This window comes from Fictibacillus norfolkensis (genome assembly GCF_014836645.1).
GTDB lineage: Bacteria > Bacillota > Bacilli > Bacillales > Fictibacillaceae > Fictibacillus > Fictibacillus norfolkensis.
In genome coordinates this window covers 227094-284764 of sequence record NZ_JACSQM010000002.1, presented here as the reverse complement: position 1 = coordinate 284764, position 57671 = coordinate 227094, and the positions used below count along the sequence as shown (strand labels likewise).

63 protein-coding genes (2 of these 63 cut by a window edge) are annotated in these 57671 nt (G+C 38.4%); 51 read left to right on the top strand and 12 right to left on the bottom strand.

Annotated features, from left to right (window positions below):
* Window positions 1–308 carry the 3' portion of a DinB family protein gene (locus H9648_RS05835; RefSeq protein WP_191752953.1) on the top strand. The gene continues 193 nt to the left of window position 1, outside the view, so 308 of the gene's 501 nt are visible here — the last part of the coding sequence; the start codon falls outside the window, past its left edge; its stop codon occupies window positions 306–308.
* Between the two features lie 53 nt (window positions 309–361).
* Entirely contained in the window at window positions 362–1066 is a 705-nt protein-coding gene (locus tag H9648_RS05830) for a polysaccharide deacetylase family protein (RefSeq protein ID WP_191752952.1), read from the top strand.
* A gap of 49 nt (window positions 1067–1115) precedes the next feature.
* Here the strand turns inward: H9648_RS05830 and H9648_RS05825 are convergent, their stop codons facing one another.
* Window positions 1116–1568 (bottom strand): universal stress protein, encoded by a 453-nt coding sequence (locus H9648_RS05825; RefSeq protein WP_191752951.1) that lies wholly within the window; start codon window positions 1566–1568, stop codon window positions 1116–1118.
* 160 nt (window positions 1569–1728) lie between these two features.
* Here H9648_RS05825 and H9648_RS05820 point away from each other — a divergent pair, with 160 nt between their 5' ends.
* The 14 genes from H9648_RS05820 (at window position 1729) to H9648_RS05750 (ending at window position 12903) form a co-directional block, all read left to right on the top strand.
* Window positions 1729–3018, top strand: a complete 1290-nt coding sequence (locus H9648_RS05820) for a phytoene desaturase family protein (protein WP_191752950.1) — start codon at window positions 1729–1731, stop codon at window positions 3016–3018.
* A gap of 3 nt (window positions 3019–3021) precedes the next feature.
* On the top strand, window positions 3022–3888 hold the full coding sequence (locus tag H9648_RS05815; RefSeq protein ID WP_191752949.1) for an RNA polymerase sigma-70 factor: 867 nt from the start codon (window positions 3022–3024) through the stop codon (window positions 3886–3888).
* Between the two features lie 20 nt (window positions 3889–3908).
* Window positions 3909–4472, top strand: coding sequence for a GNAT family N-acetyltransferase (locus H9648_RS05810; protein WP_191752948.1), 564 nt, complete (start codon window positions 3909–3911; stop codon window positions 4470–4472).
* A gap of 14 nt (window positions 4473–4486) precedes the next feature.
* Complete coding sequence (locus tag H9648_RS05805; RefSeq protein ID WP_191752947.1) at window positions 4487–5176, top strand: HAD family hydrolase; 690 nt, start codon at window positions 4487–4489, stop codon at window positions 5174–5176.
* A 242-nt stretch (window positions 5177–5418) separates the two neighbouring features.
* Window positions 5419–7050 carry a M4 family metallopeptidase gene (locus H9648_RS05800; protein ID WP_191752946.1) on the top strand — a complete coding sequence of 544 codons (1632 nt, stop codon included), beginning with the start codon at window positions 5419–5421 and terminating at the stop codon, window positions 7048–7050.
* 333 nt (window positions 7051–7383) lie between these two features.
* A complete protein-coding gene (locus H9648_RS05795; protein ID WP_404825652.1) occupies window positions 7384–8280 on the top strand; it encodes an AraC family transcriptional regulator in 897 nt (298 codons plus the stop codon).
* Between the two features lie 281 nt (window positions 8281–8561).
* Window positions 8562–9443 (top strand): alpha/beta fold hydrolase, encoded by an 882-nt coding sequence (locus tag H9648_RS05785; protein ID WP_191752944.1) that lies wholly within the window; start codon window positions 8562–8564, stop codon window positions 9441–9443.
* Window positions 9444–9453: 10 nt separating this feature from the next.
* The gene (locus tag H9648_RS05780; RefSeq protein WP_191752943.1) at window positions 9454–9939 is read left to right on the top strand and encodes a GNAT family N-acetyltransferase; all 486 of its coding nucleotides are present in this window, start codon (window positions 9454–9456) and stop codon (window positions 9937–9939) included.
* Window positions 9936–10340: a GNAT family N-acetyltransferase gene (locus tag H9648_RS05775; protein WP_225218754.1), complete on the top strand. Its 405-nt coding sequence runs from the start codon at window positions 9936–9938 to the stop codon at window positions 10338–10340. The genes H9648_RS05780 and H9648_RS05775 overlap by 4 nt, the downstream gene beginning before the upstream one ends.
* Window positions 10341–10348: 8 nt before the next feature.
* Complete coding sequence (locus tag H9648_RS05770) at window positions 10349–10903, top strand: GNAT family N-acetyltransferase (RefSeq protein WP_191752942.1); 555 nt, start codon at window positions 10349–10351, stop codon at window positions 10901–10903.
* A gap of 231 nt (window positions 10904–11134) precedes the next feature.
* Window positions 11135–11317 carry an alpha/beta-type small acid-soluble spore protein gene (locus tag H9648_RS05765; RefSeq protein ID WP_191752941.1) on the top strand — a complete coding sequence of 61 codons (183 nt, stop codon included), beginning with the start codon at window positions 11135–11137 and terminating at the stop codon, window positions 11315–11317.
* 152 nt (window positions 11318–11469) lie between these two features.
* Window positions 11470–11907 (top strand): MarR family winged helix-turn-helix transcriptional regulator, encoded by a 438-nt coding sequence (locus H9648_RS05760; protein ID WP_191752940.1) that lies wholly within the window; start codon window positions 11470–11472, stop codon window positions 11905–11907.
* A 45-nt stretch (window positions 11908–11952) separates the two neighbouring features.
* Window positions 11953–12591 (top strand): nitroreductase family protein, encoded by a 639-nt coding sequence (locus tag H9648_RS05755; RefSeq protein WP_404825651.1) that lies wholly within the window; start codon window positions 11953–11955, stop codon window positions 12589–12591.
* Between the two features lie 18 nt (window positions 12592–12609).
* Window positions 12610–12903, top strand: a complete 294-nt coding sequence (locus H9648_RS05750; protein ID WP_191752938.1) for a putative quinol monooxygenase — start codon at window positions 12610–12612, stop codon at window positions 12901–12903.
* A 47-nt stretch (window positions 12904–12950) separates the two neighbouring features.
* Here the strand turns inward: H9648_RS05750 and H9648_RS05745 are convergent, their stop codons facing one another.
* The 4 genes from H9648_RS05745 to H9648_RS05730 all read right to left on the bottom strand — a co-directional run bounded on the left by H9648_RS05745 (window position 12951) and on the right by H9648_RS05730 (window position 16049).
* Window positions 12951–13205, bottom strand: coding sequence for a YiaA/YiaB family inner membrane protein (locus H9648_RS05745; protein ID WP_066392185.1), 255 nt, complete (start codon window positions 13203–13205; stop codon window positions 12951–12953).
* Between the two features lie 147 nt (window positions 13206–13352).
* Window positions 13353–14093 carry a hypothetical protein gene (locus tag H9648_RS05740; RefSeq protein WP_191752937.1) on the bottom strand — a complete coding sequence of 247 codons (741 nt, stop codon included), beginning with the start codon at window positions 14091–14093 and terminating at the stop codon, window positions 13353–13355.
* A 20-nt stretch (window positions 14094–14113) separates the two neighbouring features.
* Entirely contained in the window at window positions 14114–14467 is a 354-nt protein-coding gene (locus tag H9648_RS05735) for a cupin (protein ID WP_191752936.1), read from the bottom strand.
* Between the two features lie 16 nt (window positions 14468–14483).
* Complete coding sequence (locus H9648_RS05730; RefSeq protein ID WP_191752935.1) at window positions 14484–16049, bottom strand: hypothetical protein; 1566 nt, start codon at window positions 16047–16049, stop codon at window positions 14484–14486.
* Window positions 16050–16140: 91 nt separating this feature from the next.
* Between H9648_RS05730 and H9648_RS05725 the strand changes: the two genes are divergently transcribed.
* The 7 genes from H9648_RS05725 (at window position 16141) to H9648_RS05695 (ending at window position 25846) form a co-directional block, all read left to right on the top strand.
* A complete protein-coding gene (locus H9648_RS05725; protein ID WP_404825660.1) occupies window positions 16141–16707 on the top strand; it encodes a GNAT family N-acetyltransferase in 567 nt (188 codons plus the stop codon).
* Window positions 16708–16902: 195 nt separating this feature from the next.
* The gene (locus H9648_RS05720; protein ID WP_191752933.1) at window positions 16903–19296 is read left to right on the top strand and encodes a M14 family metallopeptidase; all 2394 of its coding nucleotides are present in this window, start codon (window positions 16903–16905) and stop codon (window positions 19294–19296) included.
* Between the two features lie 395 nt (window positions 19297–19691).
* The gene (abc-f, locus tag H9648_RS05715) at window positions 19692–21428 is read left to right on the top strand and encodes a ribosomal protection-like ABC-F family protein (protein ID WP_191752932.1); all 1737 of its coding nucleotides are present in this window, start codon (window positions 19692–19694) and stop codon (window positions 21426–21428) included.
* Window positions 21429–21671: 243 nt separating this feature from the next.
* Window positions 21672–22646, top strand: a complete 975-nt coding sequence (locus H9648_RS05710) for a bile acid:sodium symporter family protein (protein ID WP_191752931.1) — start codon at window positions 21672–21674, stop codon at window positions 22644–22646.
* Between the two features lie 163 nt (window positions 22647–22809).
* Window positions 22810–24084 carry an ammonium transporter gene (locus H9648_RS05705; protein ID WP_191752930.1) on the top strand — a complete coding sequence of 425 codons (1275 nt, stop codon included), beginning with the start codon at window positions 22810–22812 and terminating at the stop codon, window positions 24082–24084.
* A gap of 59 nt (window positions 24085–24143) precedes the next feature.
* Window positions 24144–25121, top strand: coding sequence for a DUF294 nucleotidyltransferase-like domain-containing protein (locus H9648_RS05700; RefSeq protein ID WP_191752929.1), 978 nt, complete (start codon window positions 24144–24146; stop codon window positions 25119–25121).
* Window positions 25118–25846 (top strand): exonuclease domain-containing protein, encoded by a 729-nt coding sequence (locus H9648_RS05695; protein ID WP_191752928.1) that lies wholly within the window; start codon window positions 25118–25120, stop codon window positions 25844–25846. Before H9648_RS05700 ends, H9648_RS05695 begins: the two co-directional genes overlap by 4 nt.
* Before the next feature lie 36 nt (window positions 25847–25882).
* Here H9648_RS05695 and H9648_RS05690 read toward each other — a convergent pair whose 3' ends face one another.
* Window positions 25883–26197, bottom strand: a complete 315-nt coding sequence (locus tag H9648_RS05690; RefSeq protein WP_191752927.1) for a MerR family transcriptional regulator — start codon at window positions 26195–26197, stop codon at window positions 25883–25885.
* 310 nt (window positions 26198–26507) lie between these two features.
* Between H9648_RS05690 and H9648_RS05685 the strand changes: the two genes are divergently transcribed.
* Together H9648_RS05685 and H9648_RS05680 are read left to right on the top strand one after the other, a co-directional pair.
* On the top strand, window positions 26508–27809 hold the full coding sequence (locus H9648_RS05685) for an Nramp family divalent metal transporter (protein WP_318243490.1): 1302 nt from the start codon (window positions 26508–26510) through the stop codon (window positions 27807–27809).
* Window positions 27810–27838: 29 nt separating this feature from the next.
* Window positions 27839–28192, top strand: a complete 354-nt coding sequence (locus H9648_RS05680) for a VOC family protein (RefSeq protein ID WP_191753233.1) — start codon at window positions 27839–27841, stop codon at window positions 28190–28192.
* A 115-nt stretch (window positions 28193–28307) separates the two neighbouring features.
* Here the strand turns inward: H9648_RS05680 and H9648_RS05675 are convergent, their stop codons facing one another.
* Complete coding sequence (locus tag H9648_RS05675; protein WP_191752926.1) at window positions 28308–29357, bottom strand: NAD(P)/FAD-dependent oxidoreductase; 1050 nt, start codon at window positions 29355–29357, stop codon at window positions 28308–28310.
* A gap of 185 nt (window positions 29358–29542) precedes the next feature.
* Here H9648_RS05675 and H9648_RS05670 point away from each other — a divergent pair, with 185 nt between their 5' ends.
* The 12 genes from H9648_RS05670 (at window position 29543) to H9648_RS20975 (ending at window position 41049) form a co-directional block, all read left to right on the top strand.
* Window positions 29543–29965 (top strand): DUF1801 domain-containing protein, encoded by a 423-nt coding sequence (locus tag H9648_RS05670; RefSeq protein ID WP_191752925.1) that lies wholly within the window; start codon window positions 29543–29545, stop codon window positions 29963–29965.
* A gap of 78 nt (window positions 29966–30043) precedes the next feature.
* Complete coding sequence (locus tag H9648_RS05665) at window positions 30044–30190, top strand: glycine zipper domain-containing protein (protein WP_191752924.1); 147 nt, start codon at window positions 30044–30046, stop codon at window positions 30188–30190.
* Window positions 30191–30532: 342 nt separating this feature from the next.
* Window positions 30533–31765, top strand: a complete 1233-nt coding sequence (pepT, locus tag H9648_RS05660) for a peptidase T (RefSeq protein ID WP_191752923.1) — start codon at window positions 30533–30535, stop codon at window positions 31763–31765.
* 58 nt (window positions 31766–31823) lie between these two features.
* On the top strand, window positions 31824–32186 hold the full coding sequence (locus tag H9648_RS05655) for an NUDIX domain-containing protein (RefSeq protein ID WP_191752922.1): 363 nt from the start codon (window positions 31824–31826) through the stop codon (window positions 32184–32186).
* Window positions 32187–32666 (top strand): NUDIX domain-containing protein, encoded by a 480-nt coding sequence (locus H9648_RS05650; protein WP_191752921.1) that lies wholly within the window; start codon window positions 32187–32189, stop codon window positions 32664–32666. It begins immediately after the preceding gene.
* Between the two features lie 117 nt (window positions 32667–32783).
* Window positions 32784–34052 carry an aminopeptidase P family protein gene (locus H9648_RS05645; RefSeq protein WP_191752920.1) on the top strand — a complete coding sequence of 423 codons (1269 nt, stop codon included), beginning with the start codon at window positions 32784–32786 and terminating at the stop codon, window positions 34050–34052.
* A gap of 456 nt (window positions 34053–34508) precedes the next feature.
* A complete protein-coding gene (locus tag H9648_RS05640; protein WP_191752919.1) occupies window positions 34509–35750 on the top strand; it encodes an ABC transporter substrate-binding protein in 1242 nt (413 codons plus the stop codon).
* Complete coding sequence (locus H9648_RS05635) at window positions 35728–37401, top strand: ABC transporter permease (protein ID WP_191752918.1); 1674 nt, start codon at window positions 35728–35730, stop codon at window positions 37399–37401. Before H9648_RS05640 ends, H9648_RS05635 begins: the two co-directional genes overlap by 23 nt.
* Window positions 37402–37404: 3 nt before the next feature.
* Window positions 37405–38334, top strand: coding sequence for an ABC transporter ATP-binding protein (locus H9648_RS05630; protein WP_191752917.1), 930 nt, complete (start codon window positions 37405–37407; stop codon window positions 38332–38334).
* A gap of 27 nt (window positions 38335–38361) precedes the next feature.
* Window positions 38362–39015 carry a TVP38/TMEM64 family protein gene (locus H9648_RS05625; RefSeq protein WP_191752916.1) on the top strand — a complete coding sequence of 218 codons (654 nt, stop codon included), beginning with the start codon at window positions 38362–38364 and terminating at the stop codon, window positions 39013–39015.
* Window positions 39016–39025: 10 nt separating this feature from the next.
* Window positions 39026–39625 (top strand): CDP-alcohol phosphatidyltransferase family protein, encoded by a 600-nt coding sequence (locus H9648_RS05620; RefSeq protein WP_191752915.1) that lies wholly within the window; start codon window positions 39026–39028, stop codon window positions 39623–39625.
* Entirely contained in the window at window positions 39622–41049 is a 1428-nt protein-coding gene (locus H9648_RS20975) for a dihydrolipoyl dehydrogenase family protein (RefSeq protein WP_191752914.1), read from the top strand. The genes H9648_RS05620 and H9648_RS20975 overlap by 4 nt, the downstream gene beginning before the upstream one ends.
* An 86-nt stretch (window positions 41050–41135) precedes the next feature.
* On the opposite strand, the gene H9648_RS05610 is transcribed toward H9648_RS20975, so the two are convergent.
* A complete protein-coding gene (locus H9648_RS05610; protein WP_191752913.1) occupies window positions 41136–42212 on the bottom strand; it encodes an FAD-dependent oxidoreductase in 1077 nt (358 codons plus the stop codon).
* A 173-nt stretch (window positions 42213–42385) separates the two neighbouring features.
* Between H9648_RS05610 and H9648_RS05605 the strand changes: the two genes are divergently transcribed.
* A complete protein-coding gene (locus H9648_RS05605; RefSeq protein WP_191752912.1) occupies window positions 42386–43465 on the top strand; it encodes a diguanylate cyclase in 1080 nt (359 codons plus the stop codon).
* A gap of 395 nt (window positions 43466–43860) precedes the next feature.
* Here the strand turns inward: H9648_RS05605 and H9648_RS05600 are convergent, their stop codons facing one another.
* Complete coding sequence (locus H9648_RS05600) at window positions 43861–44199, bottom strand: hypothetical protein (protein ID WP_191752911.1); 339 nt, start codon at window positions 44197–44199, stop codon at window positions 43861–43863.
* 497 nt (window positions 44200–44696) lie between these two features.
* Here H9648_RS05600 and H9648_RS05595 point away from each other — a divergent pair, with 497 nt between their 5' ends.
* The 5 genes from H9648_RS05595 to H9648_RS05575 all read left to right on the top strand — a co-directional run bounded on the left by H9648_RS05595 (window position 44697) and on the right by H9648_RS05575 (window position 48413).
* Entirely contained in the window at window positions 44697–45230 is a 534-nt protein-coding gene (locus tag H9648_RS05595; protein ID WP_225218751.1) for a GNAT family N-acetyltransferase, read from the top strand.
* 427 nt (window positions 45231–45657) lie between these two features.
* Window positions 45658–46236, top strand: coding sequence for a hypothetical protein (locus tag H9648_RS05590; RefSeq protein WP_191752910.1), 579 nt, complete (start codon window positions 45658–45660; stop codon window positions 46234–46236).
* A 128-nt stretch (window positions 46237–46364) separates the two neighbouring features.
* Window positions 46365–47378 carry a Gfo/Idh/MocA family protein gene (locus H9648_RS05585; RefSeq protein WP_225218750.1) on the top strand — a complete coding sequence of 338 codons (1014 nt, stop codon included), beginning with the start codon at window positions 46365–46367 and terminating at the stop codon, window positions 47376–47378.
* 75 nt (window positions 47379–47453) lie between these two features.
* Window positions 47454–47939, top strand: coding sequence for a DinB family protein (locus H9648_RS05580; RefSeq protein ID WP_191752909.1), 486 nt, complete (start codon window positions 47454–47456; stop codon window positions 47937–47939).
* 12 nt (window positions 47940–47951) lie between these two features.
* Window positions 47952–48413 (top strand): SRPBCC family protein, encoded by a 462-nt coding sequence (locus H9648_RS05575; RefSeq protein ID WP_191752908.1) that lies wholly within the window; start codon window positions 47952–47954, stop codon window positions 48411–48413.
* Window positions 48414–48767: 354 nt separating this feature from the next.
* On the opposite strand, the gene H9648_RS05570 is transcribed toward H9648_RS05575, so the two are convergent.
* Entirely contained in the window at window positions 48768–49133 is a 366-nt protein-coding gene (locus H9648_RS05570; RefSeq protein WP_191752907.1) for a helix-turn-helix domain-containing protein, read from the bottom strand.
* A 1259-nt stretch (window positions 49134–50392) separates the two neighbouring features.
* Between H9648_RS05570 and H9648_RS05565 the strand changes: the two genes are divergently transcribed.
* Both H9648_RS05565 and H9648_RS05560 read left to right on the top strand, forming a co-directional pair.
* Complete coding sequence (locus tag H9648_RS05565) at window positions 50393–50665, top strand: helix-turn-helix domain-containing protein (RefSeq protein WP_318243488.1); 273 nt, start codon at window positions 50393–50395, stop codon at window positions 50663–50665.
* Window positions 50666–50878: 213 nt separating this feature from the next.
* The gene (locus H9648_RS05560) at window positions 50879–51106 is read left to right on the top strand and encodes a hypothetical protein (RefSeq protein WP_191752906.1); all 228 of its coding nucleotides are present in this window, start codon (window positions 50879–50881) and stop codon (window positions 51104–51106) included.
* 41 nt (window positions 51107–51147) lie between these two features.
* Here the strand turns inward: H9648_RS05560 and H9648_RS05555 are convergent, their stop codons facing one another.
* On the bottom strand, window positions 51148–51411 hold the full coding sequence (locus H9648_RS05555; RefSeq protein ID WP_191752905.1) for a hypothetical protein: 264 nt from the start codon (window positions 51409–51411) through the stop codon (window positions 51148–51150).
* 106 nt (window positions 51412–51517) lie between these two features.
* On the opposite strand from H9648_RS05555, the gene H9648_RS05550 reads away from it, so the two are divergent.
* The 3 genes from H9648_RS05550 (at window position 51518) to H9648_RS05540 (ending at window position 54196) form a co-directional block, all read left to right on the top strand.
* A complete protein-coding gene (locus tag H9648_RS05550; RefSeq protein ID WP_191752904.1) occupies window positions 51518–52147 on the top strand; it encodes a LysE family transporter in 630 nt (209 codons plus the stop codon).
* Window positions 52148–52314: 167 nt separating this feature from the next.
* A complete protein-coding gene (locus H9648_RS05545; protein ID WP_191753230.1) occupies window positions 52315–53619 on the top strand; it encodes an amino acid permease in 1305 nt (434 codons plus the stop codon).
* Between the two features lie 160 nt (window positions 53620–53779).
* Window positions 53780–54196: a hypothetical protein gene (locus tag H9648_RS05540; protein ID WP_191752903.1), complete on the top strand. Its 417-nt coding sequence runs from the start codon at window positions 53780–53782 to the stop codon at window positions 54194–54196.
* Between the two features lie 78 nt (window positions 54197–54274).
* On the opposite strand, the gene H9648_RS20635 is transcribed toward H9648_RS05540, so the two are convergent.
* Entirely contained in the window at window positions 54275–54661 is a 387-nt protein-coding gene (locus H9648_RS20635; RefSeq protein ID WP_225218749.1) for a hypothetical protein, read from the bottom strand.
* A 139-nt stretch (window positions 54662–54800) separates the two neighbouring features.
* Between H9648_RS20635 and H9648_RS05530 the strand changes: the two genes are divergently transcribed.
* The 3 genes from H9648_RS05530 to H9648_RS05520 form a co-directional block, all read left to right on the top strand.
* Window positions 54801–55823, top strand: a complete 1023-nt coding sequence (locus H9648_RS05530; RefSeq protein ID WP_191752902.1) for an NADP-dependent oxidoreductase — start codon at window positions 54801–54803, stop codon at window positions 55821–55823.
* A gap of 68 nt (window positions 55824–55891) precedes the next feature.
* Window positions 55892–56908 carry a S66 family peptidase gene (locus H9648_RS05525; RefSeq protein WP_191752901.1) on the top strand — a complete coding sequence of 339 codons (1017 nt, stop codon included), beginning with the start codon at window positions 55892–55894 and terminating at the stop codon, window positions 56906–56908.
* A gap of 231 nt (window positions 56909–57139) precedes the next feature.
* Window positions 57140–57671, top strand: the 5' portion of a protein-coding gene (locus tag H9648_RS05520; protein WP_191752900.1) for a DUF4397 domain-containing protein. Its footprint extends 260 nt past the window's final position; only the first 532 of its 792 coding nucleotides appear in the window; it begins with the start codon at window positions 57140–57142; its stop codon lies beyond the right edge, outside the window.

Genomic DNA, 57671 nt, shown 5'->3' with positions numbered 1-57671 from the left:
TGTCAGAAGCACTCGAGATTGAAAAAGTAGAGTCCGATACAAAGAGTATTGAGGAGATCATTACGATGTATAAGGAATTAACCGATCAATATAGTGAGTTTCTTAACGATGGAGTCGATTTGGACAAAGTGCTAAAACTGGATACGCCATGGGCAGGAAAAAGAGAAACGAGTATCTCTGAGATGTTGCTGCATATCACTACTCATGGTGCCTATCATCGTGGAAATATTACAGCTATGCTGCGTCAAAATGATTATCGTTCGGTAACGACAGATTTAACTAGTTATTGGTATTCAGATCAAATATAATAAATCTTGCTTATTATGAGCTCCTATACATTCATATTCACAAGGAGAAGTAGATGAAGAAAATTGTGATCTACGGAAGTTTTACAATAATACTATTGTTTGCGTTAGCATACAGCGGTTTAAAGTTAAGCAGTTCTAGAGACTTTCAATTTTTCGGAGGTTTAGTAACAAGTGCAGATACAGCTGAAAAAGTAGTTGCCCTTACATTTGATGATGGCCCAACAGATAACACCGATGAAATTTTAACGATTTTAAAAGAAGAGGGAGTTAAAGCTACTTTCTTTGTAACTGGCAGGGAGATAGAAAAGAACATGGAAGATGCAAAAGAAATAGTTGCAGAAGGACATGAGCTCGGAAATCATTCCTATTCTCATGAACGAATGGTTTTGAAAACACCTTCTTATATAAAAAGTGAGATTGAAAGAACCGATGAGTTAATCCGCAAAGCAGGATATGAGGGAATTATTCAGTTTCGTCCGCCGTATGGTAAAAAGTTAATCGGACTGCCGTATTACTTCGATAAACACGATCGAAAGACTATCCTTTGGAACATAGAGCCAGAAACATATCCAGAAGTCGCATCGAATTCTACCAAAATAGTAAAGCATGTTAGTGAGAATATTCAGCCTGGTTCGATCATCCTGCTGCACGTGATGTATGAAAGCCGTAAAGAATCGATGAAATCTGTAAAAGGACTCATTAAGGATTTGAAGGAAAAGGGATATACGTTTAAAACGGTGTCTGAAATGGTCGAATAAAAAACAGAGGAGCTCACCTGTTTCAGTGGCTCCCATAACTAAACGATTGTTATTTAGAAACAAGTACAGCCTGATGTGCGTTAGAAACTACTTTTTGACTAACGCTTCCTAAGAAAAACTTTTTAAATCCGCTATGGCCTCGATTACCGATGACGATGAGATCGATGTTATGGCTATCCGCATAACCACAAATCGTGGTAGTTGGATCTCCGTGCAAAATGGCAGTTGTTGTCTTTATTTGATGATCAACACGTCCTAACGCTCTGTTTAGGATTTCTTCACCATGACTTTGCTCCAAAATTTCTGCTTCTCTTACTTCTACAGTTGAACTCGCTACTCCGCCTGGATGTACACCACCATACAATGGCAGAACCATTTCATTGGTCACATAAAGTAACGTTAACTCAGCCCCTGTATGCCGTGCAATCTCATTACCATTGTGTAGAGCGGTGTAACTTCCTTCAGAGCCATCAAAAGCAACCAGAATCTTGGTATATAACATCACGTTGATCTCCTTTCTTGCAGATTTGGCAACTTGAATGAAAATGTTGCCTTATAAAAACATTACCCCTTGATATTTTATGTAAACAAAATACAGTTTTCTGTCACAAAGCAAAAGCCAGTATCGTCATGTTTGTAAAATCAGAAAGTGGTGATTATACATGAATACATTTGATGTGGCGATTGTTGGTGGCGGAATAGCCGGTTTAACTTCTGCCGTATATTTAGCACAAGCAGGAAAGTCTGTCTTGGTACTAGAAAAAGCTAGCAAAGTTGGTGGACGTGCACAAACCAACTCGAAAAACGGAGCACTTTTCAACCTAGGTGGGCATGCATTATATAGAGGGGGAGCGGCTGAGAAGATTTTAAATGAGTTAGAGGTAAATATATCTGGAGCAGTTCCCGATACAACAGGATACGCGATCTGGAATGGAGAACTATTTAAATTGCCAGGATCATTAGGAGCAATGGTTAAATCAAAACTTTTAACATGGTCCAGCAAGACGGAACTTGTCAGAGTCATGTTGAAGCTGCAAACGATTGATGCCACATCAATTCCGCATATGAGTTTGCGGGAATGGGCTGAAAAGGAAATAAAGAATCCCATGGTACGTAACGTTGTTTACGCATTATGCAGAACATCAACGTATGGTATAGACTACGATCAACAATTAGCGAGTGCAGTCATTCAACAAGTTAAATTAGGGTTGAAAGGTGTTCTGTATGTTAACAACGGTTGGCAATCTATCGTAGAAAATCTGCGCTCTAAGGCCTTGGCTGCCGGTGTAATTATTCTTACAAACAAAATGGTCTCATCTATCGAATATGGAATCAGGCATCAACTTTTTTGTGCAGATGGAGAAACGATCGAAGTTCCAAATGTACTTCTAACAACAGGACCTGAGCAATCGATGAAACTAATAAAGAATTCAGAAGGAACATTGCTGCAAAAGTGGAGTCAACAAGCACGTCCCGTATATGCTGCTTGCCTAGACGTAGCTTTAAAAAAACTACCAAGATCGAGTCATCATTTTGCGATAGGAATCGATCAGCATATTCTGTTCTCTAACCACTCTAGAGCTTGTTCATTAAGTCAGGATGGTGAGATTGTTATTCAAATGATCAAATATTTAGGAACGAAGAAAGAAGAGAGTGCAAATGTTCATAAACAAGAGCTTGAGAGTATTTTAGATCTCATGCAGCCAGGATGGAGAAAAGAACTTGTATCTCAGCAGTTTCTGCCAAGAATGATTGTAGTACAAGACATGATTAGCGTTCAAGATAAACAGTATTTTGGTCCGAGTGTACCTGAAATACGTGGACTATACATTGCTGGGGACGGGGCAGGACATGGAGAAATGTTGGTGGACGCAGCATTTGCTAGTGCTAAAAGAGCAGCGAAAGCCATTATAGAGAATGAAGGATTAAATCGTTTGCGAAGGGAGGCTTAATGGATGAACGATGTCCATACGGAGCAGTTATTTATAACATATAAATCACTCTTGTTTTCATTAGCGTTTCGCATGCTGGGAAGTGTGCAGGATGCGGAAGATATCGTGCAAGATGCGTACATTACTTGGAGTGAACAACCAGTTGATCATGTTCAGAACCCAAAAGCTTACCTTTGTAAGATCGTGACTAATCGGTGTATTGACTTGCTTAAATCTGCGCGTAAACAAAGAGAAACATATGTAGGACCTTGGCTTCCAGAACCATTATTAACAGACAACAACGATGATCCAGCATTACATTATATGATGAAAGAATCTCTTTCTACAGCATATTTACTGTTATTAGAGCAGCTATCAGAAACAGAACGTGCTGTATTTTTGCTTCGGGAAGTCCTAGAGTATGATTATAATTTGATTGCAGAAGTGGTCGGAAAAAGTAGTTCGAACTGCAGACAGATCTTTCACCGCGCAAAAAAGGCGATTGGTAACCATACAACTGCTCAGTTGTCACCGCCAAAAGCATCCGCACTAACTGAACAGTTTGTATCCGCCGTAGTTTCAGGAAATGTTAGTAAACTATTAAGCTTGCTTGCAGTGGATGCGAAACTCGTATCAGACGGTGGTGGGAAAACAAAAGCTGCTCTTGTTCCGATCATTGGAGCAGAGCGAATCACACGCTTTTACATGGGAATCATGGCAAAAACAAAGGAAGACTTTTCATTTAAATATACGAATGTTAACGGTGAACCAGGAATTGTACTGTATGCGGAGCATCAGGTATTTGGTGTTCTATCATTACAGGTTAAGAATGACCTGATTCAGACTATTTATTGGGTAGTAAACCCTGACAAACTATCTCATCTTACTTAACACATTCTTGGAGGTACAATATGAAGCCTATTTTAATGAATTTCCCAACTGAATTTACAACCGATCGACTCCTTATCCGTATGCCAAAGCCTGGAGATGGCAAAGCGATGTTTGAAGCTATTCATGCTTCACTGGACGAGTTAAAGCCGTGGCTTCCGTTCGCCCATTTTGAACAAACAGAGGAAGATGTAGAAGCTAATATTCGAGAGGCGTATCTGAAATTTTTAAGCAGGGAAGATCTGCGGTTGCTTGTGTTTTTAAAAGAGAACGGTAACTTGATCGCTTCATCAGGGTTACACCGTATTAATTGGGAAATTCCAAAATTCGAGATTGGTTATTGGATCGATACTCGATACACAGGAAAAGGATATATGACTGAAGCTGTTCAAGGAATTACCGAGTTTGCTTCCAAAGAGCTAAACGCGCGTCGAATTGAGATTCGCTGTGATACTCAAAATGTTAAAAGTGCGGCTATTCCTGAACGCTTAGGATTCACATTGGAAGGAATTCTGCGCAATGATTCATTGGAGATTGGTTCAACTACAAAACTTAGAGATACGAGTGTTTATGCAAAGATTTATTAATAGGAGGAAAGATCTTGGTAAAAGCTGTTTTCTTCGACTTGTATGAAACGTTGATTACGGAATGGAAAGATGGACGAAAGAAAGCCAAGTACTCTATTGAACCGTTAAGGATAGATAAAAAAATCTATAAGGTAGAGTGGGACCTAAGAAGAGAGTGTAGAATGAATGGAACGTTTCCAGATCACCAGAGTGTGTTAAGAGATATTTTATATTCACAGGGAATTACACCAAACGGAGAAGCAATCGATCATGTTCACCAAGAAAGAGTGGCAGCTAAGAGCATTCCTTTTCAAGAGATAGATCATCAGGTGATAGAACTTCTTCAAACTTTAAAATTTAATGGGTTGAAGCTAGGTCTGATCTCAAATGCTGCTCCTGAAGAAGTGGATGCATGGGAAACGTGTGAGTTAGCTGACTACTTCGATGAAGTGATTTTCTCCTATGAAGCACGAGTTGCAAAACCGCAAAAAGAAATCTATCGAATGGCTTGTGAGAAGCTTGGTGTAACTCCACAAGAATCTGTTTTTATTGGTGATGGTGGATCTGACGAATTACGGGGTGCAACTGAAGCAGGAATGACAGCACTTCAAGCAATCTGGTTTTTACAACCTATGATCAGTGACAGAATTATAGGTTATCCAAAGCTAAAAAAACCACAGGATCTACTGGAGCATGAGGATATTAAATCCTTTACAACCTGCTAATTGATGCGGAGAGCTGGCACTTGAATTTGCTAGCTTTTTTTATTTGAGTTAGGTTTTTTCATTAACAAATTTTAGGTAAAAAAGAACTACAAAGAAAATATGCCATCAGACACTATGATTTTATTTCCTATTTTTTACTCTAGTAACAATTAATTAACTTTCTGAAAATTCATATAAATAGAGTTTGAGAGGTGATATGATGTTGCAAACAAAGTAAATAAAAGGAAATTGGAGGCGTGACAATGACAAAGAAGAAGTGGGTTGCAATGGGGATTGCGGCAACATTAATCGCAGGTGCGTTCGGACCATCAGCAATGGCTGCCACAGAAGAAGTAAAGGTGAAAGTAAGCAGTGATTCTGGAACTCCAGCTTTTCTAGCAGGTAAGTTATCTTCTAAATCAAAAGCTTCTGCACAAAAGGTGCTTTTCGATTATGTGAACAGTCATAAATCAATTTTCAAACTAGGGAATTCAACAGCAGAAGATTCGTTCTCCATTGTAGAGAGTACAAAAGAAGCAAACGGGAATACGGTTCTAAGACTTCAGCAAGAATACAAAGGTGTTCCAATTTGGGGTTATACGCAAGTGGCACACATTAATAAAAACGGTGAACTTACTGTAATCTCAGGTGAAGTTGCTCCTGAAATGGACAAGCAATCAAAGTTAAATAACGCAAAGCAAATCAGTGGTAAAAAAGCGGTGGGAATTGCTACTGCAGCACTTGGTCTACAACCGGAATATGAGAAGAAGCCAAAAGCGGAAAAAATCGTATTGATTAAAGACGGCAAAGCGCATTTTGCTTATCTTGTAAACTTAAATTACTTAACACCTGAGCCGGGGAACTGGAACTATTTTATTGATGCACAGTCAGGTGAGATCCTTAATCGTTATAATGACATGCACGAAGTAACAGGAACGAACACGACTGGAACAGGAAAAGGTGTACTAGGTGATTCCAAAACACTGAACCTCACGCTATCCAGTGGAAAGTATTATATGCAAGATAATACACGTGGAAACGGAATCTTCACTTATGATATGAAGAACCGTACGTTCCTTCCTGAGTTCTTCTTGCCAGGAACGTTATACAGTGGAACGGATAACGTGTTCGACAGCTCATACGATCAAGCAGTCGTTGACGCTCATTACTTTGCCGGATTAACCTACGATTATTACAAAAATACACACGGACGTAACTCATATGATAATAGAGGAGCACAGATTAAGTCGTCTGTTCACTTTAATAAAAACTACAATAATGCTTTCTGGAACGGTTCACAAATGGTATATGGCGACGGTGATGGAACGAACTTTATCGCCTTCTCTGGCGGAATTGATGTAGTTGCTCATGAATTGACACATGCAGTAACAGATACAAGTTCAGATCTTGTCTATCAAAACGAGTCAGGTGCACTGAACGAAGCGATGTCAGATATATTTGGAACATTAGTTGAGTACTATAACGGCAAGAACCCTGATTTCGAGATCGGTGAAGATATATACACCCCTGGAGTAGCAGGAGATGCCCTTCGCTCAATGTCAGATCCAGCGAAATACCAAGATCCAGATCACTATTCTGTTCGCTATACCGGAACAGGTGACAACGGCGGCGTTCATATCAACAGTGGTATCATTAATAAAGCAGCATATCTCTTAAGTGAGGGTGGAAGTCATTATGGCGTGTCCGTTACCGGAATAGGACGGGACAAGCTAGGCGCGATCTTCTATCGTATGAACACGGTATACTTAACCTCATCTTCAAATTTCAGTCAAGCGAGAGCAGCGGCAGTACAGTCTGCAACAGACTTATACGGTGCTTCGTCACAAGCTGTAACTTCAGTAAACCAAGCATTTAATGCAGTAGGCATTCAATAAATTAAGTTGAGCTAGAACCAAGTTGTTGGTTCTAGCTTTTTTGATGAAGAAATTTGTTGAAAATGTCGAATGTTGCAGACTCGTGGATATAAGACTGAAACTTCTGGATTGAAGGTCAAAACTCGTGAATTGAACACCGAAATTTTTGGATTCAGCACATGAATTTTTGGATTCAAGCATGGTAGTGATAGTTCAGCAGCTTATTTCTATGTATTATGCTTTCAAAGAGGATAGACTTGCGGAGTGGAGAATAAATAATAGGGCAACTTAGCAAAAAAGGTTAAGAACGAATGGATGTTCGTGTATATGATGGAAGTAAGGTAGGTGATGGAGATGGATTATGAAGTTTGCATTCAGCGGACACTCGATTATATTGAAGAGAATTTACAGAACCGCATCACATTAGAGGAGCTTGCAGAGCTCGCTTGCTTCTCACCTTTTCATTATCATAGAGTGTTTCAGTTTCTAGTCGGCGAATCCGTTATGGATTATGTGCGGAAAAGAAGGCTCTCACACGCGGCAAAGCGATTGTTGCAATCAGACGATAAAGTAATCGATATCGCTTTTGATCTAGGGTTTCACTATCATGAATCGTTTAACAGAGCTTTTAAAAAACATTATGGCCGATCGCCGAGAGAGTACCGTAATGCATCCGTTCATCCCGTCTCTCTCCATCAAAGGGCTTACCTGAATATAAATCGTTATACAGGAGGAATAAACATGGAAATGAAAATCATTAAAAAGCCAGCTTTCCACATCATCGGGTATGACTTAAACACACGAAACACAGATGGACAAAATAATGTAGATATTCCAAAGTTTTGGCAAAATTATATGCAGAATAAATTAGGGGATAAGATTCCAAGACCTCTAAACAAGAACCAGGAACTAGGGTTGTGCACAGAGTACAATACGACAACAGGTGAGTTTGTTTATATGATTGGAATGGAAGTTGAGAAGGAGACGCCTGCTCCAGAAGGAATGTCCTATAGAAGTTTTCAAGAGATGGAGTATGCCGTTTTTACAACACCAAAAGCTTCAGAGGAGAACTTCGTACAATCGATTCAGCAAACATGGGTTGAAATCTTCTCCAAATGGTTTCCAGATTCAGGATATGAGCATAACGGAAAGTTAGAATTCGAGCTTTACGATGAACGCTGCTATGGAGATGAGAACAAACAGATCGACATCTATATCCCACTCGTTAAGAAAGCGGAAAAAGTGAAATAAGAGTGTGATGCCCTTTTTGCTCAATGAGCAGAAAGGGTTTTTTGAATCTAAAAAAATGGAATTTTGTGTTAAACTAATAATCTGAATATTAACGAAAATTCAAGCGGATAAACGAGGAAGGATACATCGAATATGAAAGAAGCCTTACATACGATTAAGGACGAAGAGATCAACATAAAATTTAACGGCTCGATGAGACCAATCATAATTGAATCCACACATCAAAAATCAATTTATCTTCATCTCATTTCACCCGTTAGATCTTTTTAGGAGTTTGTTCCATGAAGTACAAAGATGGAGAATATCAGCTACTCGTAAATGAGGTAGTTCATTGGATAAGAATAGAAGGGAGCTTAAACAAAACGGTACCTTTAGTGATTATCCATGGTGGACCTGGAGGCAACCACTATGTTTTTGAGCGGGCTGCAGGACCAAAGCTTGCCAAGGAGCGAACGGTTATATATTACGAACAAAGAGGTTGTGGTAGAAGCGATTTACCACACTCTGAAGACGCATATTCAATTAATTTATTAATAAAAGATTTCTATTGCCTATTAGAGCAGCTGGGTATCAAGAAAGTGGATGTATTAGGTTATTCATTCGGAGGTGAATTAGCGTTAGAAATTGCTCTTGCTTATCAAGAAATAATCAATAAAATTGTTCTTTCTGCTCCTAGTCTAATGTTTTCGAATACCGTTTTAAAAACACAGATACAAGGATTTAAGACGATAGGTAGTAGCAAATTCTTAGAAAGAATGGAGATGGTACTAAGTCAGAATCTACCCTTAAAAGAAAAATGGGAACAGGTTTGGGCACTTGCTGATTCAAAACTAGTTGATCGTTTTTTATTTGAAGGCCAACAGATAGCTAAATATAACAGACAGTTATGGGAAGAGAGTGGTCTAACGAATACAGGGAAAATGATGAAGGCGCTTCATATGAATCCCCCTTCTAAGCCACTTGAAAAACGTTTATACCAAATAAAGCATCAAACACTCATCCTAACGGGTAAGCACGATCGAAATACGGGTTTGAAGATTTCTAATATCATTAAACAAGAACTATCAAACAGTAAGTTAGAGATATTTGAAAACAGTGCGCACTTTCCAGATTTAGAAGAAGAGAAGAAATTTGTAGCAGCGACATTAGATTTTTTAAGATAGGGGTCCTAGTATGTTAGAAGTAGTGGGTACTTCGAAAGTTGATAAAAAATTCATTAATGAATTCTTCCAAAAACATTGGGGAAGTGCCGAGATGGTGCTTTCAAGTGGAACGTTTAAATGTGATGAACTTGATGGATTTGTTGCTATTAATGAGATGGGTGAAATAGTAGGTCTAGTTACAAATTTCATACATAATAACGTCTGTGAGAACAGTATCTTAGAAAACATAGGAATTGGTACGGAGCTTCTAACAAAAGTTGAAGAACAAGCATATAGTCAAGAAGTAATACACATAAGAGTAACGACTACGAAAGATACCTTAAGGGCATTGAGCTTTTATCAGAAAAGGGGTTATTGTTTAACTGATCTTTTTCCAAATGCAGTAGCAAAGGCTAGGGAAATAAAACCTGAAATTCCTCAAGTCGCAGACAATGGCATCCCTATTCGAGATGAAATTGTATTAAGTAAAATACTTCAAGGGAGTATTTACAGATGATTCCCATAAACGAAAGTATTACCTATATTGATGATGACCAGGAATTGTGTGTTTCAAAATTCCTATCTTTAGTAAATGCTGTATGGCCAGGTGAGTACCATGAACAGTTTACAAAAGAGGCTTTACAAAAAACATTGAACATTACAGCATGGGATCATGAAAAACTCGTTGGCTGTGTTCGAATTCTTACAGATGGTTATTTCTTCGGAACCATCACTGAAATACTTGTAAGTCCAGGCTATCAAGAAAAGAAGATAGGCAAACATCTAATGGAATTGGCTTTTGAACATAGTCCGACATCCCTCTTTATAGGTGCTCAGCCAGGAAAAGAACAATTCTTTGAAAAGTTAGGCTATACAAAGTCCATTCAATCTTATCAAAAGAAAAAACAAAGGAAATAGGTGAAAATATGCAAAAGGTACTTCTAAAAGTTCAACTTAGAGATCTTGTTATAGAGGATGCTGAAGATCGTTATGCGTGGTGTTTGGACGTAGAAGTGACAAAGCACCTTAACATGCCTGACAAATATCCACCATTTAGTATGGAAGAAACAAGGAATTGGATTAGACAATGTATCGCAAAGAACAACGGTTATGAGCAAAAAGCAATACTTAGTGAAACAGGTAAACATATTGGATGGGTCGATCTGAAAAATATAGATCGATTAAATCAACATGCGGAATTAGGCATAGCCATTGGTGATAAAGGTTATTGGGGCAAAGGCTATGGTATTGCCGCTATGCATGAGATGCTAAAGTATGGTTTTTGTGAACTCTCCCTTAATAAAATCTGGCTGAGGGTAGAGATCGATAATAAAAGAGCTATTGCTTCATATAAGAAAGCAGGTTATGTAGAAGAAGGGATTTTAAGACAAGACCGTCTACGAAACGGGATGTATGTAGATCGATTGCGGATGAGTCTTATAAAAGAAGAATATTTTGCGGATAGTGTTTCGCAAAGGTAAAGAATGTATACAAATATACACCTGTAAAATTTTATAATTTAATTGGAATAATTACTCATTTCAAGGTAAACCTAATGACATACAAAGAACAGGTTTGCCACTTGTTTCACACAGGACGATACTCAAAAAATCGTCCTATTTTTTATTAACAAATACTACCTTTTTCTGCCGCGCATAAGAACGAATCATTGTGGAATTATAATCTTAATTCAACAAGGAGGTGAAAATAACATGGCTAACCAAAACCAATTAGTAGTACCAGGTGCACAACAAGCTATCGACCAAATGAAGTATGAAATCGCTTCTGAGTTCGGTGTAAACCTTGGACCAGATTCAACTTCTCGTGCTAACGGATCTGTAGGTGGAGAAATCACAAAACGTTTAGTTGCTCAAGCTCTTGGCGGAAAGCGCTAATTAAATTTAATATCATGGCTTGGCTATCTGTTCATCGCAGATAGCCTCTTTATTTTTTACATAAGAAACTCTTCTGTTTGACATTTGAAATAAAGTATTTTATATTAGTTGACGTATCAATTATTGAGCTATCAATTATCCGAAGGAGGAGGATGCTGTTGTCCAACTCATATATAGATGATGAGAAGATTATTAACCGATTGTATGAGATACATCGCAGAACGGTTCCTAAGTTTGAAAGCTGTACTGGTATTAGTCAGACTCGCTTAGAGCTTTTGCATGAATTATATGAAGTCGAAGAGATTAGTCAAAGAGCTCTTCAAAAGAAAGTGAATATTGATCATGCTGCCGTAACGAGGCATCTAAAACAGCTTGAAGATAAAGGAATGGTGATCCGGAGGAAAGATCCTAAAGATCAACGATTTACGTATGTTTCTCTATCAGAGGAAGGTCGTTTGAAAATCATTCATTACCGGGAAGAAAAGGAACGTTTTATTTCTGGTGTATTACATGATTTTTCTGCTAAAGAAAGAAAAACCTTGCTCGAGATGTTAACACGTATTCAGCACAATATTGAACATTTTGAGTAATCACAATCAAACACAACCAAGACTATTACACATAAAGGAGAATGTATGATGCAACAAACTAAAATCAACAACTTCAACGAAATTATCACTGGACGTCGATCCATTCGCAACTACGACCCATCAGTAAAAATCTCTAGAGAAGAGATGAAAGAAATCTTAACAGAGGCTTCTCTTGCTCCATCTTCTGTTAACTTACAGCCTTGGCGTTTTGTCGTAATTGATACACCTGAAGGAAAAGAAACGTTAGCACCTCTAGCAAAGTTTAACCAACGTCAAGTAGAAACATCATCTGCTGTAATTGCTGTATTCGCAGATAACAACAGCTTGGATTATTTAGAAAGAATTTATGATAAAGCGGTAGAAGCGGGACATATGCCAGCTGATGTAAGAAATCAGCAAGTACCAGCAATCCGCGGACTTTTAGAACAGATGACTCCAGAGCAATTTAAAGATATGAACTTGATCGATGCAGGACTTGTTTCAATGCAATTAATGCTCGTTGCTCGTGCGCATGGATATGATACGAATCCGATCGGTGGATATGAAAAAGCTGAGATTGCTGAAGCGTTTGGTCTAGATAAAGAACGATATTTCCCTGTTATGCTGCTTTCAATCGGTAAAGCTGCAGATGCTGGATATCAATCTGTACGTCTATCAGTAGAAGAAACTACAGAGTGGAGATAAGAAAGGGGAATAGATAAAATGATTATTATTCACGCAGGTTTAACGGTACAAAAAGAAAAAGAAGAAGCATTTTTGACAGAGGTAAAAACATTAATTGAAGCTTCACGTGCTGAAAGTGGTAACATTCAATACGATCTAAAGAAAGATACAGAAAAAGAAGCAACGTATATGATGGTAGAAGTTTGGGAGAACCAAGAAGCGGTTCAAAACCATAACACAAGTGAGCACTTTGTGGCGTTCGGGAAAAAGGCACAAAGCTTTATGGCTGCTCCAACTGATGTGAAAGTGTACGCTGGAGAACAAGTAAAATAATGATGAAAGGAAGGCGCATAAAATGTGCCTTCCTTTTTTTAATGATACTATTCGGCTTTTGTGTACTTGCGCTCTTGTTCAGCGATTAGTTCATCATCCTCCGCGTTATCACGAGTAACCTTTTGGGTAAGAATCGCACCAACGGCTACCAATATCATTACGGCGATGTAATAACCCTTTTCGTTCAGTTGCAGATTATCTGCATTGTAGAGTCCGATACAAAACATGGACACACCTGCGATGAACGTAAAATAAGCTAAAACAGTAAAAGCCGGTGTGTTTCTTCTTCTATGTCGTTGCATATGTAAACCTCCTTTATCTCTGTTAAAACCAGATAAGTAAAAATATATGCTATAAGATATATTCATTATAATCAATAAATGGTTTAGTTTCCTTATTTTTCTTGTTAACTTATAAAGATTCCTCTTTATATACCATAAGAGAGAGAATTATTTCATTTTATTAAGAAGGGGAATCAAATAATCTACTGAAGGGCGATGATTGTTGTTTATAAAATCGTTTATTGAACTTGGTTCATTCTTAATTGAGACTAAACGAACAAACTCTGATTTTTCGCCGATTGCAATAGAAGCTTCACTCATTTTATTGAATTCATCCTCTAATTCGTTATTCGTTAAATTCAATTGAATATGAAACAACAACGCTAGAAAATCATAATCTCCACCAGTTTTTAAGAAACGAACAGAACAACTATTCACGCAATTGAGATCAATACCAAGTTCTTCTGTCATTTCCCGTAAAACACTATTCTGCATCTGGAAGTGATTACTTTGTAAATCGCTTCTGCTTAAGCCGCCGCCAACACACTGTAAACGACCAGGATAAGCGGTATGGTTATTCATCACACCAAAAACAAAGTAAGAATCTTTGGTTTCTACTAATCCTGCTCCGTAAATAACTTTGCAAGCATTGTCAATGATATTCTTCGTTCTCACTGAATAAAGATAATGAGCGTAATTACTTGGTTTTAAATAAAAAAGCATTTCTTGGTCTGTTTCTTTCAGTTCATCAATATGAAAAACTTCACCGTTCGTAAATCGATTATCATGATTATGACTACTCCAAAAAGCTTCTACTTCAGATTGAAAGAAGTCAGGTAATTGCATGTAGTTATTCTCCAAAATGAGCTTTATTGGTTTTGAAACAACTTGAAGCATGACTGGTTTCATCAGGAATCTCCTTGTATGTGCTATTTTAATGTCATAAATGAAGCTGGTTCTAACGTTTCGGATTCAATAATAATTGCAGTAAGACCATTCTGTGTAAATGTTTCGTGAAATTCGTTTTTGATCCAAAAAGCAGCTTCACCCGTGTTAATCTTATGCATAATTTTATCCTCACCACAAACTTCACCTTCCCCATTCACCACAAGAAGTAGCTGTGGAATTGCAGCTTGATGAAAGCCAATTACTCCTCCAGCATCTAGATGAACACACCCAATATGTGCAGGTTTCTCCGTTCTTGCAATTTTAGACATTATAAAATCAGAGTTGAATTTCGAGATGTGTGTTCCGGATTCTTTAGTAAATTGAAAAATTTCCATGTGTTTTCTCCATCCTTTAAAACATATAAGGTCCCACAACAAGCGATAAAAAGAAAGTATTTAATACAGCAAAATAACCAATGGCCGTAAGTTTACTCCAGTCTTGCTTTCTTCCATACCAAACGGCTGCACCACTTGCAAGAGCGAGCACGATAGGGATAACAAATGAACTCCCTGAAAAAGCCAAGTAATTGGGAGCATACATGTAATAGTGAGTATTAAACAATTTCTGAATAAAGATAAATTGGACACCGAGAAATAGGGCTAAGATCGTGTACAAAATGCGCTTATCTTCATCTTCCATCAATTTAATTTTCACTATGTAGATGACTAATGCAAAAAGAACGGCAGGTGTGATCCAATATACTGAACACATCGCAAAAATTAATCCTTGGAAAAGAGATAATACCGTAGCAGAAACGGCTTCCTTAAGATCTATTTTTGTTATTTTTAGACTCTTTTCAATAACATCAGTATTTTTGGAAGCTCCACTAAATGTGTACTCTTTATATCCCACTAAGTTTAACCACATAACTGAATCTTCACCAATCCAGTAAGGGTGAACGGACTGATCGTTTGTTGTACTGCGCAGCTCAGTTTTCCAAACATCTCCATTAGCTCGCGCTTCATAAACATTAACAGCTTCTTTTTCGTTAGACTTTAATGCACGAGTAGTAAACATTACTTTAGCCTGACCATTCTCATCAACACCATATTGAATGAACTTAGGGTTTTCAAGCTTCGTTCCTAAATTGTCTATGAATGTCATGATAGAAAAATCCCAATCAGTATTTGCATTCAATTGGTTGGTTCCTTGAAAGATCTTATATGACTTACCTCCAGAGTTATTACTAAACAGAGAATAATAAACCGTCACATCATTTCCATTCTCAATAAAGTAAAAGCCAAAATGATTTTCACGAATCTGTTCATCTTTATCTAAAATAATGTATTCTTTAAACCCAGAGCCAGACTGATTATCAGGTTGGTGAAAAGTAACTTTTACTTGTTTAGATGATTGTTTAGAAGTTTTACCAACACTTATGAACGAATCTGATGTGTCATTTAAAACAATTGAATAGATTTGTTCAGGCACTTTCTTTAAAGATTGAACACTCCATGAACTCTTATCGACTGTCAAAATTTCGTTTTCTTTAAAATAAATGATGTTGTTTGGATTAGAATCCATACCGTACACATCTTGATCGAGTGCGTTTTCTTTCTCACCGTCAAAATGAATCAGCTGCTTGTCCCTGACGAATACAAACTGATCATCTTGGACCCAGAAGTCTTGGGGACTTGGAATAGAAAGAGGAATGGTTTGCTTATCTTTTACATCTAATTGATCAGTAACATGAAAACTCAACACTTCATTTTCTTTCGGAACATATACACGTTGCATTCCGTTTTGTTCTTGAAATACCGGCTTAACTTCACCGATCTTCTCTGTTTGTAATGGCAGAGAACGGCTCCAACCTTCATTGGGTAGTTTCAGTTCAGTCTTTAAATTCTCTAAAGTGAATGCAACAAAAACAACCAAGAAGAATAGAAGTGGAATAACAAAAGGCTTCATTTTTCTCATTTTATTTCCCCCTTATTCGAAAATTCGACTAAAGTCCATATTTTTCCTTTTTGTAATTAAGTATACAATAGATAAAAGTAGGGAGGACTTCATCTTGGAAATTAAAGATATTTTTTCGAACTTACCAACATTAGAAACAGAGCGTCTTCTTTTAAGAAAATTAACAGTAGAGGATGCACAAGATATGTTTCAATACGGAATGGATGCTGAGGTTTCACGCTATGTGACTTGGGAAGCACACCGAACATTAGAGGATACAAAGGAATTTATTCAGTTTGTATTAACAAATTATGAAAACGGTGATTTAGCACCTTGGGGAATTGTATTAAAAGAAACCAACGAATTGATTGGTACGATCGATTATGTCTCATGGCAGATCAATCATAAAACCGCTGAGATCGGTTATGTAATCGCAAAAAAATACTGGGGTCAGGGCATCACGACTGAAGCGGGTAAGGAAATTCTGAATTACGGTTTTAATAACATGCATTTAGTACGAATTCAGGCAAGATGTTTTGTAGAGAACGGTGGATCTGAAAGGGTTATGAAAAAGCTGGGGATGAGCTATGAAGCTAGGTTAAGAAAAGCGATGTTTGCAAAAGGAGAGCACCAAGATTTAAATGTGTATTCTATCTTGAAAGAGGAATTTGAATTATAGCATTAAAACTGCTCGGTAGATAAGTTCTTCTACCTACTTCTAAATTACTATATTTACCTTTTATTAATTATTTTTACAAATTGACTAGTTAGAACGAACGGCTTTCTTACTGTCTATGTAAGTCCTTAAGTATGATTGAATTTTCTGACAATAAAGTTACACTTACCTTATACATATATTGGAGGTGTGCTTGTTATGAAAAACAGTAAGAGGTGGCTATCTTCTGCACTCGTGCTTTCAACCGTTGCAGGGATAGCTTTTTCAACCATGGAATCAGGTGTAACGCCGCAAGTTGCTGAAGCTTCATCTCTCAAAATACAACCAGTAGAGTCAGTTTCTCTCGTTCAGTTGGCTGTTCCAAACACGAAGGAAGCGATGAAGAAGATTGAAGAACTTGGTATCGATCTAACCCACAGGATGCACGTTCATAATGGACAAATTGAAGTAGATGCGGTCGTAACACCAACTGAAGTTGCGATGCTGAAGCTCTACGGAATTAACGTAAAAGAAACGCTCATCACAGAAAATCAACTCAACCAGCGCGCAACAGAAAGAAGAATGGCAGTTAAGCAAGAACAAAAGCTAACAGCTGTTGAAGAAACAGTAACAATCCTCAGAGCAAACCACTTCACGAATCAATCCGACACTTTCCTTTACGTTGAAGCAAAATCCACATCTGGTGCTGTATCAAGCACGATTCTAACCGCTAGATGGACAGAGAATGGAGAAGAGAAGACGGCAACACTCCAACAGATTCAGGATGCCGGAGAGTACCTCTACCATTCCTTTATGTTACCAGTTTCAGTAATACCAAAAGATATAACAATCGAAAGCTCGCTCGGAGGTTCAGCTGCATCTCCAGTAACCGAATGGCTCGGGGAAGGAAAACCGGACAAGCCGGGTAAGCACTATGTGAAGAATTTCGTTGACCATTATATGGATCCAACAGAAACGAACGCGAGGATCGAGAATTTAGTAAAAGAATACCCTGAGCTTGCTGAAATTGTGGAGATGCCGAACAAGACGAACGGATATCGCAGACAGGCTCAAGCGACTCTAGGAACGTTGCAGAACACAGCTGTTGTTGTGACATCTCGAGACTGGGGACATGAGGGCGGAAATGCAATCAGCTTAGAATTTAAAAAGGCATCAGCTGCAGGTGCTCCTCTTTCTGTTGGTACGAGCGGAAGCAAAATCATCGTCACGCTGGCAACGGATGCTGCAGGTAACGCAAAAAGTACGGCAAAGGAAGTCATAGATCTGCTGAATGCAGAAGTAAGTAATCTTGTATCTGCTACGACCTATCGTGGAAATGCAGGTAATGGAATTGTAGATCCTGCGACTTCCAACTTGTCAGATAACTTAAGAGCACCAGCTACCGTTTCACGTGATCCATTTACTGTTAAAGCCATCCGAATCGGAAAGCATAGAGACGGTTCAAAGCCTGGGGTACTTGGTTACTCACAAGAACATGCGCGTGAATGGGTAACACCACTAGTTTCAGTTGAGACTGCTGAACGACTGTTACGAAACTATTCGCATGATAAAGAGACTAAGAAACTGGTTGATAATCTTGATATCTTTATTATTCCATCCATGAATCCCGATGGAGGGCACTATAGTTTTTATGACTTTAATTCACAGCGGAAGAACATGACGAATCACTGCTCCCCAACTCAATCTGATAGTGGATACCGAAATTCGTGGGGGGTTGATTTGAATCGTAACCATGATGTGGGTTCTGCATTTGATGGTTATGTTGGAGCATCAACAACGAATTGTTTGAGTGGCACATATGCGGGGCCGAGCGAGCATTCTGAACCAGAAAGCCGGAATCTAGTTTGGTTAACAGATGAGAACCCTAACATTAAATTTGCTATGAACATCCATAGCTATGGTGGATATTTCATGTGGTCTCCAGGTGCCTATACGCCTGAGCGTGAAACATTGCCTCGTCCGTCTGCTGGAGAAGAAGCTTATTATTGGCAAGCATCCGACCATATTTTAAAAGAGATCAAAAAGCATCGTGGAACAGTGATTCTGCCAAGCCGAACGGGACCGATCCCAGACGTTCTTTATTCTGCGGCAGGAAACTCAGCCGATCACCTCTGGTATGAAAAAGGAATCTACGCTTGGAACTTTGAAGTGGGTGCTGATCTTTGGAACAAAGAAACAAAACGTTGGGAACTGGTAGGTTTTCAGCCTCCCTTTGACGAAGGACACGAAGAAGCCATGGAATTCTCAAACGGATTATTAGGACTGATTGATGTGGCGTATCAATATTCTAAAGATAAAAAAGCACCAAAATCAAGTGTTACACCAAATGGCGGAAGGCACGAAGATGAAGTTGAAGTAAGCTTCAAAACGAGTGAGCCTGCTACGATCTACTACACGTTAGATGGCAGCCGTCCGACGTTTAATTCTCAAAAGTTAGCATTGAGCGGTACACGTGAAGGACCAGAAACGTTAACGTTTGAAAAGACAATAACGTTAAATTGGTTTTCGGTCGATGCGAGCAAGAACGTAGAGAATCGATACGAACCTGGAAACAATAAGAAGTACAACACGAAGACATTTTTCATTAAGTAACCATTAGAAAAAAGGAAGAGGCAGAGGAATGAGCAGCTTCTTCCTTTTTTCATATTGGCTCGCAATAAAGGAAGCATTGACATTTTTAACGAACGTCCATATACTAACTATTGTAAGTTGAAGTCATTTTGGAAAGGAACGGTACTACGCTGATGTGGAAAACTCTTATTTTCTTAGGCTAACTCAAATAGTGAGACCTGGAGAATAGGATAAGTCTGCCCATTTTGCGTATACACGTACCATATATCCTTATGATTTCACACAAAGGACTTTTTTGTTCTTGTGTTTATTTGGATACGTGTCTTTACCATATTGTGCTAACCGACCAACCTCTCTGGGCTCTCCAGGGAGGTTTTTTTGTAGCCTCCTTAACGACCATGAAAGAGGTGAGCTGCATGACGACAGTATTACAAGCTAAACGATTGCAGAAAAAATTTGGTGATAAAGAAATTTTAAAAGATATCTCATTTGATATTAGACAAGGTGAAAAAATTGGACTAGTAGGATGGAACGGTAGTGGAAAAACAACATTCGTTAACATCCTTATGAAATGTATCAACCACGATCATGGATCGATTACGACGTGGCCGGCAAATCTGCACATGGGATATCTGCCACAATCAACAGATTATGTGTTAGATGTTGAACGGGAGTTGCTTGAAACAGGCGAAGAATTAATGGCTACTAGCAAGAAGTTAGGACTTCAGAAACATTTGCTTCAAAAGAGTGAATTTCAACATTTGAGTGGTGGAGAACGATTAAAGGTATCTATCGCCAAAATATGGGCGAATCATCCTGAGTTCTTGATTTTAGATGAACCGACAAATCATTTAGATCTCCAAGGGATAAACTGGCTTACAGAAGAAGTTAAAAACTATAGAGGTGCAGCCATTATCATATCCCATGACCGACATTTTCTTGATCAATCAGTAGAGAAGATATTTGAACTAGAAGAAGGTGTTCTTACCATTTACGAAGGAAATTACTCGGCGTATAGAAAAGAGAAGCAACGTCGGTTTGAACAGCAACAAAGAGATTATGAGAAGCAGCAAAGAAAAATACACATGATTGAACAGCAAGTGAACACGTTAAAAACGTGGTCTGATAAAGCTCATCGGGAAGCAGGTAAGGGAGGAACGGCAGCAGAGAATAGACAGATGGGACTCAAAGAATATGAAAGGATGAAGGCCAAGAAAAAAGATAACCAAATCAAGTCTAAATTAAAGCGTTTGAATCTAGAACTCTCGAAAACAGGGATCGATAAGCCCAAAGAAGACAGTGACGTATTCTTTCAATTTGATTCCATTGGAAAGAGAGGAAAAAGACTCATCGAAGCTCGTGGTCTAACGAAACAATTCGGAGATCGAACTCTTTTTAAAGAAAGTCACTTTTATATCAAACACGGAGAAAGAATAGCGTTACAGGGTCCGAACGGTTCTGGTAAGACAACATTTATTAAGATGTTACTTGAGGAGGAGTCTGCAACAGAGGGGGAAATTTGGAAGAGTGAATCGATGAAAATTGCCTATCTATCTCAAGATGTGAGCGACCTTCCTGAAGAAAAGACGGTTTATGAATACTTTGATCTAGAGGAGAAGTTTCAGTTAACTCAGGCAAGAACAATCTTTGCCAACATGGGCATAGAGGATCGAAAACTTTCGAAGCCAATCCGTCACTTGAGTTTAGGAGAGCGCACACGCGTTAAACTGGTCCTAATGATTTTGCAGGAATATGATGTACTCATTTTGGATGAACCCACAAACCATTTGGATCTGCCGAGCCGGGAGCAGTTGGAGGAAACCTTGTCACAGTTTTCAGGCACACTTATCATCGTCTCGCACGACAGATTCTTCGTTGAAAAGCTGTGCGATAAACTGCTAGTTATTGAGAATCAGCAGCTCAAGAGAATAGAGGTGGGCCTTAGTGAACATGAAAACCAGAGTAAAAAATCTACAGTTGAGGGCGTTCAGCAGTGGGCTGAAGAATTAGCTTTAGTAGATAACAAGATTACAGAAATGCTTGGAAAAATTAGTTTTTGTAAAACGGGGACCAATGAGTACAGAGAGGTTGATCAGGAGTTACAAATGTTAATGAGTAGAAAGAGGAAGCTCATACAAAAAATATCTCTGTAAAACTAAGCCAGGTGGAAGTATCCGCCTGGCTTTATTCTATCTAAGATATAAAGAAGAAATCGTTACTTCTGGCTGGTTGAGCATGAAATAGGCTTATCAAATAATGTTTGATACGAATTGCATAATAAGTAGCGACAATCACATAAAAAGAGGTTATAATCACATAATTCTAAATTTTTCATCAAAAAACATTGAAATTTCAGACAATTGGTTTATACTCTCTTAAAAAGGAGAGTGAAAACCATGAGATTTCTAGAGAAAGTAAGTAAGATGGCAGGTAATACCTTTGCGGTTTGGGTGATTCTCTTTGCCATACTCGCATTTTTTATCCCAGGAGGCTTCACATGGATCGCTCCCCATATTCCTTTATTGCTAGGGATTATCATGTTCGGGATGGGTCTGACCTTATCATTGAATGACTTTAAGGCTGTTCTTCAGGCACCCAAGAGCGTAATGATTGGTGTGCTGGCACAGTATACGATCATGCCGCTGCTCGCATTTGGTTTGGCGACAGCTTTTCAATTGAAGCCAGAATTAGCGGTGGGAGTTATTTTAGTAGGCTGTTGTCCTGGTGGGACTGCATCGAATGTTATGACGTTCTTAGCAAAAGGAAACACAGCATTATCGGTTGCAGTCACATCAGTAGCAACACTCTTAGCACCAATCCTTACTCCAGCGCTTACGCTTCTGTTTGCTAGCAAGTGGCTCGCTGTATCAGCAGGCAGCTTACTATTGTCAATCGTTCAAATTGTACTTGTTCCTATTATTTTAGGTCTTGTCGTTAAACTGCTATTTCGTAAACATGTTGAAAAAAGTGTTGCCGCACTGCCACTTGTATCTGTAGTTGGGATTGTAGCTGTTGCTTCTGCTGTTGTAGCTGTAAATGCGCAGCAGATTGCTGAAACGGGTCTGTTGATATTCTCTATTGTCATCCTTCACAATGTACTTGGGTTATCATTAGGCTTCCTGATCGCGAAAGCTTTAAAATTAAAATTTGCTGATCAAAAAGCGATATCTATCGAAGTTGGCATGCAGAACTCTGGCTTAGGTGCAGCGCTAGCGATCGCTCATTTTTCTCCGCTATCAGCAGTACCGAGCGCAATCTTTAGCGTATGGCATAATATTTCAGGACCACTTCTTGCTACTTGGTGGGGGAAAAGAGCAGACAAGGACACGGCAAAGACGAGTGATGATACTAACTATTCCAAAGTTGTTTGATATGAAAAGATGAACCCCCTGCTCAAAGTACAATTGAGAAGGGGGTTCGTTAATTTTGGAAGAAAGACATTTTCAAAAACCATGTTAGATAATCTTACATGGGTGTAGAATCTCCGCCAGAACTGTATAGAATGAAAGAAACAGTTCAGTAGGGGGCGTTCAAATGGAAAATATCATGTTTTCATTAAACAGTGTTTGGCTTGTACTAGGTGCACTTCTTGTCATTTTAATGCAGGGCGGGTTTATCTTACTTGAGGCGGGATCGACTCGAATGAAAAATGCAGGTCACATTGCAGGCAAGACTGTCTTTACGTTTGGTTTAGCATCAATCGTATTTTGGGCAGTAGGCTATGGATTTATCTTTGGTGGAAATTCAAACTTTTTTATCGGGTTGTCTGATTTTTTCTATTCTGGTGATCAAGCTGAAGGAATGGCTTACTCGACAGCGGCATTCTTCATGTTTCAGCTCGCGTTTGCAGGAATCTCGTTAACAATTGCGTTCGGAGGATTTGCTGAACGAGCGAAATTATCAGCATATCTTGTGTTTGCTATTCTTTTCTCTGTAGTGGTCTATCCGGTTGTAGCTCACTGGATCTGGGGTGGAGGTTGGTTGGCAGAACATGGTAAGCAGGATTTTGCTGGGTCTACGGTTGTTCATTTAACAGGTGCGATGGCGGCATTTGCAGCGACGCTTCTCTTAAAACCGCGTATCGGAAAGTTTAATAAGAATGGTACTTCTAATAACATTTTCGGTCACAATCAAGTGTACACGGCTTTAGGGGTTATCGTCCTTTGGGTAGGATGGTTTGGGTTTAATGGAGGAAGTACCTTTGTGGTTGATGATGGATTTTTCGGATTTGTTGCGTTAAATACAAATCTTGCTGCTGGGGCAGGTGCGGTTGCTGCACTGATTATTTCATGGATGGTCCTTGGTAAATCAGACATTCCGACGATATTAAACGGTGCGTTAGCAGGACTTGTAGCCATTACAGCTTCCTGTGCTTTCGTTGAAACATGGGCAGCAGTTCTTATCGGATTTGTTGCAGGAGTCTTAGTATTCTATTCTGTTAAATTTTTCGATAGATTAAAAGTAGATGATCCGATCTATGCGTTGAGCGTTCACGGAGCTGGAGGAGTTTGGGGTACGTTATCTACAGGATTATTCGCTACGCCAGAACTTGCTACAGTAGGGAAGCCCGGATTGTTTTATGGCGGTGGATTTTCACAGCTTGGTGTTCAAGCGATGGGTGTGTCTGTGTCAGCGTTATACGCATTTGTTGTTTCCTTCGTTCTTTTATACGCTATGAAAAAAGTCATGAAAGGTCTTCGAGTTTCTGAAGAAGAAGAAATTATTGGTTTGGATGTGAGTGAACACGGAAACTATGGTTATCCAGAGGCGTTCATCGCAAACGAAGAAAAGAATAGAATTGCAAATTAATAGTGGTGAAAAGCATTGGGGCTATTCCTCAATGCTTTTGTCACATAGGATGTGTAAAAATGCCTTATTCACAGATAAAAAAATGGCGTGATAATAAATGGTCTGACCATCAAGATTCATCTAAAGCTTTAAATGATTTTCATGATGAAATGATGATAAAAGTGTTTGATACAGCTCTTGAAAGACATATCTCAGAGTTTGGACCTGTTCCTTGCCGTTACGCGTGGTTTGTAATGGGGAGTGGGGGTAGATTCGAACAAGCGATCATCTCAGATCAAGATCATGGTCTGATCTATGAGGAAGAAAATGAAAAAACGAATCAATATTTTGTTACATTCGGAAAAGAATTAGCGAAGGGGTTAAACGAAGTAGGTTATCCGTATTGTGATGGAAATGTAATGAGCTCAAACCCTGTGTGGACTAAATCCATAAAAGAGTGGGAAGAGCAGCTGTCAAAGTGGCTTACCGAAGAGAGCTTTGAAAGTATACGATTTCTTCTGATCTTCTATGATGCACGAGTGCTTATTGGTGAAGAAGCTTATTGCAAGGATCTTAAAACGATCGTACATGATTACATCAAGAAGAATCCGCGTTTTCTTGAACGCTTGTTAGAAAATACACAGCATGTAAAAAAAGCGGTCGGGTTCTTTCATCAATTTTTAACGGAACCACATGGCGCACATGCAGGCAGTATAGATCTAAAGCAATCAGGTTTCTTTCCCTATGTTAATAATGTGCGTTTGCTTGCAATGAAAGAGAGTCTAGAAGCTACTTCTACTCTTACAAGACTAAAAGCGCTTAATAACATGTCCAAATACAAACAAAATCTTAGTTGGTGCGCTAATGAATTTGATAAATTGCTTCATTACAGGCTGCAGTATCATAAAAAAAATACAGAAAACTATGATGATATACACTACTTAAACATTAAAGAACTCAGTAAAGACGAGAAAAAAGAGATGAAGCATATATTATTGAACGGTCAAAAACTTCAAGAATACACGCAGTCGGTCATTAAGGGAACGATAGAAACATGAGGATGAATCCGCTTATTCAATTTATGAAGCAAGTACAGGGCAAAATTAACTCAAGTGTTTATGCATCGTTACAAGGGCAATCTAGTCCTCAACATGTGGCATTTTTAAGGCAGCTTGAAAAAGAGTTAAAAGTGGAAGAGAGTTTAACCGTACCGCTCAATGATTTGAATGTAGTGGTTTTTGATCTAGAAACTACTGGTTTTTTTCCTGAACAAGGAAACCAGATTCTATCAATTGGTGCAGTGAAAGTAAAAGGTGGAGAAGTACAGCATGAAGAAACTTTTTATTCTCTCGCGCATTGTACGGGCGAACTTTCTCCTGAGATCAAAGAGCTTACAAGAATAGAAGAGAGTGAGCTTGTGAATGCGCCTCAATTATCCAAAGTGCTAGTAGATTTTTATGATTTTGCAAGAGGTCATGTACTAGTGGCTCATCATGCAAGTCACGAAAAGAAGTTTCTGCAACATTATAATTGGAAACTATTTCGAAGTCAGTTCAAGCACCGAATAGTAGATACTTCATTTTTACTGAAAATTGCTGAGCCAAACGTTAACCTCGTTCGTTTAGAAGATTGCTGTGAGCATTGTAACGTGCCTGTGATTGATCGACATCATGCCTTAGGAGATGCGAAGATGACGGCTGAGCTTTGGAGTGTTTATGTAGCGCGTGTTCAAAAGTTAGGAATTAAGAATTTGAGAGAGGTATATGAACGACTTTCGAGATAAGACAGCTGGCACCATAAAATGTGGAGCCAGCTGTTTTCAATTTCTCATATTAAATTGAGCGTTAATCTGTCCGCGAATCATTTTATTACGTTCGTCACGTATCTGTCTTTTCGTAAGTTCTTTTTTAATCTCAAATGTTTGTACACCATCTTCAATTTGATCAGCAATTTCCATAAGACGTTCGACATCCGAAAAAGAGTATTTACGCGTGCCTTTACCTGTTCTTTCTGGAAAGATCAGTTTCCTTTCTTCGTAGTAACGGATCTTCCGCTCTGATAAACCAGTAAGTTCACTGATGATACCGATAGACATGACCTTTTTATCTTTATAAGATGATTTATCAACAGGCATTTTAAGCCTCCTATCCTAAGAAGTACAAAACCAGACAATTCTAAATATTGTTATTTATTATATCATACTCATGTTAGGTTTTCTTACATATAGTTTATTCCAGTACTTTTTTCTTGGTGAATACAATTTTATTCCTTTGTTTAGTTTCTTATAAGTATGAAAAAAGTCATTTTCTAAAGAACTATCGTGAAGAGGGAATGGGTACAAAAGGAGTTGATAAAATATTCAGACATATGACATAATTAGCAGATGCTATATTGAAAGCGTTTTATTTGTAGAAGAATATTTGTAGAAGAAGGAGGAGCTGAAATTGAACAATGAATTGAAATTAAACAATGAACTTAATACTGTTGCCGTTAGGAATCAACCAGTACCGCCTCAAACGATGGGTCAAAAATTAAAAATGATCGGTCCTGGTTTCGTAGTAGCAGCAACAGGTGTAGGTACAGCAGATCTAGTAACTGCCATTGTAATCGGTACCTCATTCGGGATGACTTTTGTATGGGCGATTGTTATCGGTTCTATTCTAAAGTATTTTTTAAATGAAGGGGTCGGACGCTGGTACCTCGCGACAGGACAAACGATTCTTCAAGGCTGGCATTCGCTTGGGAAGTGGGCGACTGGCTATTTTGGTGTTTATTCCGTCATCTGGGGCTACATTTACGGTGCCACCGCAGCGATGACTTGTGGATTAGGCATGCATGCGATGCTTCCGATCATGCCGATCTGGGCTTGGGCAATCGTTCATTCCTTATTAGGTTTTGCACTCGTTTGGACAGGCCGTTACTTGCTTTTTGAAAGAATAATGACGGTATTAATCGGTGTCATGTTCATCACAATTATTGGTACATCATTGCTCTTTTTGCCTTCAATTGGTGAATTTGCCGGTGGTTTTGTACCCAAAATGCCAGACGGATCACTCATGTTAGCTCTTGGATTGATTGGAGGAGTAGGCGGTACGATTACTATGGCTTCTTATGGATATTGGCTAAGAGAAAAGAATTGGAAAGGAAAAGACTTTGTTCCCATTATGAGGCTAGATACGAAAGCGGCATATGTGATTACTGGAATCTTCACTATGGCAGCACTCGTAATCGGAGCTAAGTTCTTATTTGGAACGGATGTAAAGTTAGAAGGAGACCAAGGTCTTCTTAATCTTGCTGAACTGTTAGGACAAGAATTCGGAACACCGTTACGCTGGTTGTTCTTAATCGCGTTCTGGTCTGCTGCTTTCACTTCACTTCTTGGCGTTTGGAACGGTGTGCCCTATCTGTTTGCGGACTTCTTAAGAACAATCAAGACGAAAAAGGAAGACTTACATTCAGTTAAGCCGGTTACAGAAAAAGATAAGTCATATCGTGCTTATTTGGCATGGCTGACATTCCCGCCAATGCTGATCTTCTTTTTAGGAAAGCCTGTTCAGCTGATTATTATATATGGTGTGCTAGGTGCATTGTTCATGCCGTTTCTTGCAATCTCACTCATTATCTTATTGAATTCTAAAAAAGTGGATGCGGAATATCGCAACAAGTGGTTAACCAATGCAGTCTTGATCGGGTGTCTCCTCATGTTCGCCTTTTTAGGAATAAATGAGCTGCAAAAGCTGTTTTAAATAGGGAGGACTTTGCTATGAAGAAGAATATCGGAAAAGTTGTAGGTTTTGAACTTAGCAGTCAAGAACCCGAAAAGGCAGTAAATTTCTATTGCAATGTATTTGGGTGGCAGATTGCAGAACCTCAATGGGATTATTGGGCTGCAACAACTAATGAAGGTGAAGATAGGAGTATAAATGGTGGAATCGCTAAAGGTCCACAAGATTTTCCCCATGGAACTCGTATTCAAATCGAAGTTGAAGTGATTGATGCTGCGATTGAGCAAGCCGTTGAAAACGGGGCGACTATTGTAAGAGAAAAGATGGGATTTGAAGAGTTTTATCTGGCTTACCTTAATGATCCAACAGGTATAGGTTTTGGATTAATACAGAATAAAAAATAAAATACGAACAAATAAAGCTCAGAGGCTGCTCTGAGCTTTTAAAAATTAATTGAACAAAACACCTAACTAGAATCAATTCGGGTTAAAGTAAGGTATTTTGTTTTCAAATTATCTATTATCTCACCATCTGCTTGACTAGCTCGCGATTACGTTCTTTAAACACCTCATTATGTGAGGAAACCATCGCAAATTCTTGTGCATCGGGCTGGATGAACTGTTTTGCTTTATTTACTGCATTTGCTGCGTCTTGGAAAGCACCAGAGATTAAATTTAACTTTCCGTCATGTTTGAGGATATCCCCAGCTGCATACAATCCTGGAATAGAAGATTCACTATTAGCATTTCCTGCGATATAAAAGTTGTCCGCTAGTTCAATGTTTAATCCGCTGTTTCCTAACAGAGATGTATCTTGTTCATAGCCATGGTTAATGATGACTTCATCGATAGGAAGGTAAGAGATCTCACCCGTTTCGTGATTTGTTAACTCGATCTGTTCAATAACTTCATGGTTGGGACACGCAAATAATTTTGAGATCGAAGTGTTAAAAATGCAATCAGCACAGCTGTTCATCAATTGTGTTACTTGCGCTTCATGTCCAGCTAGATTTCCTTTTCGATAAGTCAGATACACTTTTTTCGCGATCGGAACTAATTCATTCGCCCAATCGATTGCAGTATTTCCGCCACCTGATATAACTACAGTCTTATCTTTAAAATGCTGAAGGGATTTAACCGTATAGTTTAAGTTGGACACTTCAAATCTTTCAGCACCTTCAATATCAAGTCGTTGAGGGTTTAAGATACCGCTCCCAACCGCAACGATAACCGTTTTAGAGAAATGCTGTTCACCGGAAGAACCTTGTAAAATAAAAATTCCGTTCTCATCTCGTGAAATAGATTCTACTTTCTCATTTAGTGCTACTTCAGGATTAAACGTAAGTCCTTGCTCAACGAGTTTTTCAATAAGTTTTGCACCTGGAAGAGGAGTATGTCCTCCAACATCCCAAATCATCTTTTCTGGATATACATGAATCTTTCCACCTAACTGCGGTTGGAATTCGATAATTTTTGTCTTCATTTCACGAAGGCCACTGTAAAAAGCTGAGTAAAGGCCTGCTGGACCGCCGCCGATAATGGTAACATCGAAAACGTTATGTTGATCCATAATGTTCGCTCCCTTTTTGGAACATAATATTGATTATCATTCTCAATTAGTAGTATACAATCAGTCTTAAAACTTTACAATCAGGAAATTGAAAGTGTTAGCAAGAAAGGGGATTAGCTAAAGATGTAGAAGGTTTAGACATAGAAGGTTTATCTTCAAAATTACACATTATAAAGGAGCTATTTATGTACGAGCAAAAGACAAAAGAAACGGATCAGAGTGTCGTGGAGTTTATCGAGAGTGTGGATCATCCAAAGAAGAGAGATGATGCATATAAGCTGCTTGATATATTTCAACAAACAACTGGTTTTGAAGCTAAGATGTGGGGACCGAGCATTATTGGATTCGGCTCATATCATTACAAATACAAGACAGGGCATGAAGGGGACGCGCCTCTTGTTGGGTTCTCACCAAGGAAAGCAAAGATCAGTCTGTATTTTGCACCAGGAGACCCCGGTCGAGCTGAACTGCTTCAGCACTTCGGTAAGCATACAACGGGTGCGGCTTGTGTATACATTAATAAACTAGCTGATGTTGATGTGGAAGTGTTAAAAAAACTAATAAACAATTCTGTTGAGTTTTTGTTAAAAACGTATCCTCAAGAATAAGTATCTATACAGAGGAACTATCGTCAGGTATTTGAGCGTGCTCTCGAGTTCCTGATTCTTAAAGGAGGTGAGCCGATTATGAAGAAAGGTACTAAACCTAATAAAAGTGGAATGGCGATGGGAATTGCAATTGGTGTAGCAATCGGCATTGCACTTAAAAACGTAGGTTTAGGTATTGGTATAGGCATTGCATTAGGAATTGCATTTGGTCTTGGATCTAAATAGAAGAATATTTGAAAAGGAGCCCGATACAGGACTCCTTTTTTTGATTAATGTTTTTTGTGACAGCCGCAGCTTTTCTTCTTCTTTTTCTTGCAACGCTTACATTTTAGATAGATATAGTGTGAAGAAGACTCACATTTGTCTTTTTTCCAACAACCCATTAAAATCACCCCATTATTTTCACAACACCTTTGTTTGGTGCTGGTAATACATCATATGCAGGAAGAGGACAAGTTGATTAGACATCAAGACGAGTGAAAACGTACATTTTTTTTGTAATCTAGCAATATGTAATGTTTGTAAAACATGCTATCATAAAGCAAAACAATAGGAGTTGATTGAAAATTGAAACAAGAAATAATGGATCGGTTTATTACATACGTAAAAGTAGATACACAATCTGACGGAAGAAGTGACACCACTCCAACAACAGAAGGTCAGTGGACACTGGCAAACATGCTTGTTGAGGAACTGAAAGGAATTGGTATGGAAGAAGTAACAGTCGACGAAAACGGCTATGTTATGGCGACTTTACCATCCAATTCTGATAAAGACATCCCGGTCATTGGGTTTCTTGCACACGTGGATACAGCTACTGATTTTACCGGAACGAACGTTAAACCGCAGATCGTTGAAAACTATGATGGAGAAACGATTATCTTAAATAAAGACTTACATATCGAATTGTCTCCAAATGACTTTCCTAGTTTAAAAGATTATGAGGGGCACACGTTGATCACAACGGACGGCACAACATTGCTCGGTGCTGATAATAAAGCGGGCATCGCTGAAATTATGACGGCGATGAAGTATTTGATCGAACACCCAGAGATTAAGCACGGAAAAATTCGAGTGGCTTTCACTCCGGATGAAGAGATCGGACGCGGTCCTCATAAATTTGATGTGGCAGCGTTTGGAGCAAAGTATGCCTATACGATGGATGGCGGCCCTTTAGGTGAATTAGAGTATGAGAGCTTTAACGCGGCTAGTGCTAGAATTCGTATTCTAGGAAAGAACATTCACCCTGGATCTGCAAAGAATAAGATGGTTAATGCTGCAAAAATTGCTATGGAACTGAACGGAAAGCTTCCTGTTGAAGAGGCACCTGAGCATACGGAAGGCTATGAAGGGTTCTATCATTTAACGGGTCTAAAGGGTGACGTAGAACAAACGGACATGTATTACATCATCCGCGACCATGACAAGGAACTTTTCCAAAAGAGAAAAGATAGAATGCAAGAGATTGTGGAGGAACTGCGTGAAAAGTATGGCCAAGATAAAATTCAATTAGAACTGAACGACACGTATTATAATATGAAAGAAAAGATTGAACCGGTTAAAGAGATTGTTGATCTCGCTTCTGAAGCGATGAAAAAGCTCGATATTGAACCGAACATCAAACCAATCCGCGGAGGGACAGACGGATCTCAGCTATCATTTATGGGACTTCCGACTCCGAACATCTTTACTGGCGGAGAAAACTATCACGGCCGTCACGAATATATCTCTGTCGATAATATGATCAAAGCGACTCAAGTCATCATTGAACTTGTGCAGTTGTTTGAGCAGAAAGATTAACTATTAAGCTAACCAATATCTTTTGGTTAGCTTTTATCTCTCACTAGGGGGAGTATATATGTTAGCGCAAGGTGTTGTCATTCATGAAGGCAAGGTTCTGTTAGTACGTCAAAAAGTGAAACGCGGGGATATTGTATGGAACTATCCAGGTGGAGGAGTTGAAGACGGCGAAACCTTTGAACAAGCATGCGTACGAGAAGTGATGGAGGAAACAGGCTATACCGTAAAAATAATTAAATCCCTGTTTCAGAGTAAAGAGAAACAAACCTTCCTTTGTGAACGGATCTCAGGGACCCTCTCTATTGAAGATGATGAAGACATACTTGACGTACGATGGATTGATCTAAAAGATAATCGTTATTTTGATGATGTTTCAAGACCTGTAGTTGAAATGGTGTTTAAGACTATGGAGGTTGTGTAAATGAGCTATCCCATTCGTGTTAGAGCAGGGGCTTTGATTATTGAAAACGATGCCATTCTGTTAATTGAGTTTCATGATGAGAAAGGTCTTCATTACAATTTACCGGCAGGTGGGGTTGAAGCAAATGAATCTGTAAAAGAAGCAGCAAAACGCGAAGCGAGAGAAGAGGCAGCAATAGAAGTAAATGTTGGTCCACTCGCGTTCACGTATGAGTATGCACCACATCTGACTGATAATAAATACGGAACAACACATTCACTAGGACTCATGTTTGAGTGCACTCGTATAGGAGACTCCGAACCTAGATTACCGGATAAGCCAGATCTGAATCAGACTGGCGTAAAATGGATTCCCCTTAAGGATTTAGAACAAATCACTCTGTACCCCAAAGTACAAAGACATATAAAAGCGTTTATAGATCAGAAACGGTACAACGCTTTTATTGAAGAACATACTCTGGAGAATTACGAAAAGGTATAATTATCACATTTATAAAATTCTGAAAAAAGCTGTTATTACTATCAAAAAATCTTTATACTATATACATATATAAATAAACTAATCAGTCGTTTTTAAAACGATTTAAGGAGGATCCACATGGAGTCTTATTTTTTTGAACGTAATCGAAGCAGATTAAAAGAAGTGCTTCCAGAGGAATCTTTAACTATTCTTTTTGCAGGAAAAGCTCCGCAAAAATCAGCAGATGAACAATATCCATTCACACCAAACCGTAACTTTTACTATCTATCCGGGATCTCTGAACAGAACGTGATCCTCGTGCTAAAAAAGAGCGGTGATAAATTTGAAGAAACACTATTTATCGAAAAAGCTGATCCGGTCATGGAAAAGTGGGTCGGGAAAACCGTTTCTAAAGAGGAAGCAGAGCATCAATCAGGGATAAAAGATATCAAATATGTGGATAGCTTTGAGTCGTTTGTTGCCAGTCAATTCTTTACAAATCAAGCTCATCATGTTTGTTTAGATCTAGAACGCCGTGGATGGACGGGTGCCCCATCTGAAACATCACAATTCGCAAAACATATTCGAGAACATTATCCGCATGTGACGATTCACAACGTATATCCTGAAGTTACTGATCTGCGTGTGTTCAAGACGACAGAAGAGATTCAAAAGATTAAAGAAGCGATCTCCATTACGAAAGAAGGCATCTATAATGTGCTGAAACACGCGAAAGCTGGAATGAAAGAAAATCAGCTTGAAGCACATTTTGACTTTACTTTAAAATCAAACGGTGTACGTGATTTCGCATTCAAGACGATTACGGCAAGCGGAAAAAATGCTACGATTCTTCATTATGAGCATAATAGCGCACAAACGAATCCCGGTGAGCTCGTTCTTCTCGATCTAGGAGCACAAAAGGATTATTATAACGCGGATATCAGTTATACGTTCCCAGTCGATGGGAAGTTTACAGATCGTCAAAAGGTTCTCTACAATATCGTACTTAAAGCGCTTAAAGAAACGACGGCTATCATTAAGCCAGGTCTTGCCTTTGCCGAACTTAATAATCATACGAAAAAAGTATTAGCAGAAGAGTGCAGACGTATCGGCTTAATTCAAAATGATGATGAGATCTCTAACTATTATTATCATGGTGTGAGCCATTTCCTTGGACTTGATACACATGATGTTGGTTCTTACAAAGATCGCATCTTAGAGCCTGGAATGGTCATAACGATAGAGCCTGGACTTTATATCGAGGAAGAAGCGATCGGCATTCGTATTGAAGATGACATCTTAGTAACAGAAGATGGATTCGAGAACTTATCCAAAGATATTTTCCGTGAAGTAGAGGAAATTGAAGAGTTTATGGCTACTCAAGGTGTTCATGCGGTAAAAGCTTAATAGGTTTTAGAAAAGAGGTCCTTTGTCAAAAGGTCTCTTTTTTTATGCTCTTTTCTAAAGGCTGTTTTCGTATTCATTGTTACTTTTGACAGTTTTTGATTTCCGTTGCAGATGCTCGCTTTCCGCGGGGCAGGCGGTGAGCCACATTCGTACGTTTCACTTTTAAGTGTCTCACCTGCCCGCCTGTCCTAGCCAAGAGTCTCGCACCTTCCACTACAATCAATGTCAAAGAAGAAAATAATAAAGACTTAAAAGCAACAATTTTTAAGAAAATAGCCTTTTTTTTCTCGTTTTTCTTGAGATTCATAGCTTTCAATACATACATAAAAAAATATACAAAATTTCTTCAGAATTTGTACGTGAGTTGGACAAAAAAAGGGAAACAATAAATTACCAATAAAAAGAATGAACCAAATGATGAGATGTAACGTTAGCTTAGTGGAGGGTGAGTATACGATGAAAAAAATGAGAATGTTGGTTTGGGTAATGCTGATATTATTCGTGTCAGCATGTTCCCCATCAACGGATGCAGCAAAAGAATCTAAAGCCATATTAAAGAAAGATTGGCGAGAAATTGAAGAGACCACTAAGAACAAGACAGTCAGAATGTACATGTGGGGTGGAGACACAGGGATCAATCGTTATATGGATGATTGGGTCGCTCCACGGTTAAAGAAAGATTATAATATCACATTGAAACGAGTACCGATGGATGCTCCTGAGTTTTTAAAAAAGCTATCGAATGAAAAAAGAGCAGGGAAAGATGATGGAAATATGGATATCATCTGGATCAATGGTGAGAATTTCAAGAATGCAAAAGACAATGGGCTGTTGTTTGGTCCCTTTGTTGATAAAATGCCAAACTACAAAAAATATGTGGATGCTAAGTCATTAGATATACAATATGACTTTGGAACAAAAACAGAGGGCTTAGAAGCACCTTGGGGAAAAGTGCAGTTCGTTTATCAATATGATGAAGAAAAGGTGCCAAATCCACCTCAATCATTTGAAGAATTAGCTCAGTGGGTAAAAGAAAATCCAGGGAAATTTACATACCATGATCCTGCAGACTTTACAGGTAATGCTTTTGTTCGTCAACTATTTTATGAGTCTAGTGGAAACGTAAAAAACATTTTGGACAGTGGCTATGATGAGGATTTTGCTCAGAAAAATAGTGTGAAGATGTGGAGTTATTTGAACGAGATCAAACCTTATTTATGGAGAGAAGGGAAGACATATCCGAATGATTTAACAGAACTTGATCGTTTGTACAGCAAAGGCGAAGTATACATGACGATGGGTTATAACGAGGCAAGAGCAGAGAAATTAATGAAACAAAGTGTGTTTCCCGCAACAACAAGATCGTTCGTTATGAAATCAGGTTCTTTAGGAAATGCTCACTTTTTAGGGATTCCTTTTAATAGTCCCAACAAAGAAGGTGCGATGACGGCTATTAATCTTATGCTATCTCCTGAAGCTCAGTTAACAAAGTTAGACTCTGAATTTTGGGGTGAAAATATGTCCCTTGATCCAGCGCGACTTTCAGCGGCAGATCAAAAGAAACTTCAAACCATCAAACGTGGAGAATCGGTTTTACCCGCTGAAACTTTAAAAAAATATTTGCAGCCAGAAATAGATTCAGAGTATGTTGCATGGCTGAAGGAGAATTGGGTTAATGAAGTGGTTCAGAACAAGTAATCCTTATGTACTTATTGCTCCAGCTGTTCTAATAACCATTCTTCTCCTGGGCTATGGAATAGTAATGGCTTTTCTAGAGAGTATTAAGTATTACAATCAACCAACCTTAAGTGTTTATCGAGAGCTGTTTAGTGATGGAATTTTTATCACATCTATCCTATACAGTCTCCGAATTGCTTTTATATCAACAATCCTTTCCATTTTAATCGGGCTGGTCATCGTTAGGTCACTATATCCGATGCTAAAAAGTAAGTTTCCGAAGCTAATCGCTTGGATGCCTATGGTCTTTCCTCATTTCGTCTGGGGATATATGCTGTTTCTACTCTTTTCCCAAACCGGGTATATTTCTTCGTTATTAAATGGAAGTGGACTACTTGACCGGCCGGATGAGTTTCCTATTCTGTTCAAAGATTCTTTTGGAATAGGTATCATCATCACTTACGTGTGGAAAGAAGTACCTTTTGTCATTCTGATGCTGCTTCCAGTATATGAACAGCTATCGAACGCTCAAAAAGAGCTTGTGTATACCCTTGGAGGGAGAAGATGGGATGTATTCTGGCATGTTGAGAGGCCGTACGTTTTTCCTGTCATGTTAGAAACGTTTTTTATCGTCTTTGCTTTTGTTGTTTCCGCTTATGAAGTTCCTGCACTCCTAGGAGCAACCTATCCTAAGATGATTCCTGTCATCAGCTATGACTGGTTCTTTGGATCAGATTGGACAAAACAGCCGTACGCTTTTGCTGCCATGTTTCTTTTGACAATATTTATCGTTCTTATTGTCTTTATGACATACGTGTTCACTAGGAAAGGAAGGATCCACTTAGCTCAAAGCTCTGGGTCATTTCACGATTTAAAAGCTGAGAATAGTAAGTATTCAAGAGTCCTATTTTTTACTATGTTAGGGATGACGTTGCTGCCTATTTTAATACTAGTGCTGACCAGTTTTGTCCAAAGGTGGGAATATGGAGAGCTCCTTCCAAGCTCATTAACGACGAGAGGCTGGCACGAAATGTTATGGCATGGCCCAAAATTTACAGAGGCGATCTATACTTCGTTAGGCATTAGCTTACTAGTATTATTGCTGAATCTATTGATTGGACTGCCAGCTGCGAAAGGCCTGGCGTTTCATATCTTCCAAGGTAAAAGTGTGGTAGAGACGTTATTATTGTCTCCTATCTTAATACCCTCTATCGTAATCGCGCTTGGCGTACATCTAACTTTTATTAAACTTGGCATCGCTAATCATTGGACAGGAGTAGTCATTGTTCACCTATTACCAACTCTTCCTTATACGATAAAAGTGATGCGCGCAGGATTTGAGCGAATCGGCAAAAGACAGGAAGAAATTGCGGTTTCTCTTGGTGCAGGTTCATGGGGAGTGTTCCGGAATGTTTATTTGCCACAGCTGATCCCTAGTATCCGAAGCGTTGTTTTTCTTGTTACTGTGATTTCACTCGGACAGTATTTTTTAACAGCACTTATCGGCGGTGGAGAAGTCAACACGATGGCAATCTTATTCTTTCCTTATTTTCAAACAACAAATGACGCAGTGATCGCAAGTTTTTCGATTCTATTTGCCATGATACCTATAGCTGTGTGGCTGTTAATAGAAGGTGCTTTAAGATTTATTATTCCAAAACAACCGAGGTGAAGAATGGAATCTCATTTTATCGAATTAAGTAACATCAGAAAAGTGTACAAAGATAAAGAAGTACTGAACCTGAATCAACTGGGTGTAAGAAAGGGAGAGATTATTTCCATAGTCGGTCCTTCGGGTACCGGGAAATCTACTTTACTTCGACTGGTTGCCGGATTAGAGAAAGCAGACACGGGAGAGATCATGATTGATGGTGAACATTTAACAAACGTACCTCCACAACAAAGACCAGTGGTATATATGTTTCAAGAATCACTTCTATTTCCGCATATGAATGTCTTAGAAAATGTAGCTTTCGGACTAAAGATGGCAAAAGTCAGTAAAAATAAGAGATATGATAAAAGCAAAGAAATGATGAAAAGAGTGGGTTTAGAAGGATTAGAATCTCGTTTTCCTCATGAGATTTCTGGTGGACAGAAACAACGGGCAGCTTTGGCACGGTCTCTGATTGTACATCCTAAAGTCCTTTTATTGGACGAACCTTTCTCCAGTCTAGATACGGAACTTCGAAAAGAGACGAGGAGATGGATCAAACATCTATTAAAATCGGAAAACATAACCGTTTTGTTCGTCACGCATGATCTAGAGGAAGCAATGGCTCTTGGAGATCGTGTAGCTGTGTTAAATGAAGGTAAGCTCCAACAGCTCGATAGTCCACATGTGTTATATGAATCTCCAGTAAATTCATTTGTAGCTTCGTTTCTTCAAGGGGGAATTTGGACGGAAGAGCGTTTCATCCCCGTAAGCCGTCTTAAGATGGGAAGAAATGATGATCAAAATGGAAGAAAAGCTGAAGTGATAGAAACCTATTATCAAGACGGGAAGTATCATAGTGTTTTATCTATCGAACATTCAGAGGCTGTCATTACATTAACAAATCGAGAAAAGGTGAATGTTGGTGAGCAGGTAAAAGTTTTCGAAGGATAAGCGGTGTTAAGATTGGAGAAATAAGAGATGAAGAAGACGATTTTCTCTATTATATTTTTTGTTGTTTTGGCTGTAACACTCATTGTTTTGAATCAAACGATTCTAGACGTTACACCTCAATCAGTTCGTAGATGGATCTTAACAATGGGAGCTGTGGCACCTTTCGTATATGTATTATTGTATTCCATCAGACCTTTTGTTTTGTTTCCTGCTTCTGTTCTTTCTTTGACAGGAGGTTTAGCATTTGGGCCGGTTTTGGGGTTCTTTCTTACTCTTATAGGAGCTGCGATCGGCGCTCTTCTTGCTTTTTTTGCTGCAAGAAAGATAGGTGCTCGTCGAATTGAATCTAGATGGGGAAGAAAACTGAACAAATTACAGAACGTGCTAGAAAAGAATGGATTTTTAGTTATCATCCTACTTCGGCTCATTCCGATTTTTCATTTTGACTTGATTAGTTATGCAGCGGGGATGTCTAAGGTCAGAAGCATCCAATTCTTTTTCGGGACATTAATAGGTATTGTTCCAGGAACATTTGCTTATACGTTCCTAGGAGCGAGCACGGCAGCTGATACTTCAACCATCCTTTATATCGCAATTATCTTATTTATTATTATTACACTTCTTCCCGTACTATATAAAAAACAGATCAAACAATACTTATCGGTGGAAGATCAGAAGTGAGGAAAAGTAAATGCTAGATACTCATGCAAGAAAATATGTGCAGCCGACTATCCTGAGTACGGCGAAGCTATTATTGAAAGCGGGCCTTAGTGCGAATCAAGTTACTTGGATCGCTTTTATCATTGGGACTTCATCAGGTGTGTGGATCTATCTTGATAGGCCGATCCTAGCTGTATGTGTCCTATGGTTTTCAGGGTTTCTCGATGCAGTTGATGGTACGATGGCACGACTTACAAAACCTTCTCCATGGGGAACTGTGTTAGACATTACGTTTGATCGGATTGTAGAGATTAGTGTGATCATTGGGTTAGCGCTGGCTTTCCCTGATTCCCAGCTCCCACTCTTGCTCTTATCCGTGTCGATTATCGTTTCGATGACAATCTTTCTAACAGTAGGGGCAGTGAGTGAGAAGCAAGGTATGAAGTCTTTCTACTATCAAGCAGGTTTAGCTGAACGGACAGAAGGGTTTATCTTGTTCAGTCTTATGATCTTATTCTCTAATTATTTGACGCTCATAACATTACTATTTTTTGTGATTGAACTTTATACAGCTTTGCAAAGATTGCTTGAAGCTAAGAAAATCTTGCAACACAAGGAGAGAGAGATGTGAAGAAGTATGATGTTGTAATTATCGGTGGAGGTGCTGGAGGGCTTACGGTAGCTTCTGGAGCTAGCTCTCTTGGCGCGAAAGTAGCACTAATTGAGAAAGAACGGCACCTAGGTGGTGACTGTCTTCACGTTGGCTGCGTACCTTCAAAAGCTCTTATACAAGCTTCGAAGGATATCTTTACGGCTAGAAATAAAGGGAAGGAACTTGGTCTAGATGTTTCTGGATCTGTTGACTTAGGAAAGGTAAATGAACGTGTACAGCAATCCATACAAGCGCTTCAAAAGCATGATAGTGATGAACGGTTTACGTCACTAGGTGTCGACCTTTATAAGGGAGCGGGAACATTTACCTCGTCAAACACTGTGAGAGTTGATGATCAAGAGATATACGGAAAAAGGATAGTTATTGCTGCCGGTTCAAGAACCCTCGTACCACCGATTGAAGGTTTGCAGGAAGCGGGGTTTTGGACGAACGAAAACTTATTTGAGCAAAGAGAATTGCCAGAGAAGCTTCTTGTGATTGGCGGTGGCCCCATAGGGCTGGAACTATCACAAGCTCTATCACGTTTAGGCTCCAAAGTTACTATAGTTGAAAAGGAAAAGAAACTCCTATCATCAGAGGATGAAAGCATCCAAAAAGCAGCGGTTTCCATATTGGAGAAGGAGTTAACGATTCATTTAAATTCAGAAGTAAAAAAAGTACAGATAACATCAAACGGAAGAAAAAGGGTCACAATTCACAAAGGTAATGAGCAATATACAGAGGAATATGATCAGATTCTTTTGGCTGTCGGCAGAAAGCCAAATAGTGAAAATTTAAATCTGAATGCTGTTGGGGTATTTCAAGATGAACGAGGATTCATTCCTACAAATGAAAAGTTGCAGACGAATGTACCCCATATCTTTGCAATCGGTGACATTAACGGCAAATTCGCTTTCACACATGTAGCTGGGGAAGAAGGAAAAGTTGTCGTTCAGAATGCAATTCTTGGTGTACCAAAGAAAATGAGCTACAATCACATCCCCTGGAACATATATATTCAACCTGAGATCTTTCATATAGGCATGACGGAACAAGAAGCGAGAAAGTTAGGAATTAAGTTTTCGGTTTATGAAGTTCCTTTAACAGATGTTGATCGGTTTATCTCGGATCACGGCTCGGAAGGGTTGATAAAGATTATTACCGATCAGAATGGTAAGATCCTAGGTGGGCATGCAATAGGAAATGGTAGTGGTGATTGGATGCAGGCTGTTATTTTTGCAATGAAAAAAGGGAGCAAGATAGGAGACCTTTCACAGATGGTCTATCCATATCCCAATCATGCCGCTGCTATTCAGCGTACAGCTGATCTGTATTGGAGGAGCAAGTTGTTTAGCGGCACATTGCCAAAACTAACAAAAAAGTACATCAGTTGGTTTAGATAGAGTGGTACGAGCAGAAAATGATCTGCTCGCTTTTTTTTTTTTTGATGACTTAACTTCTATAAACTCATAAAAAATAGCAGCTTGAATTAAAGATGTTTGTTCATAAATTTTTGATCGATTCGATTCTTTAAGCTCCAAGCCCATTTTCCATAAATAACGAAGTCGCCATAAGTAAATAAACCGTGCTTTTCACCGGTCGAAAGGATTGAGACGAACTTTTTTTGTGGTTTGAACGGTACTAGTGGTCTGCCTGTGATCAAACGCTTAATATTTTTCCATAGAACAGGTCCTTGTCTAACTGCATAGACACCATTCTTCGGAAGATTAGGATAACCGGCCAAAGAGACACAATCACCAGCTCCAAACACATACGGATAATCAGCGTTCTGTAGTGTGTCATCAACGAGTAAATACCCTTTTCTGTCAGTCGAAAGCAATGCTTGTTTAAATAGAGAGCTTGCTTTTGGTCCGGTTACGGGCAGGATTGCTGAATACTCAATTTCTGTATCCTTATCAGTAATGATGATGTTGTTCTTCAATTTCTCTATCTTTTCATTTTCGTAGTATACGAGATTATGGTCATTAGCAATTTCTCTAATTTTCTGTGTCGCTTTGTTTCCATAAGAATGAAGTAGTGGAGAGGAGCTGATCAAGGTTACCGGGTTTTTCAAACTATGATTTTGTCGCCAAGCAGATGTCGATAAGGCAAGCTCTACTCCAGCAGAACCACCTCCGACGATAACAGGGCTTTCGCTTGAACGAAATTCTTTGATCTGCTCTGTAAAGCGGTAGTTCGGTTTAATGTTCAAACCAACAGTTTGAGTTAAGTCCGATGAGATCCCAGAACCAATATCAAAAGAAATCACATCAAAGTAATAGATTCCTCCAGAAAACCCCAACAATACTTTCTGCATGGGATCAAAAGAGATGATGGTGTCCTCTATAAACGAGACAGAGGCTCGACCGCATAACGACTCTAGATCAATACGGATTTCTTCTTCGTTATAAAGACCTTCTGTAAATCCTGAAAACATCCCTGAATAATATTGAAATTTTGACGATGTAATAAGTGTAACTTCTAAATCACTAATTTCTTCATGTAAAAGACTGCGGAGAATGGAAAGGTGAGCATGTCCACCACCGATTAATAATAGCTTTGTCAAAATGAACACTCCAGTTAGATTGATGAGTATTTTACTTAATCATATAAGGACGATGTGGATCGTGCGAATGATTTGTTTGTTTAAAGGTAAAAAAAGAGAAATGTAACAAATCAGTTGGTATTTATGTTAGTTTTTGGATGTATTATATGGTATTTTACTAGATGGTGATAAAAATGATAATTGTTAAACAGCTTTTTGCTAATCTTGCAATCTTAGTCGCACTATTATTTCTGTATACCCAAATTAAGAGAGATCCACCACTTAGAATGAATTCTTCTATAAAGAAGAAGCTCACAACAGGAGTAGCAGGGGGATTGTTCAGTAATATCCTCATGCAGTACAGCATTCCGATCGGTACAACTTTGATCGATCTTCGATATATCCCGATTATTCTACTAGCCTATTTTGGTGGAGCAGTGCCGGCAGTAGTAGGTATGGCTTTGGTTATTGCAGGACGTTTTTTTATTGGGATCAACATCTCATCTTACACTTCAGGTTTGTTGATGATCGCTATTACATTGTTTGCTATCATAATTGCAAGAACGAACTTGAGCCATCAGATAAAAAAATGGTCGATGCTAACTTTTGCAAATCTATTAACAACCCTCTTATTTTTCTATCTGATTGAGGATCAACAATTGCTATTCTACTTAATTCCTGGATATTGGTTCGTGTCGTTTCTCTCAGGTTATGTAGCGTTTCAGGTACTGCATATTTTATTTAAGAGTCAGATGATGTTTGATAAGTATAAAGCAGAGTCTACGATCGATTCTTTGACGGGGCTAAACAATGTAAGAAAATTTGATGAAATATTTAACAGTTGTATGGCAGATCTTGAAAAGAAGAAAAAGCTGTCTTTACTGTATATTGATATCGATTTCTTTAAAAAAATTAATGATACCTATGGGCACTCAGAAGGTGATGTTGTTTTAAAAGATTTAGGATTAATCCTTAGATCATGCGCACGGCCAACAGACATCGTCAGCAGGAACGGGGGAGAAGAATTCACTGTTTTACTCGTAGATAGTTCACTGGATCAAGCAAAGAAAATTGCAGAAAGAATCCGATCAACAGTGGAAGAGCATGCATTCCTTTTAAACAGTGGCACAGAAGTGAACATTACGGTTTCTGTCGGGCTATCTAACTTCCCGGAGACTACAATGAATGGGAGCTTAATGATTAAAGATGCTGACAAAGCCTTATATGAGGCGAAGAGAACGGGCAGAAATAAAGTATGTACAGCCAATCAATGAAATTTAAAAAAAGGAACGAGATAAACGTTCCCTTTTTTGCTATAAAGCCATGTCCCCGTTCATTCCTTGTGGTCCTATGGCGATAAAGCTAATATTTCTGCAATCGATGATAAAAGTTCGTGTAACACTTAAATCGTCAACATACGAGAAGTAAGCACAACAAGAATCAGGATCGAATTTTAATAATTGAAATGTAGTCGAATTATTTTGTAGACCAGCCGTAAGTCGAATAGGGTCTCGTACCTTTGTTTAGAAGAAGAATAGAGGGGTTCGCGCTGCTATCACATTGGGTAGATACTTGCTGAGCTAAATTTTTCAAGATACAGCATGCACAGCCATCACATTTGGAATGGTTGGAGCAGCCACAATTTGTTAACATCTTAAGATCACCTCTTTTATTGAATAGGTACGATACCGCTAATCTCGTGACAATCTACAGCAACTTGCAACGTGACCGTATTCTGCTCAGTCATAGTCTCAAAAAATACGCAGCAACTTTCAGCTTCAAAGCGCAGGAATCGAAAGAGAAAAGGGGTATCACCGACTAGACGGCTTTCCCCTTTTGGCAAAATGTAGAAAAACTGATTGTTTGTTGTACACCCTTCATTACATTCCTCATTTAATCGGCGGAAAATCCCACAGATACAACCATCGCAGCTTGTTTGATGATGCTCCTTGTTCTCGTTATGAGATCTATGATGTTTCGAGAATAAACTGTTTTTTGAATGTTTCATCGTAAAAACCTCCCCCAAAGCTATTCTCTAACATAGTGTATGCATAGGCTGAAGCGGAGTGACAAATTTAAGAAACAAGAAGCACGAGTAAAGATTTATACCGAAGTTGTAAGATCATTAATTGATTTGAAAGTGTAATTGAATCGAAACAAGTTATTTAACGTGAAACACATTGGATTTTTGAAAAAAAGAGGATATGACAAGAATGCATGGTTGGTAAAATCAATTTGAAATGCTGCCGGCTAACATGATTTACCCCCATTTTTGTTAGAAACAACAGGTGTATTCTACATATGGACAAACAAATCAACTTTGTACATATCGCGCGAACATCTGGCTCTGAAGTTTTAACTTCCTTGATTAATTTCACGGTAACTTCTCATATATTCACGGATAGAGTTAATAATTTCACGGATAACCTTCATAATTTCACCTATAAAATATTTTATCCGATTTTCGACAAATCCCTCTTCTTTTCAATGAAAAGGAGTATTAAAATGAATGAAAAACAAATGTTCATGAAGGGGTTAAAGGGAATGGAAATTGTTGAGATACGGAATGTAGACGAATGGAAAGACGAGCTATCTGATCTGTTAATAAAAGTAGTAGATGAAGGAGCTTCCATCGGCTTTTTGCCTCCGCTAAAAAAACAAGAAGCTGATGATTTTTGGAAAAACTGTGTGAGCCCTGACATCATGTTTTGGGTTGCAAAAATAGATGGTGCGATCGCAGCCACCATTCAGCTTCACTTGTGTAAAAAACCAAACGGCACTCATCGGGCAGAGGTAGCTAAGCTGATGACACACCCAGCGTTCAGACAAAAAGGAATCGGGCGAAAACTGCTGCTTCACGCAGAACAAAGAGCAAAAGAAATTGGACTGTCGCTGCTTGTCTTAGATACAAGGGAAGGGGATACGTCAAATCTACTTTATCAGTCGTTTGGTTTTCAAGAGGCTGGGCGAATACCCTTTTTCGCTAAGAATGAAAAAGGTGGATTAGACACAACCATCTTGTACTATAAAACGATTTGACTCATAACTTTTTGCCGTCACTTGAGAAGATTTTGCTTTTCGAGTACGGCTTTTTTTGTTCGTAATGTTACATAACGTGTGATTATAAATAGCAAGTTCAATCTTTATTCCTCCCAATAAGAGGTAAGTTAACGAATTCGCCATAAAATTGTTACGAAAGTATGAAAACCCTTATTTTTCCTGTTAATTAATTCCCATTCCTTTACAATTAAATCGAAGAATATGGTGAAGGAAGGGAGAGGTATTTACGGATCGCCAACTATTAATCTCAATTGTCATAATCATCATTTTATTTGAGAGTTTGTTTATTTACTTGTTTCTTATGTATAAGAAAGGAAACATAGATCAGAACCCTCTATTATTACTCATTAAAAAGGAGTGGAACATCTTATACCATGCTTTCTTTAAATGGAGAACTAGAAAACGTATGATGATTCAGAATGATAGTTACCTCTTTCATAAAAACTCCAGCTATTTTTATCTATTTCTAGCATTAATCCACGAACAGATCATTGAGATGATTGTGTTCCATATTTACCTTAAAAAAGAAGAACCAAATATAGCTCTTATTATGCTAGTTTTACATATTTACAGTGTTATCTACATGCTAGGTGATTATAACTTAATGAGAAATACCCCTTTTCGTATTACCAAAGAGAAAGTAAGGATGAAAATTGGTGCCAGACGATCTCTACATTTTGATTTAAGTGAGATTGACTATATACAGCCTGCCTCAATCAAGTACAACAAAAGTGGAGGTATCATAAACGAAAAGAAAATATTCCATGCTACGGCTTTTCCAAGGATAATTACGATTATTTTTGGGATTAGCGATGAGCTGAAATACGAGATCGTGTTTAAGGAACCAGTACAAGCAAGAGGTTACTTTGGACAAAAACAAGAGATTAATAAAGTGCATCTTTATTTTGATCATACGGGAGATTTTGTAGAGTCACTTCAAAATAGAATGGTAAAAATAGAAGGCGCAGTTAAAAGTAGTATTTAAATCTAGAAGTTAATCAAATAACTTTTGGTAAACTTCTAGACTTCTAAAACACAGTATAGCTTGTTGTGTACTGCAGGCGTCTCTTATGTATAATGGAAATAATTCTAGCTTGAGGAGTGGTGAAGATAATGAATGTAGCTCTACTCAGTAAATGGCACGTGCATGCTGTCGATTACGCACGAGAAGCAATGGAGAATGAAGCAATTACTATAAAAACGGTTTGGGATGAAAAGCAAGAGCGGGGTACCCAGTGGGCGGAAGAATTAGGGGTATCGTTTGAAGCGGACCTACAGAACGTGCTTGATGATCCGAACATTGACGGAGTAATCGTCACTACTGCTACCGACCGTCATAAAGAGATTATTATTGCTGCTGCGAACCATGGGAAACATATTTTTACTGAAAAAGTTCTCGCTTTTACAGTAAAAGAGTGCGAAGAAATTTTAGCGGCCGTAGATAGAAATAACGTACAATTAATGGTGAATCTACCAAGACTGACAGAAAGCTTTTATCTCTTTGCCCAACAAGCAGTAGACAAAGGACTCCTTGGAGATGTTACATACATCAGATGCCGTGTTGCACATAACGGATCTGTACCTTCGGAAGAAAATCCAAAAGGGTGGCTGCCACAGCACTTTTATAATAAAGAAGAGTGTGGTGGAGGTGCGCTGATCGACCTTGGGGCACACCCGATCTATTTAACGAATCGTTTAGGCGGGAAAGTAAAAGCAGTAAGCGGTAAGCTAAATGAATTATACAAATTAGGTGTAGATGATAACGCTATCGTTATGGTGGAGTATGAATCAGGTGCTATGGGTATGATTGAGACGGGTTTCTTATCTTATGGAAGTCCGCAGCAACTCGAACTTTACGGCACGGAAGGCACGATCATGGTAGAAGGGCAAGAGGTAAGGGTTAAAAGTAAGCACCTTAACACAGAGGATTGGGTAAACCCGGAGCTGCCGAACCCGATTTCTTCTAATATGGAGCAATGGGTTGATGCCATTGGAAAAGGTACAAAGTCGACGGTTTCAAGGGATGATATCGTAAATTTAACTGCCATAAATGAAGCGGCGGTAATTTCAAGTAAAGAAGGTCGTCGTGTACAGTTATCAGAACTAGAAGTAAAGCAAAATATTTGAAGTTAATAAAAAGGAATCCAACCTCTTTGTGCAGAATGTATGTTCGTAAACAGTTCTGCACAAGGAGGTTTTTTTATGAATCAAAAAACAATTTTATTGAATCAAATGGCAGCAAACCATAATGAACCAAACTGGTTTGTTCCTGTTGATCGGGCACTTGAAGAACTTACCGCTGAACAAGCAAGAGAAAAAACAGGAAATAGCAACTCCATATGGGAGATCGTCAACCACTTGATTTTCTGGAACGAACGCTACTTACAGAGGTTTAAAGGAAATTCGCCCCAGCAAAAGATTGAAAGCAATGATGAGACGTTTGAGAACGAAAACAGTCAGGACTGGGAAACAGCTAAGAATCAATTGTTTGCTATACTAACGGATTGGGCCTCGGTAATAAAAGAAGCAGAGGATAGTTTTTTTGATATTTCTGCTCATGAAGACCGTCACGATCCTTGGTATTCTGTGCTTGCTAATGTAAACATCCATAATGCCTATCATATCGGGCAGATTATAGAGATCAGAAAATCTAAAGGGAACTGGGATTCTAAAAAAGGTGTTCATTAAGGGGACGAGAATGTGGAGAATCTAAAGTTTGTATATATTACTTACATAGAGACTACTACTAGGAAAGTGTGGGAGGCTCTGACCAACGGAGATCTAACAGAACAATACTTTTTCGGCAGTCGAGTGGAATCAGAATGGAAAGAAGGTTCACGCATTACGTATTCACGCGGCAGTAAGGTTACTGATTGGGGTGAAATTATTAAGTGCGACCCACAAAAAGAACTTTCTTTTACTTGGCATAACAAATGGGACGAAGAAGAGCGTGAAAATCCGACCGTAGCAACATTTACACTAAAAGAGATAAACGGAACGGTAAGATTGACACTTCGCCATGAACATTTGATGGAGGAGGATATAGTTGAGGAAGAGGATACTTTTGTGGGGTATAACAATGGTTGGCCAGCAATCTTGAGTAACCTGAAGACATTGCTGGAAACAGGTCGTACACTGCCGTCGGTTATAATTGAATTTTAAAAAACGCATAGGAACTCTATGCGTTTTTTTAATATCCGTTATTTCTTAACACAAAAATATAATATTTCCAATAATTGCTCTAACGATAATGAGGGTCCGTTTCTTTCAAGGTCATCCAAGATATGTTGAAACTTATGTGTGTCTAGACCGTTTTGTTCAATTTTTTGAAGTAGATGCCAATGTTTTTCACTGAGGGTTTCAATAGATTCCATATAGGTTCTCACCTTTGCCATATAATTGAGTCCATACAAAGAACTTATTACATGATATGCACTTTATTAGTGGGTAAAACCATTTTATTTTTAAAAATTGTATATTATACCAATTCAGATCATATATTTTAGTGTAAAGATCTTATTGTTTTTCATTAACATCGTTAATCGTTTCTCTTAGCTTTCTAATCATAGAAACTATAAAATCGGCTTCCTGAGTTGTTACTTGTTTTCCATCTAAGATAATTCGGTATTTATTCATCAATTCAGAAGAAGATAATTCAAGGTCCCCAATAAAACTTTGTTCAGCTTTTGATAACTGTTCTTCTTCTAAAAAATACGAAATATTAACACCGTAAATATCAGCAATCTTGGAAAGTAATTTTAAGGATGGTTTAACTTGGCCACGCTCGATCTTTGATAAGTTGCTAAAATCATATTGAACTTTGGCTGCTAATTCTTTTAAGGTGTCACCCTTCAGTTTTCTTATCTCCCGTATTTTTCTCATAAGAAAGATCCCACCTTGCGTTTATATATCTACCAATAAAGAAGTTCTATAATCATTATATTGCATTTTTGGACTATTAGCCTACTTAAACGACCTTTTATAAAAATAAATTATTAATTATCGGTTAACTAGCACTTCAATTAATTGTCTGATTATTGTACCTCTAATGCATAAAAGGACTGGACAAGAATTATGGTTATTTACTATCTCTTATACTCAATTATTTATTTGGAACGCAAAAAATTCAAAAAGCAGTTTTAACGTTGTAAAAAACCATATATGTAATAAGATATGTATTATTTTTAATTAGGTGTGCATAAAAAAAGAGGGTGAATATCCACCCTCATGGTTATAATTTATCTTATAACATTAATTGACTCGTTTTCACTAAAATACGATAATCCTATCCGCAGTTCACTTATTTCATTTTTATTTAATGGCACACAGTGACCTTCTACTTTGCTTACATTTCCATTATTGTCTGCTATCGGATAAAGTGAAATGACAAAAAAAGTTTCTGGATTAGAAATAGATGTAACATAATAAAAAACCGGTTCCCCATTCCATGCTTTTTTATAAATCCGATTCATATCTTCATAATAGTCTTCTATAAGATGCTTGAGGTCATATAAAGATTTGCCTAAGATATCGGATTTTTGTAACTTTAATTCTTGAAGGAATTTTTCATTTATGTCCGTATATATAAAATGATCATTTATTTTCTCGAATGTAAAGTATAATTTATCATGTTTTTTTTCGTATTCCGTTGTCAATTTACGAATTAAACTGACTAAGTTTACATTTTTTTATTCATAAGAGTTCTCTCCTATTTTTTTAACATTGTTAACTATATTATAAAGAAAATGTAGTTAGAAAGTCTATGCGTTAAAAGTATTAAAAGTTAGAATGATAACCTATTATTTGCAGTGTGTTTTCAAATCTCGTTTAAATTATTAAACTCCTGCTTTTTCAAGCAGGAGCAGTTCAAAGGAGTTTATGAGTACGATTTTCATTACTCATAGTTAAATGATATGCGTAAAGAATAATTTTGGTGACACATACCAATTTTATTTTTTATTTTGACAAAAAAGCCAACTGAGGTTTATTAAATTTACAAATGACACCATTCAAACATAAAATGTAGCTATGCTTATTAGTAGGAAGTGAAGGCTTAGATATGAGAATCAAAGAGATTCGAAAAAAAAAATGGGGATACATTAAAAGAGCTTGCTGCAAAAATAAACTACGATTATAGCAACTTGTCTAAAATTGAACGAGGCATTTATTCACCTTCAATTTCATTATTAAAAAAAATTGCAGGAGTTTACGGAGTAGATTTTGTACATTTGTTAGATGAAACGGAAAAACTTACAACGGCCGAAGAAAGATTAATGTATGATTTGGATTTATCATCTGAAGAACTGTTAAAAAAATATACGCTTTTATTGGATGGGCAAAAATTAACGGAAGAGGAAATCGATTTCATCATTAATACGCTGCGAATCTTACGAGATGCAGTTCAAAAAAAGTAAAATGTGAAAAAAGAGCTGAAATCAGCTCTTTTTTACTTTAAGGAATTTTCTTCGGCAAGTTAATATGATTAAATTCATGTTACGCGCCCTATTTAACAAACAACTTTTAAGGTTAAAGGAATGTAAATATAAACAACTTAAAAGTTCTTATGTCTCAGTTTTAAAATTTAGTAGAAGGGAATTATTAAATAAAACATAAAGGAGGTGGCTAGCATGTCTGTTTATGACCAGATCAGCTCTTGTTGCAGCAGGATCGAGAAAGCAGACACAAAGGAAGACGTACTTCGCGAAGTAGATAAGCTGGACAACTACGCCTCTTATCTAAACGCAGAAAAAGCAAAACGACTTCATATTTATTGTGATAACATTCGTAAACTAAATGTTGATATTAAAACTGAAACGGTCAACCAAGCAGGTTTTATCCGAAATTTATTTGCCTAACATAAAGATCCCTCATGATGTTTTCATGAGGGATTTCTAAATTATTCGTATCTTGTTTCTTGAAGTGCAGCTTGTGTTTCATGAAGATGTCTTAAGTATTCTTTAGCGTGATGAATTTGTTTCTTTTCTTCTTCTGACATTCCTTCACCTGCGTCATGTACGGATTGCTGAGCGGTTTCGAGCCATAATTTTGCTGTTTGAAAACAAGATGGCGTTTGGTTCGCTTGAGCTTCTATCATGGCTTCATCCGCACGTTTTACATGGTGAAGTGCTTCTTGAATCTTAGGGCTTAACTGATGATCCATTTGTATGATCTCCCATTCACTTTTTGATTTTAGGTCTGATTAGAATTCCTTCCGAATAAGATTTAAGACAAGCATGAGTTGTCCATCTTATTCGTGGAGGTCTTCAATGATTATATTTTTTAAATATGTACTGCTAGGTCTATCTTTGGCGGCTCCCATTGGTCCGGTAAACGCTGCACAGATGGACCGCGGAATCAAATACGGATTTTGGCAAGCTTGGATGGTCGGGTTAGGTGCAACTGTTGCAGATGCACTCTATATGCTTATGGTGTACATGGGGCTTGTTAGCTATATCAATACTCCGTTCATCAAAACTTTTCTCTGGCTCTTTGGCAGCTTCGTACTCCTTTACACGGGAATCGAGACATTCAAAAAAGCTTCTGTGGAAAGAAAGAGCATACAGCAAGATTACACCGTACATAACAGCAGGAGTTTTCTGGCCGGTTTTCTAATGTCTCTTACCAATCCTCTTACCATCTTATTTTGGTTAGGAATATACGGTTCTATACTCGCAGAAACTGCAACGAAATATTCGCTGGAAAGTCTACTTCTCTATAGTGCGGCCATATTTTCAGGCATTCTCTTATGGGATTTCGCGATGGCGATCGTATCCAGCAGTTTCCGTAAAATGCTGGCTGACCGCATTTTACATGGAATTTCAAAACTATCAGGATTATCACTGATCGGATTTGGTTTTTATTTTGGGTATAAAGGTATATCGTTTTTATTATCGTAAAAAACAGCTCTGAAATTTTTTCTAAAGCTGTTTTTTTCTTGGGCCAATGAATATTCAAACGCTTAAGTAAAACAATAATACTTGTAAAGCAGGAGGGTATTATTGTGAAGAAATCTAGTTGTAATGGACCCGTTCAACCAAATCTTGATCATTCAGAAGCAAAGAACATGGCTTGGTGGCAGCTCTCTCTTGTGGGAGTAGGATGTACAATTGGGACAGGTTATTTTTTGGGATCCACAATTGGGATCCAACTTACCGGCCCATCAATCGTTTTTTCCTTTATATTGGCTGCTATAGGAACGTACATCGTGTTTCAGTTATTAGCCAGAATGACAGCAGCTGATCCTCAAAAAGGTTCGTTTTGTTATTATGCCACTCATGCCTATGGAAGATGGGCGGGTTTTAGTTGTGGCTGGAATTATTGGGTCTCGAGCATATTGATCATGGGAAGTCAGCTTACTGCGCTCTCGATCCTTTCTCAATTTTGGCTGCCACATGTTCCGCTTTGGATCTTTGCAGCATTCTACGCGGTGTTAGCCATTGTTGTTGTTTTAGCAGGTACGAAGAAATTCGATCAAGTTGAAAATTTACTGGCAGTCATAAAAGTGGCAGCAATCGTTATGTTTATTATTTTGGCGATCGCAGGATTAATGGGTTTTGTGGACGGTAAAAGTTATAATCTGGATATACCAAGTACGTACAACGGTTATTTTACAGGTGGGTTAAAAGGATTTTGGTCGTCTCTTATCTATGCGTTTTATGCATTTGGCGGAATTGAAGTGATCGGCATGATGGCGATGCAATTGAAAAAGACAGAAGATGCTTCAAAAGCAGGAACGATCATGCTTTTTATTCTTACCATCATCTATGTCCTATCGATCGGACTTGCCGTATCTACTGTTGCTATAGAAACATTCGATCATAAAGAAAGTCCGTTTGTTACGGCGATGGAAAGGTATCATCTAGGTTTTTTTCCTCATGTATTTAATGGAGCCATCATCGTAGCGGGGTTTTCTGCAATGGCAGCAGCTTTATTTGGAGTGACCAACCTATTAAGGACGCTTGCAGAAGATGGAGATGCTCCGAAATTGTTTGCGAAGACAATAAAATTTAAAAAATTGCCGCTTCCTGCCATGGGTTTAGGAGCAGGAGGACTTTTAGCTAGCATTATAACAGCCCTACTTCTCCCAGGAAGGATCTATGAATACATTACAACCGCAGCTGGGATTTTACTTTTATTCAACTGGTTGTTTATCATTTTGTCTTCAATGAAAATGTTGCAGCAATCCTTATGGGTGAAGTTGATTTCAATTGTTGCTATCCTATTAATTTCTTTAGCCGTTACAGGAACTTGGTTTGAAGAAACAATCCGGCCGGGGCTATATGTTAGTATCGGAATCTCAGTGATTATAGGAATCATTTCAATGATTATACAAAAGAAACGAAACGATCAAGAAGGTAATATGATTTAATTCTGCTAATTTAAATTACTCTCTTCTTTTAAATCATTAACTCCTAATTTTTTGAAGGATCATAAGCCTATTTACTCATATTGACGTAAAAATGATCTGATTCGACATCCACTTCGTTAGCTTAGTGCAAGACAAAAAAATTACAGGAGTGTGATGAATCATGATGAAGAAATTTGCGAGTACAGGACTAGCTGTGGGATTGCTATTAGGTGGAGGTACTGCATCCTTTGCTCAAGATGACAGCACCACTGTAGATCTTAGCACGAAGCTCAATGCTGCGATTGAGAATAATGAAACTGTAACTTCAGCTGAATTTGCAGCTTGGGCAGAAGCGAATCATTGGGAGATGTCCGATCTTCAAGCTTGGGCAGAAGCAAAAGGAATGACAGAAGGTGAAATTCAAGCTTGGGCAGAAGAGAATGGCTGGAGTGAGGAAGACAGCGCTCGTTTAGATCTAAACTTAGATGCTAGCCTAGATCTGGACAACATTTTGGATCGTAATGACAATGACCACTGGGAAGACGATGAAAATGATGACGAAGGAATACTTGATGACATCCTTGGTGATCTATTATAAGAAATGTGAACAAAGAAAGCCGTTCCCTAGGGAGCGGCTTTTTCTTATGCTTTCAGAATGTATGACTTCTTTGCACGATCAACCAAAACACACGAAGTTTCGGATCTGGGAAAATTGGTATCGTACACGCTGCCTCCGGCCGCCGATCCAGATATAGCCGGTAACGCTGTTTTGACGAATTGCTACAAGGAAGAACCAAAAATCACGCCCAAACTGACCTGGACGACGAAGACCTAAGAGACCCCAATTTCCTAAACAGCTGCATAACCGGGCACGAATTTGAGGAGGCTGGAATGTTTGTGTGAAAAACGGCTGTGGTATCTGGCTTTGGGCAAATTGTTGAGGCGGTGGAGAAAATGGACCTGCCTCATCTTCTTCCGTTTGGCGATCTAAATATTGTGATTCATCTATTGAATGCTGATGTTGATGATTATAAGGATGATTGTTCATTGGATTATTATTCATAAATAGAGTTTCCTCCTTCCTCTAAACAGTTTGTTCGATATATGAATATGATTGATGTTCCTTTTGAGTAGCTTGTTCGTTGTACATAATAGTAAAATCAGAATGAAATGGGCTGCATGATGGAGGTTTAATGTAAAAAATGAAAGCAATGACAATCGATCGTTACGGCAAGGACGTAGCACTACAAGAAACAGAGATGCACAAACCTGAAATTGGTGATCAGGATCTTTTAGTCAGAATACATGCTGCAAGTATTAATCCGATTGATTTTAAAATAAGAGATGGAAAAGTAAAAATGCTGTTATCTTATGACATGCCGTTAATTCTTGGTAATGATTTTTCAGGAACCGTCGAGCAGGTAGGGAGTAAAGTTTCTACGTTTCAACCGGGAGATAAAGTGTATGGAAGGCCAAGAAAGAATCGAATCGGAACATTCGCCGAATATATTTCAGTAAACGAAGATGATGTTGCAATCGCACCGAGTAACATTTCTTTGATTGAAAGTGCATCTCTGCCGCTAGTTGGACTGACCACTTGGCAAGCCTTTCATGATGTTATTCAATTGAAAGAAGGACAAAAAATCTTAATCCACGCTGGTGCGGGTGGGGTTGGTACATTTGCGATTCAGCTTGCAAAAGCCATGGGAGCATATGTAGCTACAACAGCAAGTGATAAAGGATACGATCTTGTAAAGTCATTGGGAGCTGACGAGATCATCAATTACAAAGAACAGGCTTTTGAGAAAGTCCTTAAAGGTTATGATGCTGTCTTTGATACGTTAGGTGGAAATTCTTTAGAAAAATCATTCGAAGTATTGAGACCAGGTGGAAAGATCGTTTCTGTTTCTGCCGTTCCGAATAAGGCATTTGCAGAAGAAAACAACATGGGGTTTATCAAAAAAGTGATTTTCTCTATCGTGAGCAGAAAGTTAACGATGCTTGAAAAGAAACATAACGTCCACTACCATTTCCTATTTATGAAGCCGAGTGGAGAACAGTTAAGAAGGATTGCTGATTTGGTAGAAAAAGAAGACATCGTACCTGTGATTGATAAAGTTTTTTCATTTGAAGATGCACAGAAAGCAATCGAATACGTAGAAACGGGGAGAGCGAAAGGTAAAGTTATCGTCAAGGTGGAATCACCTCTAATTGCAAAGAAATGAAGGAACTCATTCTTATTTTGTAGAAGTTTATTTAAACACAGAAAAATACAAAATTAGGATGATTTCATATGATTAGGTATCCATTATTAAAAGAAAAAGCAACGATTGGAGTAACTGCTCCTTCATCTGGTGTTCAATCAGCTCTTCATGACATGTTCAAGCAAGCATGTCTTCGAATGGAGAAGAGAGGATATGAAGTAACTTGTGGTGATACGGTATGGACGCAAGTAAAGGCAAAGTCAGCACCGGCAAAAACACGTGCTGCAGAGTTTAAAGAGATGTTAAGAGATACAAAGATAGATTTAATCATCCCTCCTTGGGGTGGAGAGCTATTAATTGAAATCTTAGAACATATCGATTTCATGAATGTTCCAGAAAAATGGATTCTAGGGTATTCAGACACAAGTGCTCTTTTGCTTCCCATCACGTTAAAAACAGGGATTGCAACCGCTCATGGCACGAATTTAGTCGATTTAAGAGGTGAGTACTCTGATGAAACAACAGCGATGTGGGAAAACGTACTCTCAACAAGAGAAGGGGAAACCGTTCTTCAGAAGTCTTCAGAGAAATATCAAAAAGAATGGAACCACGAAGCAACAACACCATACGTGTTTCATCTAACTGAAGATACAGAGTGGATGACGGTCTCAGGTAAATACGAAAAGATTTCTGGACGTCTGCTTGGAGGTTGTATTGATGTGATTCGTCATCTGGTAGGAACACCTTATGGCGACGTCGCTCATTTTAATAAACAGAAGATTAATGGAGAACCCATCGTTTGGTACTTAGAGAATTGTGAAATGAACACAGCTGATTTGAGAAGATCACTTGTTCAAATGAAGCTAGCCGGCTGGTTTGATAATTGTTCCGGTATTCTGTTTGGCCGAAGCCCTGCAAATGAGCCTGTTAATCATTACACAAAGGAAGACGTGTATAGAGAAATGGCAGATGAGCTGAAAATACCAATTATTTACGATGTGGACTGTGGACATGTACCACCTCAGATTACTTTTATAAACGGGGCTTATGCAGAAGTTGAGGTAGAAGGTGGTAGAGGGACGGTTTCACAGCATTTTCGTCCATGATAGCGTCTTATATCATTAGTACAGTTGAAAATTTGAATAAAAAATAATTTAGAAGTTGTCTCCTTTATGAAGGGGACAACTTTTTTTCTGACCACAATTATAGATGAGATGGTAAATTGTAAAAAAATTAAAAATATGGTTTAAGTTAAAAGTTTAAGTGGTACATAACTTATACAAACGCAGTACATTTATTGTTCATTCGTTTGTATACCATTTGTGAGGAGAGATGAAATGAAAAAGTTTTTTGGGTCTGCACTTGCTGCAATCATGATGTTTGCTTTGATGGCAACGGGGGCTTTCGCTGAGTCTAATGATGCGATGGTTCGTATTGTACATGCTTCACCTGATGCACCTGCAGTTGATGTCTACGTAGATGGAAAACCTGTAGTTGAAGGAGCTGAATTCAAAGCGGCAACTGATTACATGCCATTGCCAGCTGGCGAACATAAAGTTGAAGTCTTTGCAGCAGGAACAAAAGATAATGCTGTTATTTCACAGAACTTAACGGTAGAGGCAGGTAAAGCTTATACTGTAGCTGCGGCGAACATGTTAGAAATGGTTGAATTGGTAGTTGCAGAAGACTCCATGCAGGCAACTGAAGGAAAAGCAAAAGTACGTATCGGGCATCTTTCTCCTGATGCTCCGACAGTGGATGTGGGTTTAATTGGTGGGGATGCTTTGTTTAGTGGAGCTTCATTTAAAGCATTCACAGATTATAAAGAATTAGATCCAAATACGTATGATTTAGAGATTCGTACTTCAG

Excerpts from the sequence above, each read along its gene's own strand:
- H9648_RS05620 (WP_191752915.1), top strand. The coding sequence starts at position 39,026 with ATGCTAGATACTCATGCAAGAAAATATGTGCAGCCGACTATCCTGAGT.
- H9648_RS05645 (WP_191752920.1), top strand. The coding sequence starts at position 32,784 with ATGGAGTCTTATTTTTTTGAACGTAATCGAAGCAGATTAAAAGAAGTG.
- H9648_RS05825 (WP_191752951.1), bottom strand. The coding sequence starts at position 1,568 with ATGTTATATACCAAGATTCTGGTTGCTTTTGATGGCTCTGAAGGAAGT.
- H9648_RS05830 (WP_191752952.1), top strand. The coding sequence starts at position 362 with ATGAAGAAAATTGTGATCTACGGAAGTTTTACAATAATACTATTGTTT.
- H9648_RS05745 (WP_066392185.1), bottom strand. The coding sequence starts at position 13,205 with ATGCAACGACATAGAAGAAGAAACACACCGGCTTTTACTGTTTTAGCT.
- H9648_RS05650 (WP_191752921.1), top strand. The coding sequence starts at position 32,187 with ATGAGCTATCCCATTCGTGTTAGAGCAGGGGCTTTGATTATTGAAAAC.
- H9648_RS05525 (WP_191752901.1), top strand. The coding sequence starts at position 55,892 with ATGATTAGGTATCCATTATTAAAAGAAAAAGCAACGATTGGAGTAACT.
- H9648_RS05700 (WP_191752929.1), top strand. The coding sequence starts at position 24,144 with ATGCCTTATTCACAGATAAAAAAATGGCGTGATAATAAATGGTCTGAC.
- H9648_RS05755 (WP_404825651.1), top strand. The coding sequence starts at position 11,953 with ATGATGCAACAAACTAAAATCAACAACTTCAACGAAATTATCACTGGA.
- H9648_RS05720 (WP_191752933.1), top strand. The coding sequence starts at position 16,903 with ATGAAAAACAGTAAGAGGTGGCTATCTTCTGCACTCGTGCTTTCAACC.
- H9648_RS05530 (WP_191752902.1), top strand. The coding sequence starts at position 54,801 with ATGAAAGCAATGACAATCGATCGTTACGGCAAGGACGTAGCACTACAA.
- H9648_RS05795 (WP_404825652.1), top strand. The coding sequence starts at position 7,384 with ATGGATTATGAAGTTTGCATTCAGCGGACACTCGATTATATTGAAGAG.
- H9648_RS05590 (WP_191752910.1), top strand. The coding sequence starts at position 45,658 with ATGATGATTCAGAATGATAGTTACCTCTTTCATAAAAACTCCAGCTAT.
- H9648_RS05640 (WP_191752919.1), top strand. The coding sequence starts at position 34,509 with ATGAAAAAAATGAGAATGTTGGTTTGGGTAATGCTGATATTATTCGTG.
- H9648_RS05710 (WP_191752931.1), top strand. The coding sequence starts at position 21,672 with ATGAGATTTCTAGAGAAAGTAAGTAAGATGGCAGGTAATACCTTTGCG.
- H9648_RS05600 (WP_191752911.1), bottom strand. The coding sequence starts at position 44,199 with ATGAAACATTCAAAAAACAGTTTATTCTCGAAACATCATAGATCTCAT.
- H9648_RS05630 (WP_191752917.1), top strand. The coding sequence starts at position 37,405 with ATGGAATCTCATTTTATCGAATTAAGTAACATCAGAAAAGTGTACAAA.
- H9648_RS05625 (WP_191752916.1), top strand. The coding sequence starts at position 38,362 with ATGAAGAAGACGATTTTCTCTATTATATTTTTTGTTGTTTTGGCTGTA.
- H9648_RS05705 (WP_191752930.1), top strand. The coding sequence starts at position 22,810 with ATGGAAAATATCATGTTTTCATTAAACAGTGTTTGGCTTGTACTAGGT.
- H9648_RS05765 (WP_191752941.1), top strand. The coding sequence starts at position 11,135 with ATGGCTAACCAAAACCAATTAGTAGTACCAGGTGCACAACAAGCTATC.
- H9648_RS05665 (WP_191752924.1), top strand. The coding sequence starts at position 30,044 with ATGAAGAAAGGTACTAAACCTAATAAAAGTGGAATGGCGATGGGAATT.
- H9648_RS05555 (WP_191752905.1), bottom strand. The coding sequence starts at position 51,411 with ATGGATCATCAGTTAAGCCCTAAGATTCAAGAAGCACTTCACCATGTA.
- H9648_RS05810 (WP_191752948.1), top strand. The coding sequence starts at position 3,909 with ATGAAGCCTATTTTAATGAATTTCCCAACTGAATTTACAACCGATCGA.
- H9648_RS05780 (WP_191752943.1), top strand. The coding sequence starts at position 9,454 with ATGTTAGAAGTAGTGGGTACTTCGAAAGTTGATAAAAAATTCATTAAT.
- H9648_RS05585 (WP_225218750.1), top strand. The coding sequence starts at position 46,365 with ATGAATGTAGCTCTACTCAGTAAATGGCACGTGCATGCTGTCGATTAC.
- H9648_RS05670 (WP_191752925.1), top strand. The coding sequence starts at position 29,543 with ATGTACGAGCAAAAGACAAAAGAAACGGATCAGAGTGTCGTGGAGTTT.
- H9648_RS05800 (WP_191752946.1), top strand. The coding sequence starts at position 5,419 with ATGACAAAGAAGAAGTGGGTTGCAATGGGGATTGCGGCAACATTAATC.
- H9648_RS05740 (WP_191752937.1), bottom strand. The coding sequence starts at position 14,093 with ATGAAACCAGTCATGCTTCAAGTTGTTTCAAAACCAATAAAGCTCATT.
- H9648_RS05570 (WP_191752907.1), bottom strand. The coding sequence starts at position 49,133 with ATGAGAAAAATACGGGAGATAAGAAAACTGAAGGGTGACACCTTAAAA.
- H9648_RS05750 (WP_191752938.1), top strand. The coding sequence starts at position 12,610 with ATGATTATTATTCACGCAGGTTTAACGGTACAAAAAGAAAAAGAAGAA.
- H9648_RS05690 (WP_191752927.1), bottom strand. The coding sequence starts at position 26,197 with ATGCCTGTTGATAAATCATCTTATAAAGATAAAAAGGTCATGTCTATC.
- H9648_RS05815 (WP_191752949.1), top strand. The coding sequence starts at position 3,022 with ATGAACGATGTCCATACGGAGCAGTTATTTATAACATATAAATCACTC.
- H9648_RS05785 (WP_191752944.1), top strand. The coding sequence starts at position 8,562 with ATGAAGTACAAAGATGGAGAATATCAGCTACTCGTAAATGAGGTAGTT.
- H9648_RS05605 (WP_191752912.1), top strand. The coding sequence starts at position 42,386 with ATGATAATTGTTAAACAGCTTTTTGCTAATCTTGCAATCTTAGTCGCA.
- H9648_RS05675 (WP_191752926.1), bottom strand. The coding sequence starts at position 29,357 with ATGGATCAACATAACGTTTTCGATGTTACCATTATCGGCGGCGGTCCA.
- H9648_RS05635 (WP_191752918.1), top strand. The coding sequence starts at position 35,728 with ATGAAGTGGTTCAGAACAAGTAATCCTTATGTACTTATTGCTCCAGCT.
- H9648_RS05775 (WP_225218754.1), top strand. The coding sequence starts at position 9,936 with ATGATTCCCATAAACGAAAGTATTACCTATATTGATGATGACCAGGAA.
- H9648_RS05595 (WP_225218751.1), top strand. The coding sequence starts at position 44,697 with ATGAATGAAAAACAAATGTTCATGAAGGGGTTAAAGGGAATGGAAATT.
- H9648_RS05550 (WP_191752904.1), top strand. The coding sequence starts at position 51,518 with ATGATTATATTTTTTAAATATGTACTGCTAGGTCTATCTTTGGCGGCT.
- H9648_RS05580 (WP_191752909.1), top strand. The coding sequence starts at position 47,454 with ATGAATCAAAAAACAATTTTATTGAATCAAATGGCAGCAAACCATAAT.
- H9648_RS20635 (WP_225218749.1), bottom strand. The coding sequence starts at position 54,661 with ATGAATAATAATCCAATGAACAATCATCCTTATAATCATCAACATCAG.
- abc-f (WP_191752932.1), top strand. The coding sequence starts at position 19,692 with ATGACGACAGTATTACAAGCTAAACGATTGCAGAAAAAATTTGGTGAT.
- H9648_RS05730 (WP_191752935.1), bottom strand. The coding sequence starts at position 16,049 with ATGAGAAAAATGAAGCCTTTTGTTATTCCACTTCTATTCTTCTTGGTT.
- H9648_RS05695 (WP_191752928.1), top strand. The coding sequence starts at position 25,118 with ATGAGGATGAATCCGCTTATTCAATTTATGAAGCAAGTACAGGGCAAA.
- H9648_RS05735 (WP_191752936.1), bottom strand. The coding sequence starts at position 14,467 with ATGGAAATTTTTCAATTTACTAAAGAATCCGGAACACACATCTCGAAA.
- H9648_RS05770 (WP_191752942.1), top strand. The coding sequence starts at position 10,349 with ATGCAAAAGGTACTTCTAAAAGTTCAACTTAGAGATCTTGTTATAGAG.
- H9648_RS05545 (WP_191753230.1), top strand. The coding sequence starts at position 52,315 with ATGGCTTGGTGGCAGCTCTCTCTTGTGGGAGTAGGATGTACAATTGGG.
- H9648_RS05760 (WP_191752940.1), top strand. The coding sequence starts at position 11,470 with ATGCTGTTGTCCAACTCATATATAGATGATGAGAAGATTATTAACCGA.
- H9648_RS05540 (WP_191752903.1), top strand. The coding sequence starts at position 53,780 with ATGATGAAGAAATTTGCGAGTACAGGACTAGCTGTGGGATTGCTATTA.
- H9648_RS05820 (WP_191752950.1), top strand. The coding sequence starts at position 1,729 with ATGAATACATTTGATGTGGCGATTGTTGGTGGCGGAATAGCCGGTTTA.
- H9648_RS05560 (WP_191752906.1), top strand. The coding sequence starts at position 50,879 with ATGTCTGTTTATGACCAGATCAGCTCTTGTTGCAGCAGGATCGAGAAA.
- H9648_RS05655 (WP_191752922.1), top strand. The coding sequence starts at position 31,824 with ATGTTAGCGCAAGGTGTTGTCATTCATGAAGGCAAGGTTCTGTTAGTA.